Consider the following 57,671-nt stretch of genomic DNA (forward strand, 5'->3'; position numbering starts at 1 on the left):
ACCTTGCCTTCCTGCACCAGGGCCTGGAAGGCGGGCAGGTAGGTCTCATACAGATCGCGTTCGCTGGGATGCACGTCGAAGTGATGACGGTCCGCCTCCGGGCCGCTGTGCACCGCGAAGTGCTTGGCGGTGGCATCGAGCTTGCGGTACGGGCCCTGCTGGGCCTGCAGGCCCTGCTGGGCCTGCAGGCCCTGCACGAAGGTCACGCCCATGCGCGCGGTCAGGAACGGGTCTTCGCCGTAGGTTTCCTGCCCGCGACCCCAGCGCGGGTCGCGGAAGATGTTGATGTTGGGCGACCAGAAGGTGAGCCCCTGGTAACGCTTGTGCTCGCCGCGTGCCAGGAACGCGTGATGCTTGGCGCGTGCCTCGTCGCCGATGGCGATGGCCACCTCGGCCATCAACGGCGTATCGAAGGTGGCCGCCAGGCCGATCGCCTGCGGAAACACGGTGGCGCCGCCGGCACGCGCCACGCCGTGCAGCGCCTCGTTCCACCAATCGTATTCGGGCACCTGCAGGCGCGGGATCGCCGGGGTGGCGTTCTGCATCTGCGCGGCCTTTTCCTCCAGCGTCATGCGCGCCACCAGGTCGGCCGCGCGTACATCGAACGGGCGCTGGGTGTCCAGGTATGGCGGCGGCGTTGCGGCCTGCGCGCCGGTGGCGGCAAGCGCCATCGCCAGCAGTAAGCCGCGCGCAGGTGGGCGACTCGGGGTGGTGGCGCGGTGGGCGGGGTGCGAATGCATGGTCAGTCCTCCTGGGTGCGGTGCGGTTCCAGCTGGGCAAACGGCCCGATCATGCTGCCGACGAAGCCGCCGGCCTGTGCGGTGCTGAGCATGCCTGCATCGTCGTTGCGGCGTAGCGATTTCCAGCCGCGCCCATCGGCATCGAAGGCGAAGCTGTACGCCCCACCGTCGCCGCTGATCTGCAGGCGCAACTGTGCGGTTGCGTGGATGCGTGTGCGTGCGAGCGTGGTGGTTTTTGCGCCATCGCGCTTGTCGAGGAAGACGTCCAGCGCATCGCCGTTGCGTCGCACGCCCAGCGCATACCACGCGTTGGAATTCTGAAAGGCAGCAAGCCCTGCGCTGATGCCGGCCTGCGTGGGTACCGCCAAGGCCGTGCTTGCGGTAAAGCGCGTGTGCTGCTGGCGACGCGCGAGGAAGGCAGGTGTGGCGGTGCTGTCCAGGCCGTGTGCATTGGCATGCAGCGTCACCCAACCGGCGCGCGTGCGCAGGTTGGCCACTTCATGTCTGGGCACACGTAAGTAAAGCCATTCGCGCTGTAATGAGGTGCCGGCGAAGTCGTCGCGCCAGGTGAAGTTGCCCGACAACGGGGCTTGATCGGCCGGTGTCTTGCCGCCGCGCGGGCTCTGTGCGTGATACGAAATCGGCTCGCCGGCCGGCAGGATCGACGGCCAACCATCGCGCCAGTGCACCGGCAGCAGAAAGGTTTCGCGCCCGGTGTTGTAGCGCTCGCCCGCATACGGGCGGCTGGCCAGAAACACCGCCCACCATTGCCCGTCCGGTGTGTCCACCAGATCCACATGCCCGGCATTGCTGATCGGATGCGCGCGCTCGGCCGGAAGGTCGCGCTGGGTCAGGATCGGGTTGTGCGGCGAGGCCTCGAACGGCCCCCACACGTTGCGGCTGCGCAGCACCACCTGCGAATGCTGCGGCCCGGTGCCGCCTTCGGCACACGAGAGGTAATACCAACCGTCGCGTTGATACAGATGCGGGCCTTCGATCCAGATCGGCTTGCTGGCCAGGTCCACGCCACCGTTGAGCAACACCTTGCGTGGGCCGACCGGTTGATTGCTGGCGATGTCGAAACGCTGCATCCAGATCGCGCGATGGCCGTCGTACAACGGCGTGCCTTGCGGCGGGCCGTTGTTGAGTAGATACGCGCTGCCGTCGGTGTCGAAGAACAGCGACGGGTCGATGCCATCGATGCCCGGCAACCACGTCAGTGGCGACCATGGACCTGCGGGATTGCTGGCACTGGCGATGAAATTGCCGCCGCTATCGACCGATGTACCTACGACATAGAAACGTCCGGCATGATGACGGATGCTGGCAGCGAACATGCCGCGCGACACGCCCAGCCCGTCGTAGTCGAGCTGCTCGCGGCGTTCGACCACATTGCCGATCTGCGTCCAGTGCACAAGATCGGTACTTTCGAACACCGGAATCGCCGGGAAATACGCAAACGTGGAATTGACCAGGTAATAGCGCTCGCCTACGCGCGTCACGCTGGGGTCCGGATAGAACCCGGCCAGCACCGGATTGCGGTAATGACCGGCCGGCAGCGGTTTGGTGAACACCGTATCGTCGCCACGATAGTCGAACCAATCGAAAGCGACATCGGCCTGCGCTTGCGCCTGCACGGTCGTGGGTGCGAGCACTGCGATGACAGCGCTCAACACCACGTGGCGAGCCAGCATCAGAGCAACGCAGGCGGCGCGCAGACGCCGCAGGCTCGACGCCGGCTCCGCATGCCGGACAGGCCCGCTTGGCTGCCGCAAGGGCGTTGTATGGGGGGCGCCTGGACGCACCGCGCTAGACCGCATCACCAGTCCCACATCGCGCCGTCTTCCAGCCGCGCCACCGGCAACTGCTTGGGCACGTACGGGTACTTCGCCGCCAGGGCTTCGTCGATGTCCACACCATGCCCGGGTGTTTCGCCGCAATGCAGGCGTCCGTCGCGGAACACGTAATCGTGCGGGAACACCGCATTGGCCTCGTCGGAATGGAACATGTATTCCTGGATGCCGAAGTTGGGCACCCAGGTGTCGAAGTGCAGGGCCGCGCCCATGCACACCGGCGACAGATCGGTGGCGCCGTGGAAGCCGGTGCGCACCTGATACAGCGCGGCGAAATCGGCCAGCCGGCGCACGTGGGTGATGCCGCCGGCGTGGACGATGGTGGTGCGGATGTAGTCGATCAACTGCTGCTCGATCAGGTGCTTGCAATCCCAGAGCGAGTTGAACACCTCGCCCACCGCCAGGGGCGTCACCGTGTGCTGGCGGATCACTTCGAACGCGCGCTGGTTTTCCGCCGGCGTGGCATCTTCCAGCCAGAACAACCGGTACGGCTCCAGGTCGCGGCCCAGGCGCGCGGCTTCGATCGGTGTGAGCCGGTGATGCGCATCGTGCAGCAACTCGATCTCATCGCCGTGGTCGGCGCGCAGCTGCTCGAACAACTTCGGCACCACACCCAGATAGCGCGGCGTGGACCACACCGTTTCGGTGGGCAGTTCGCTTTCGGCCGGTTCGTACGGCTTGCCGCCGCTGGAAATGCCATAGGTCTTCTTGATGCCGGGCACGCCGCACTGCGCGCGGATCGCGATGAAACCCCGCTCGCGAAAGCGGCCCACCTCATCGCTGGTTTCGGCGATGTCGCGGCCATTGGCATGGCCGTACACCAGCGCGCCCTCGCGCGAGCGCCCGCCCAGCAGCTGATACAACGGCAGGCCGGCCATCTTGCCCAGGATGTCCCACAGCGCCACGTCCACCGCGGCGATGGCGCTCATCGTCACCGGGCCGCGCCGCCAGTACGCGCCGCGATAGAAGAACTGCCAGATGTCCTCGATGCGGCCGGCATCGCGGCCGATCAGGTTCGGCACCAGGTGTTCCTGCAGGTACGCTGCCACCGCCAGCTCACGGCCGTTGAGCGTGGCATCGCCCAGCCCGGTGATGCCCGAGCGGGTGCGGATCTTCAAGGTGACGAAGTTGCGCCCGGGGCAGGTGACGATGACGCGCGCCTCGACGATCTCGCGATCGCGGGCCGAGCCTTGCAGCGGAGCAGGGGAGTCGGGAGTCTGTGACATCGTGGTCTCGCTCAGGGAGAAGTGGCGGCAGTGATGGGAAGTTCGAACGGGCCGGCCGGCAGGCCGCTGCGGTCGTACAGCGTGCAGACCGGGCTGTCGGCCCAGCAGTAACGCACGCGCGTGGGGTCCAGGCCGGGAGGAATGCGCAGAGCGATGGCGTGGTCGTGCACGGTGGCGACGGCATAACGACAGGTGCCGGGGGCGGCGGCACAGACCTCGAAACCGATCGGTGCATCGTTGCCATAACTCAGCAACGTGGTGTCCACGGCATCGAAGGCGATGCGCACGCCGTCGCCTGCGCGTTGCGCGCTGCGCGGTACCGGGCCGGAGGGCGCAAGCGCCTGCCCATACGCCACCTGCCGCGCCGCACGCGCCAGGCGACGGCCCAGTTCCTGCTTGTTGGCCGGATGGATGTCGTAGCGGTCGCCGATGTCGATCGTCACCGCCAGGCCCGCGTGCGCATCGTCGGCGACGAAGCGGCGCTGCGCCTCGCGCAGCTGCGCCCAGCCGCTTTCCACCGGCTGGGTGGGCGGCGCGCCATAGTTGGCCAGCTGCACGATCAGCAGCGGCAATTGCGCACCGAAGCGCTGCCGCCAGTCGCGCTGCCATGCGGTGAGCAAGGCCGGGTAATGCGCGGCATCGCCGGCATTGGATTCGCCCTGGTACCACAGCACGCCACGCAGGCCGAGCTGGCCGAGCGGGGCGATCATGCCGTTGTACAAGGTGGTCAGCCCGGCCGCCGACGACCATGGCGCGCGCGGTGGCGAGCCCAGCTGCGGCGGCACGATGCGGTACTGCCAGGGCGCATCCAGCGGCAGCGTGCTGCCATCGGCGAACTGCAGCGCACGCGATTGCGCATCGCCCAGCAACCCGCCACGCCGATAGGTGTTGAGCACATTGAGCACGATGCTGTTGCGCCCGGCGTGCAGGTGCCCGCGCGGCAAGCGGTAGCGGCGCGGCTGATCGGCGCCGTAGCTGCTGCCCACGCCGCGCCCGTTGACCCAGGTCTGGTCCAGCTCGTCCACCGGCCCGAGCAGCAGGCTGGCGTCCTGCGCGGCCTGCGCCTGCGTCAGCTCCACGCTGGTGCGGTACCAGACCATGCCGTTGAAGCCGACCAGCTGCGGCACGCCCCAGTCGTCCCACGCGCCCAATGCCGCCGGTGCGGTTTGCCAGGCGCCGGGCGCGTCCGGTTGCCAGGGCTCGCCCTGGCCGTGCGCCTGCCACCAGGCTTCCCAGAGCGCGGCCCAACGCGGCGCCGCATCCACCGGGTCGACGGCGTATCGCGCCAGCACATCCAAAGCCGGGCCATCGTCGCCGGCGGCGCGCAAGGCTGTCTCGCCGATCCAGGCCTGCAGTTGCGAGCCGCCCCAGGAGGCGTTGATCAGGCCCATCGGCACATCGACGGTCTTCTGCAACTCACGTGCGAAGTAATAGCAGGCGGCAGAAAACTCCTTCACCGTCTCCGGCGTGGTGAGCTGCCACGCGGCAGCGCCACCGAAGCCGCGCTGCGGTGTCGGGTTGGACTGCGCCGGCACCTTGAACATGCGGATGCGCGGGTTGTCGGCATCAGCGATCTCGCTGCGTGAATCCAGCGTGCGATGCACCGGCAATTCCATATTCGATTGGCCCGAGCACAGCCACACATCGCCGATCAGCACGTCGTTGACCTGCTGCGTCACGCCCGTGCCGGTGCGTGCGCTCAAGGTGTACGGGCCGCCGGCGGCGTGCGCAGGCAGGCGCGCTTCCCAATGGCCCTGCCGGTCTGCGCGCGCCTGCACCTGCTGCGCATCCAGTTGCACGCGCACGCGCGCGCCCGGGGCCGCATCGCCCCACACCCGGATCGGCGCATCGCGCTGCAGCACCACATGCTCCTGAAACAGCGCATGCAGCAGCGGCGCATCGGCCGCCTGCGCCAGGGGCGGCAGCAGCGCTGCCATGACGGCCAGCAGCGTACGCGCGCTCATTTCGGATTCCCCGGCGCATACGGAAATTTCAATGCTTGGTAATACGCCAGCGGATGCGCCGGCGGCGCCGTGCCGGCAGGCAACGGCCGCCCGGACACGCTCTGGAAGTAGGCGATGCTGGCATCGCGCCACCACTGCGCTTCGTCCTGCTGGATCGCCAGGAAACTTGCCACCTGCTGGTAACGCGGTGCATCGATCCTGCCGGCCAGGCCCTGCCAGGTCGCGCGCATCGCACGCACCTCGTCAACGCCGTGGTCGTAGTGCCACACCAGCTCGTCCCACAGCGGCCGCCCGGAGGCCATGCGGTGCTCCCAGGGCACATGGTGGAACCACAGCAGGTAACGCTCCGGCACGCGCTGCACATCGCCGAACACGCGCGCCACCGGCTTGGCGTATTGCGCCACCGCATTGCTGCCGCCGGCACTGCGGTCAAAGCCAATCCCGTGACGGTCGGCGCGGTGGTAGTAGACCGGGTCCCAGTCCGGGCGCTCGCTGCCGGCATCCCACGGCGCCGGGCCGTAGTGATGGCCACGCCCCATCAGGTGATGCAGGCCGAGCGGGGTCATGTAGTCCACCACCGCCTCGCGCGAGCGCAGCAGCATGTCGACCACAGGCATCACCACAGCAGTGTCATTGGAGAAGGTCATGCGCACCCAGTCCTGCGCGATCGCCTGCGGCGACACCTGCGGGTTCCACGCCAGCCGCCCGTAGGCGTACCAGTTGGCCTGGTCGAAGACCGAGCCACTCCAGTTGCGGTCCGCCCCGATGTTGGCCACCCCGGCGATACCGGTCAGCCGCGTGCGTTTCGCATCGTTGAAGAGCGTGCCGTCCACGGTTCTGGCAACCGTCGAGCCCTTGCCGCGCGCGTAGGTGTCGGCCTGCAGGGTTTCGGCAAACAGCGTGCCCAGGTAGGCCAGGTGGGTGGAAAAGCCCAGATACTCCTTGGTGATCTGGAATTCCGGCATCAACGGCGTCTTGCGCATCGCGCCGAACAGCGGATGGAATGGCTCGCGCGGCTGGAAGTCGATGGCACCATTTTTGACCTGCACGATCACGTTGTCGCGGAACCGGCCATCCAGCGGCAGGAACTCGCTGTAGGCCTGCTTGGCGCGATCGTCCGGTTGCTCGTGCGAATAAACGAAAGCGCGCCACATCACCACCCCGCCATGCGGTGCCAGCGCATCGGCCAGCAGATTGGCGCCATCGGCATGGCTGCGCCCGTAGTCCTGCGGGCCGGGCTGGCCTTCGGAATTGGCCTTGACCAGAAAACCGCCAAAATCCGGAATGCGCGCGTAGATGGCGTCGGCGGTGTCGCGCCACCACCGCTGTACCTGCGGATCCAGCGGGTCGGCGGTCGTCAGGCCACCGATTTCGATCGGCGCACTGAAACGCGCGCTGAGAAACACGCGAATGCCGTAAGGGCGAAACACGCTGGCCAGTGCCGCCGCCTTGTCCAGATACTGCGGCGTCAGGCTCCAGGCCTTGGCATTGACGTTGTTGAGCACGCTGCCGTTGATGCCCAGCGATGCATTGGCGCGCGCATAGTCGGTGTAGCGCGGATCCAGATACCCGGGCAGGGTCTGCCAGTTCCACAGGGACGCACCGGCATAGCCACGCTCGACCACCCCGTCCAGGTTGTCCCAGTGATTGAGCAGGCGCAGCTGCAGCCGCGGCGACTCGTGCAGGTCCAGCGCGGCCAGCGATTGACCGGTCTGCAGCAGGCGCAGCAGGTGGAATGCCCCGTACAGCGCACCCACATCACTGCCGCCGACGATGGCGGTGGCGCGATGCCCGTCCATGCTGACACTGCGGATCAGATAGCCGTCGCGGCCCAGGCCGGTGGTCTGCAGGTGCAATGCCGCGATCTGCGGCGCAGCGGCCGCACCCAGCACGATCGCACCATCGCGCGTGACCGTGGCAGACGACGGCGGCGCAGCACCAAGCAGGCCCGACAGTCCACGCTGCAATTCGTCGCGTGCGGCCTGCAACGTGGGCGAGCTGCCGGCGACGATCAACTCGCTTGCGCTGCCGCGCACCTGCGCCGCGTTGGCCAGCGGGTGGTAGCGCAACCATAAGTCGTAGCCGTCCTCGGCCCGCGCCCCGGCACTGACCAGCACCAATCCACACAGCAACGTCAGCGCCAGCCACCACGGCTGCGCCAACGCACCGCAATACGCGACGCAGCGCCGCATTGCACGCGCGCTCATGCGGCATGCTCCATCGACATCCACGTACACGGCGGCGTATCGCCGCTCTGCCTGCTTCCCGGTACCATGCGTCGCATCGTCGTGCACGCAGTGAGCGCTTGCGTTACCGCAGCGGTTTGTGTGCATCGTGCAGGTTCGCCACCCACTTGAAGAGGCCACGCTTGGAGAAGGTCAGGAAATCGGTCCGCCGCACCAGCCGCGCGACCACCATCGACGAGGTGGCGGCGCTGGCGAAGGTCTCGCCGATGACGGTCTCGCGCGTGGTCAACAACAACGGCAGCGTGCGCGATGCCACCCGCGCACGCGTGCTGCGCGCAGTCGACAAGCTGGGCTACACGCCCAACCTGGCGGCCAGTGCCCTGGCCGCCGCGCAGAGCACGCGCATTGCGTTGATCTACAGCGACCCCAGCGGCGCCTACCTGCGTGAGCTGCTGCTGGGCGTGTTGCGGGTTGCCTCGCGCACGCCGATCCAGCTGGTGATCGATTGCTGGGACGACCTGGATGCAGACGCCGAACGCCGTGCCGCGCGCAAGCTCGCCAAGGGCGTGGCCGGGGTGATCCTGCCGCCGCCGCTGTGCGAATCCAAGGCCGCGGTCTTGGAACTGGTCCGCGCCAAGGTGCCGGTGGTGGCGATCGCCTCCAACCATTTCAGCCCGGACGTGGCCTGCGTGCGCATCGACGAATTCGCCGCCGCCAAGGAAATCACCGAGCATCTGATCGCCCAGGGCCACACGCGTATCGGCTACATCGCCGGGCACCCCAACCTGTCGGCCAGCACGCGTCGCTTCGAAGGCTTTCAGGCGGCGCTGGCCGATGCCGGCCTGCGGCTGGATCGGCATCTGGTGCAGCCGGGCGACTACACCTACAAATCCGGCCTGGTCGCTGCGGAAAAACTGCTGGCGCGCAAACGCCGCCCCAGCGCCATCTTCGCCAGCAACGACGATATGGCCGCCGCTGCAATCTCGGTCGCGCATCGGCGCGGGCTGGATGTGCCACGCGATCTGTCGGTGGTCGGCTTCGACGACACCTCCGCCGCCACCGCGGTCTGGCCCGAACTCACCACCGTGCAGCAGCCCATCGCCGCCATGGCCGACGCCGCGCTGGACATCCTGTTGAAGACGATACGCGCCAAGGAGCGCACGGCGAAGATGGTCGATCATGTGGTCGCGCACCTGCTGGTCAAGCGGGATTCGGTGGCCGCACCGGCGGCGCCGGATGCAGCGGAACAGCCCTGACGCTGCACGCGGTTCTGCGCGCAGGCCGCCGGTGATCGCCTGCGCGTGCAGGCGGTCACCGGCACGGCATCAACGCGTCAGATACTGGTTGATCAGGTTCTCGTAGGCTTCCTGGCGGCCGCTGAGTTGCTTGGGCGCGTTACCGGCCGCGTACTGGGCCAGATCCACCAGCGTGCTGCTGCCGTTGGCAAACTCCGCACCCGCGCCGCTGTCGAAGCTGGCGTAACGCTCGGTGCGCCACTGCTCCAGCGGCGAGGCGGTCAGCAGCGCATTGGCCACTTCCAGCCCGCGTGCGAACGCGTCCATGCCGCCGATATGCGCCAGGAACAGGTCCTGCGGATCGGACGACTCGCGGCGCACCTTGGCATCGAAATTCAGCCCGCCCGGTGCCAGCCCGCCCTGGCGCAGCACCACCAGCATCGCCCCGACGGTGTCGTACAGGTCGGTCGGGAACTGGTCGGTATCCCAGCCGTTCTGCGGGTTGCCGCGGTTGGCATCGATGCTGCCGAGCAGGCCGGCATCGGCTGCCACCTGCAGGTCGTGCTCGAAGCTGTGGCCCGACAGCGTGGCGTGGTTGGCTTCGATATTGAGCTTGAAGTCCTGGTCCAGGCCGTGCTGGCGCAGGAAGCCGATCACCGTGGCGCTGTCGAAGTCATACTGGTGCTTCATCGGCTCCATCGGCTTGGGCTCGATCAGGAAGTTGCCTTGGAAGCCGATCGCACGGCCGTAGTCGCGTGCCAGGGTCAAAAAGCGCGCCATGTTGTCCTGCTCGCGCTTCATCTGGGTGTTGTGCAGGCAGGCGTAGCCCTCGCGGCCGCCCCAGAACACGTAGTTCTCGCCACCCAGCTCGACGGTGGCATCGATCGCGGCCTTGACCTGCACCGCCGCACGCGCCACCACGTTGAAGTCCGGGTTGGTCGATGCACCGTTCATGTATCGCGGATGCGAAAACAGGTTGGCGGTGCCCCACAACAGCTTGACGCCGGTGTCGGCCTGGCGCTGCTTGGCGATGCCGACCATGTGTTTGAGGTTCTTTTCGTACTCGCCGATGTCGTCGGCATCCGGCGACAGGTCGATGTCGTGGAAGCAGTAATACGGCACGCCGAGCTTGGTGAAGAATTCGAACGCGGCATCGGCCTTGGCTTCTGCACGGTCCAACGCGGTGTTGCCGATATCCCACGGATACGCGCGCGTGCCCGGGCCGAACGGATCGGCGCCATTGCCGCAGAAGCTGTGCCAGTAGGCCACGGCAAAGCGCAGATGCTCGGCCATGGTCTTGTCGCCGACCTGCTTGTTGGCGTCGTAGACCTTGAAGGCCAGCGGGTTGTCCGAGTCGCGGCCTTCGAAGCCGATCTTGCCGATACCGGGGAAATATTCTTTGGCGCCGATGTGGACGGTGTTGCTCATGGGGTGGAACTCCTGCAAAGAGGCGAGGGAAAAAGGAAGGGCGTTGCAAACCAGGGGCCAGTCACGCAGCGCGGCAATCGTGCATGCGCACCGCCACCGCGCCAGCAGCGCGCACGCTCGATCAGCGCCGGGGACACATACGGGGGCAGGGCCTGACCCACGTCGCACAAAATGTTAGCGCTACCACAGCTGCGACCGAAAAAAGCCGCGCGGTGGAGCGAAGCTGGAGATGCCATGCCGATCCCGAGTGAAGCGGTCTGCCCGACTTTACCCAGCCCGGCGCCGAAAGGCTTGCTGCGCTGCGAGATGTGCGCCGCCCCGACGACCCGCGGCACCCGCAGCCGCGTTGGGGCCCGCTGACGCCGCAGCACCGCCAGACGCGCGCCGAACACTCGCCCACGAGCGCCTGACCGCCCGTTCAGCCGCGCACGCCCGGCGCCGGCCCGCCGCGCGCCGGGCAGCTACAATGGCCGGCTTATGACCGCTGTCCTGCCGCTGCCGCAACCCCTGGCCGACCCCGCGCCGCGCGACCCGCGCCAGCGGCTGCAGCGTGAGCAGCTGCGCCTGGGCAAACGCCTGCAGCACCAGGTGGGCCAGGCGATTGCCGACTTCGGCATGATCGCGCCCGGCGACAAGATCATGGTGTGCCTGTCCGGCGGCAAGGACAGCTACACCTTGCTGGACATGCTGCTGCAGCTGCAGCGCAAGGCGCCGGTGCCGTTCACGCTGGTGGCGGTCAATCTGGACCAGAAGCAGCCCGACTTTCCCGCCCACGTCCTGCCCACCTACCTGCGCGGCCTGGACGTGCCGTTCGCCATCGTCGAGCAGGACACCTATTCGGTGGTCAGCCGGGTGATCCCGGCCGGCAAGACCATGTGTTCGCTGTGCTCGCGGCTGCGGCGCGGCGCGCTGTATGCCTATGCGCAGGCGCACGGCGTGACCAAGATCGCGCTCGGCCATCATCGCGACGACATCGTCGCCACGTTCTTCATGAACCTGTTCCACCACGCCCGGCTCGCGGCGATGGCGCCCAAGCTGCGCAGCGACGACGGCCAGCACGTGGTGATCCGCCCGCTGGCCTATGTGCGCGAAGCCGACATCGCCGCCTATGCGCAGGCACGCCAGTTCCCCATCATCCCGTGCAACCTGTGCGGCAGCCAGGAAAACCTGCAGCGCCAGCAGGTCGGCCGCATGCTGCAGCAATGGGACCGCGAGCAGCCCGGGCGGGTCGAGCAGATCGCCCGCGCGCTGGCCGATGTACGGCCCGAGCAATTGGCCGACCGCACCCTGTTCGATTTCCTGGCGCTGGGCCGCAATGGCGATGCAGCGCCGCCCGATCCTGATCCCGATTCCAGCGCCTGGCTCGCTGCCGGCGACAGCGCACACGACAGCGACTGACGCGGCCACCACGGCGGCGGCAGTCTTCCCACCCTCCACGTTTCTTCCTCCTTTTCGGTCTGACGCATGTTCTTTCGTAATCTCACCCTGTTCCGTTTCCCGACCACGCTGGATTTCTCCGAGATCGACACGCTGCTGCCGCAGGTGCAGCTCAAGCCGGTCGGCCCGCTGGAAATGAGCTCGCGCGGTTTCATTTCCCCGTTCGGCCGCGACGAGCAGGAAGTGCTCTCGCATCGCCTGGAAGACTTCCTCTGGCTCACCGTCGGTGGCGAGGACAAGATCCTGCCCGGCGCGGTGGTCAACGACCTGCTCGAGCGCAAGGTTGCCGAGATCGAGGAAAAGGAAGGCCGTCGCCCCGGCGGCAAGGCGCGCAAGCGTCTGAAGGACGACCTGATCCATGAGCTGTTGCCGCGCGCCTTCGTCAAAAGCTCGCGGACCGATGCCATCCTGGACCTGCAGCACGGCTACATCGCGGTCAACAGCTCCAGCCGCAAGAGCGGCGAGAACGTGATGAGCGAGATCCGCGGCGCGCTCGGCAGCTTCCCGGCACTGCCGTTGAACGCCGAAGTCGCACCGCGCGCCATCCTCACCGGCTGGATCGCCGGCGAACCCCTGCCCGAAGGCCTGAGCCTGGGCGAAGAATGCGAGATGAAGGACCCGATCGAAGGCGGCGCGGTGGTCAAGTGCCAGCACCAGGAACTGCGCGGCGACGAGATCGACAAGCACCTGGAAGCCGGCAAGCAGGTGACCAAGCTGGCGCTGGTGCTGGACGACAATCTGTCGTTCGTGCTCGGCGACGATCTGGTGATCCGCAAGCTCAAGTTCCTCGATGGCGCACTGGACCAGCTCGAACACAGCGAAGACGACGGCGCGCGCGCCGAACTCGACGCGCGCTTCGCACTGATGAGCGCCGAAATCCGGCGCCTGTTCCTGCTGCTGGAAACCGCGCTGAAGCTGAGCAAGGCGGAGTAACCAGGTTTCGAACGGCGGCGGCGTCAAGGGGCGATGCGCCGCTTGAATCATCCGAGGTCTAAAACAACAGCTCGCAGCGTCGCGGGCGCGGTGTCCTCACCTTGCGGGACACGCCGTGAACCCGTCCCTGGGGGCTCGGTGGCGGCATCCATGCCGCCACACGGTCCCGCAACCGGTAAGGACACCGCACCAGACAGTTGGTCGGTGCTCTTGTGAGAGCTGTCTGTCGTGCGGCGCCCATCAGACATGGAGCCGATACGTCATGAGCGAACGACGCATCCAACACCGCTCTTACCGTGCGCACCAACTATCTCGACAGGTCCTTGCCTGCTCACCGTCGCGTAAGAGCCGACAGGGACATACTTGCGGCGTGTCCTGCGATGGTGGGCAGGCAAGGGCCCTGCACCAACGCGCAGCGTCGCGGGCGCGGTGTCCTCACCGCTTGCGGGACACGCCGTGAACCCATCCCTGGGGGCTCGGTGGCGGCATCCATGCCGCCACACGGTCCCGCAACCGGCGAGGACACCGCACCAGACAGTTGGTCGGCTGCTTTCTTGAAAGCGTGGCGCTCGGCTTGCGGTGGGCAGACGCGACGTTTGCAGATTGCGCGTCAAAACGCTTGTCTGCTGCTCGGTCTGCGGTGAGACGAGTGGTGGGAAGCCGGTCGAGGCACAGTGGCTCGACCATCGCACCTCATCTTCTGCTTTCAACGATGCACACCGACCATCTCGACAGGTCCTTGCCCGCTCACCGTCGCGGGACCTTACGCGGCATGGATGCCGCGTAAGAGCCTCCATGGATGGATTCACGGCGTGTCCCGCGATGGTGGGCGGGCAAGGGCCCCGCAGCAACGCGCAGCGTCGAGGGCGCGGCGCCCTCACCGCTCGCGGGACACGCCGTCACATCGCATGTATCAATCGCGCCATCTCACCACCTGACACATCGCAGCGCTATCCTGTGTCCATGTTCAAGCCCGTCCGCCGTCTGATCGCGCCCGCCCCGCAGGTTGTCGAACGCGACTGCGTGCGCGTGCAACTGGACGGGCGCGAAATCGCGGTCCTGCGCGTGCGCGACCCGCGTGCGCGGCGCATCAAGCTCAGCGTCGACGAACGCGGTGCGCGGTTGACCCTGCCGCTGCGCGCAAGCCTGGTGTCGGGCGAGCGCTTTCTGCTGGCGCACCTGGACTGGTTGGGCACGCAGCTGTCGCGTTATCAGCAGGTCGATGCGTTTCCGGCGCTGGCGCGTGGCGTGCCGGGGTTGCTGCCGTTACGCGGCGCCTTGTTGCCGCTGAGCTGGCACGACGGGCGCTACGCACGTATCGAGGTCACCGACGACGGCGCGCAGTTCCATGTGCCTACGCGTCTAGGCGATGCAGGCCTGCGCCGCACGTTGAAGGAATTCTACGAAGCACAGGCGCGCGCCGATGTCGGACGCTGGTTGCCGAGCTATCTGCCCGGCCTGCCGCGCGCGCCGGCGCGGGTGCGGCTGAAGGTGATGTCCTCGCAGTGGGGTTCGCTGGCACCGGATGGCTCGATGGCGCTGGATCTGGCGCTGGTGCTTGGCCGCCCGTCCGCTTTCGAATACGTGCTGGTGCACGAGCTCTGCCACCTGCTGCAGGCCAATCACTCGCCTGCGTTCTGGGCCGAGGTGGAGCAGCGCTTTCCCGCCTGGCGCGACGAGCGCAGCTATTTCCACGAACACGGGCGCCAGCTCAAGGCGCAGCTGCGGCGGTTGTTGCAGGTGGAGTAGGGCAGGTCGTCGCGATGCAGTTTCCGCCGCTGACGCTACCTGCCGGTGTTGCCGGCACTGAGGTCTGCTGTCGCATGCCGAGCAATAAGCACGAGCGTCAGCGCCGTGGCATCGCGCAGGACGCATGCACGCATTCCGCGCATCACGCGTGCGGCGGCGGCAGCGACGCCAGGAATCCGTTGATCACCGCCGCCACCGCGTCCGGTGCTTCCATATGCACATGGTGGGTGCCGGGCAACAACTGCAGGCGCGCATCGCGCATCAGCGCCACGCGGTGGTCGCGCAAGGCAGCGGGGAAGTACACCTGCGCCGGCGTGGCGAAGATGGCCTGGACCGGGCAGGCGATGGAGGCCAGCAGCACGTCGATCTGCGCTTCGGTCATGCGGATGGCCGTGGGCAGGGTCAGGCGCGGGTCGCTGCACCAGCTGTAGCCGCCTTCGACCGCGCACACGCCGCGCTCCACCAGCAGCCGCGCGGCCGGTTCGGTGAGCTGGTTGGCCATCATGCGTGCGCGCACCGGCATCTCCATCGACGGAAACACGCGCAGCGGCCGCTGTGACAAGGTGCGTGCCGAGGCAATCGCATCGCGCAGGCGGGTGGCGGTGCCTTCCACCGGCTCGGCCAGTGCGCCCAGCGCCTCGATCGCGATCAGCGCCTCCACGCGTTCCGGCGCCGCGGCGGCCAGCAGGCTGGCAACACCGCCGCCCAGCGAGTGGCCGAGCACGCTGAAGCGCTCCCAGCCAAGCGCATCGGCCACTTGCAGCAGAATGCCGATCGCGCTGCTGAGCGTGTACTCGGCACCAACCGGCAACCACGCGCTATGGCCGTGGCCGGGCAGATCGAGCAGGACCAGATCCAGGTCCTGCGCGTGCAGGTGCGCGCTCAGCGGCAGGAAGCTGGCGGCGTTGTCCAGCCACCCATGCAGGGCCAGCACCCGGCGCGGGCCACGGTCCGGGTTGCGCAGTCCGGTGACCCGGCCGATCGCCAGGTCGCACGCAAACGGCTCCAACCTCACGCGCGCCGCGCCACTGCGGCCAGTGCCTGCGCATGTGCCGGGCTGGCATTGAGGCAGGGGATGTAACTCAGGGTGGCGCCGCGTTCGGCCAGCGTTTCGGCAAAGCCCAGCGCCACTTCCTCCAGGGTCTCCAGGCAATCGGTGGCAAAACCCGGGCAGACCAGGTCGAAGCTGCGCACGCCGCCTTCGGCCAGTTTCCACAAGGTCGGTTCGGCGTAGGGCTGCAGCCAACGCTCCGAGCCGAAGCGCGACTGGTAGCCCATCTGCCATTCGTCCGCGCCCAGGCCCAGCGCGGCGACGATGGCCTGCGCGCTGCGCTCGCATTGCTGCGGATACGGATCGCCGGCATTGGCCACGCGCTGCGGCAGGCCGTGGAAGGAGAACATCAGCTTCTCGCTGCGCCCGTGCGCCTGCCAGTGCGCACGGATCGAATCGGCGATCGCCGCGACCCAGCCGGCATCTTCGCAATACTCCTGGATCACCTCCACCGCGATCTCCGGCGCGCCCCGGCGCCAGGCGTCGATCACATCCTGGATCGATGCGGTCGTCGTGGTCGAATACTGCGGGTACAGCGGCAGCACCACGATGCGCCGGATGCCGCGCGCACGCAGGCCGTCCAGCGTCTTGCGCAGCGCCGGGGCGCCATAGCGCATGGCCCATTCCACGTGCCAGTCCGGCATGACCTCCTTCAGGCCTTCGGCCAGCCGGCGCGTGTACACCGCCAGTGGCGAGCCATCCGGCAGCCAGACCTTGGCGTACTTCTCGGCCGACTTGGGCCCGCGGATGGGCAGGATCACCCCGTACAGCAGCGGCTTCCAGAACAGCGGCGGGATCGCGACCACGCGGCGGTCGCTGAGGAACTCGGCCAGGTAGCGGCGCACGGCCGGGGCGGTGGGCGACTCGGGGGTGCCGAGATTGACGACCAGCAGGGCGGTATCGGGGGTGGTGTTCATGCGCGCCATTCTGGCAGAGCGCGGCAGTGCTGCCGAGGACAGCGCATCGATCGCCCCCATTGACCGCCTCTGGCACCCGCTTGCGCTCACCACCGATTCATTGCGCCACCACTAACGTCGCGCCATTGCTATCTTTGACGGATCGTCCCCTGGAGCTTGTCATGCCTCGTCTGTCGCGCCTGGCCCTGTTGTTGTCGCTGACCTTCGCCGCCGGCCATGCCGTTGCCGGCCCGGAAGAGGACCAGCGCGCGCGTAACGCGGTGCGGGTGCTCAACGAGATCATGAAGATTCCCGAGCAGGCCATCCCGGACAAGCTGCTCGACGAGGCGCGCGCCATCGTGGTCATCCCCGATACGCTCAAGGCCGGGTTGGTGATCGGCGGCCGGCGCGGGCACGGCCTGATGTCGATGAAGAATGCCGACGGCAGCTGGTCGCAGCCGGTCTTCGTCAAGCTCACCGGCGGCAGCATCGGCTTCCAGGCCGGCGTGCAGTCCTCCGACGTGGTGCTGGTGTTCCGCAACGACCGCAGCCTGGACAACATCGTCAACGGCAAGTTCACCCTCGGTGCCGATGCCGGCGTGGCCGCCGGCCCGGTCGGCCGCAATGCCGCCGCCGCCACCGATGGCCAGCTCAAGGCCGAAATCTGGTCGTGGTCGCGCGCCCGTGGCCTGTTCGCCGGCGTGGCGCTGGACGGTGCGGTGCTGCAGATCGACGATGCCGCCGACCTCAACGCCTACGGCGGCGGCGCCACCCCGCGGATGATCTTCGAAGGCCGTACCAACGAGCGTGCCTCCACCGACGTGATCGCCTTCCGCGACCGCCTGGAAGAGGCGACCTACACCGCACGCGCCAATCGCGGTACCGATGGCAGCGCCGACGACAGCGCCAGCGCGCCGCGCCCGGCAACGCCGCCACCGGCACAGGCGGCCACCACACCGCCGCCTGCGGTCAACGAAGCCAGCACCGTGCCGATGCAGCCCAGCACCACGCCACCGCCGCAGCAGGGTTTCCAGCCGGTGTCCGATGGCGAAATCCGCACCGAATCGCTGGACGGCAACCGCTGACGCGCTGTCATCCCCCTGCGCGGTGCGCTGGGGTATCCTGCGCCTTCCTTCTTCTTCAGCAAGCGAGCAGATCATGGGCGGTTTCAGCATTTGGCACTGGCTGATCGTGCTGGTGATCGTGTTGCTGGTGTTCGGTACCAAGCGGCTCACCAGCGGTGCCAAGGATCTCGGCAGCGCGGTCAAGGAATTCAAGAAAGGCATGCACGACGAGGACAAGCCGGCCGGCAAGCTCGGCGACGACAGCCGCACGGCCGAGCAGGCACGTGAGGCGCAGGCCGAGCGCGATCGCGACGCGCGTTGATCCGGAGCGGCGTCGGTGTTTGACATAGGTGTTGGCGAACTGACGCTGATCGCGATCGTCGCCCTGGTGGTGCTCGGTCCCGAGCGCCTGCCCAAGGCGGCCCGGTTCGCCGGATTGTGGGTGCGCCGCGCGCGCATGCAATGGGACTCGGTCAAGCAGGAACTGGAACGCGAGCTGGAGGCCGAAGAGCTCAAGCGCAGCCTGCAGGACGTGCAGGCCTCGCTGCGCGAGGCCGAGGACCAGCTGCGCAACAAGCAGCAACATCTGGAGCAGGGTGCCCGCGCGCTGCACGACGAGGTCGGGCGCGATATCGATATCCGCAGCACCACGACACCGGTGGCGACGCCGCTGGAGCTGGCGCATGCGGACCTGTCGGCTGGGGCCAGTGCCGCGCCGGCAGCGGGCCCCGCCGATGCGCCTGAACATGCGGCGGCCGCAGCGGTCATCGCCCAGGCACGGCCCATGGCGCCGGCGCCCCACCAGACATTGGTGCCAGCCCCCCACGACCCGGTGGTGCCGGCGCCGCATGCAGCGCATCTGGGCAATGCCAGCGCGCAGACCCCGGTTGCCTCGCCAATGGAGCCGGGCATGCCAGATGCGCTGATCGAGCCGACCGAGCCGGGCAAGCTCCAGGAGAAGCGGCCGTGAGCCTGTTCGACGACGCACAGGCCGAAAGCAGTCTGATCGAGCATCTGGTCGAGCTGCGCGCACGCCTGGTGCGCGCCCTGATCGGCCTGGGCGTGGTGCTGCTGGCGCTGTTGCCGTTTTCCCGCGCAATCTACTCGTGGCTGGCCGCGCCGCTGATTTCGCAGCTGCCGCTGGGGCAGACGATGATCGCGATGAACCCGGCCGGCGCGTTCTTCGCCCCGCTCAAGCTAACCTTCTTCGTGGCGGTGTTCTTCAGCGTGCCGTGGCTGCTGTATCAGGCCTGGGCCTTCGTGGCGCCGGGCCTGTACCAGCGCGAGAAGAAACTCGCATTCCCGTTGCTGGCCTCGGCGGTGGCACTGTTCTACATCGGCTGCGCGTTCGCGTATTTCCTGGTGCTGCCGGCGGTGTTCCACTTCCTGACCACGTTCAAGCCGGACGTGATCGCCATTACCCCGGACGCCAATTCCTACCTGGATTTCGTGCTGGCGATCTTCTTCGCCTTCGGTGCCAGCTTCGAGCTGCCGGTGGCGCTGGTGATCCTGGTGCTGCTGGGCTGGGTCAGCCCCAAGCAGCTGAGCGAAGGCCGCGGCTATGCCATCGTCGGCATCTTCATCCTGGCCGCCGTGCTCACCCCGCCGGACGTGGTCTCGCAGCTGATGCTGGCCATCCCGATGTGCCTGCTCTACGAGCTGGGCATCATCGCCTCGCGCGCGGTGGGGCCGAAGAGCGCCTAGTTCGCGGACGGGGCCAGCATCGCCCCAGACGCCAATCACCCACGTAGGAGCGCACCCGGGCGCGACCGGGACTTCCCGGCGAACGCTTCGTCGCGCCCAGGTGCGCTCCTACGGGTTGGGATGGTCTGGCGGCGACCCCGTTCGCGCGCGACCGGGGCTCTCCCGACGAATGCTTTGTCGCGCCCAGGTGCGCTCCTACGGGGCGGGGGTCTGAGGCGGCAAGCACATCCGCAGGTCAGGGGCTCAGGCCGCAAACACATCCGGGCGTGAGGGCGTCGTCGGCTGGGCAGAAGCGCCTTGGTGCGTGAACATCTGCTTCCAGGCCGCGTAGACCGAGCCGGCGAACACCGGCATCAGCACCGCCATCAGCAGCAGCTGGGCCAGCCACATCGCCACGGTCTGGCCGGCGACCAGGCCGACGATCAGCGCCACGATCATCACCGCGAAATAGATCGCGAAGATGGCGATGAAGGCCAGCACGAAGAACACCAGCATCGCCGGCAGGTTGTGCAGGCTGGCGCGCAGGCTCTCGCGCAGCGCGTGGCCGCCGGTGCTGCGGTCGAACATCACCTGCGGCGGCATCACGAACAGCGCCAGGGTCATCGCCGCGAAGGTGGCGATGGTCAGCAGCAGCCACAGCAGGATGCGGCCGGCCGGCAGGCTGGCGGCCAGCTGCTCGATCTGCACCGGATCCGGCTGCGCGCCGGACTGGCTGATCTGGTTGATCTTGATCATCACCTCGGACAGCTGCTGCAGCCCGCTGGCGCCGATCATCACCAGCAGCAGCACGCCCAGCAGCAGGCCGGCGATCAGCTGCGGCAGCAGCGACACCAGCAGGTGCGGCGCGCGGCCGTCCTGCAGGCCGTGCAGCAGATGCGACGGCTTGGCGATGCGGCCTTCGTCGACCTCGCGGATCGCCCACAGCAGGCCGCCCATGAACAGCGGGCCGGCCAGCACCAGCAGGAACTGCAGGGCCGGGCCCAGCAACGGCACCAGCACCGACAGCGACACTACCAGGGTGGCGGCCACGCTCCAGATCACCCCCAGCGAGCCAAGCGCCAGCGGCGCCCGCTTCAGTAGCGAGAAACCGGTCAACAGCCATTCTGCGCCGGCAGACGCCGGCACCTTGCGGATTTCGCTCATTCCCATTCCGGATCGATACGCACCGGACCATCCGGCGTGGCGCGATTATCGCTGCTTTTGCGTGTGTGCGGCGGGATGAGTGCTCACTGTTTGCAGGCCGCGTGCGTGATGCACGAACCGGCGCAGCAGCTTGCGTGCGATCGGCGCGGCGGTGACCTCCCGGGCGACCGTACGGGCGCAGTGGCCGTGGCGGGCAATGCACTCGGCGCGCGCCTGCACGTAGCCGCGCATGTGGTGGGTGGCAAACTCGGGGTGGAACTGCACGCCCCAGGTGGCCTGGCCCCAGCGGAAGGCATGGCAACGGTCCTGCCGCGAATGCGCCAGCACGATGGCCCCGTCCGGGGCGCGCACCACGGTCTGCATGTGCGTGGCGTGCGCCGGGAAATGCGCCGGCAGGCCCGCAAACAAAGGGTCCTGCTCGGCTGGCGGGTGCAGTTCCAGCGCGATCGTGCCGGATTCGCGCCCGGCCGGGTTGTAGTCGACCTCGCCGCCCAGCGCGTGCGCCAGCAGCTGGTGCCCGTAGCAGATGCCCAGCAGCGGCATGCCCTGGTGGGCGGCATCGCGCAGCCAGGCGGCACTGCGTTCGCTCCAGTCGGCGCGGTCGGTAACGTAGGCGGCCGAGCCGCTGACGATGGTGCCGGCAAAGCCGGTGCGGTCGGGCAGGCGGCCGCCGTTGGCGACATCGATGGCGACGGTTTCGTGTTCGGCCAGCCCGGCCGCAACGCGGATCCAGTGCCGAAAGCGGCCGTATCGCTTCATCTCCGGCACGGGATGCCCGGTTTCGATGATCAGGAACGGCAAGGCGGACATGCGGACGAGCATCCAGCAGCGACTGATGTGCCCGATTGTAGGCAGCTCCCGCCGGTTTTTTTCAATTGGCGTGCCAATACATGCAGCTAAGGTTATGCCGGATGGCTATGTGCTGATGGCTGGGGATGGTGGTGGAACGATCGGCGCTCGGGGATGGGGGAATGGCGGCAGTGGACCAGGCAGCGTGGTGCCGCGCACTGGACCGCTAGCGTCAGGAAGGCATGTGCCTGTGCTGACGTCCCCGCATCCGCCCTTCGGGCCCCTTCTCCCGGTGGGAGAAGGGGGCAAGCGAGACCAGACAACCGGCCTTTTCCCGGAAGCAAGCCAGCCAGGCAATCCGCCTAGTCCCGCGGCGGCAGGACCGACAACACCTCTTCCACCGTGGTCAGCCCGGCGGCGACCTTTTCCAGGCCGGTGCGGCGCAGCGTGCGCAGGCCTTCGCCGCGGGCGGCGTGGCTGAAGCTGGCCAGGTCGGTGTCGGCGCGGATCAGGCTGCGCAAACGCGGTGTCACCGGCAGCAGCTCGTACAGGCCGACACGGCCCAGGTAGCCGGTGCGGCGGCATTCCAGGCAGCCGACCGGCGCGTGCACGTTCAGCACTTCCGGCAGCGTTTCGCCCGGCTCGCGGATCGCCGACCAGTCGTCGTCGCTGAGCGTGTGGGGGCGCTTGCAGTGCACGCACAGCGTGCGCACCAGGCGCTGCGCCAGCACGCCGTTGAGCGTGGAGGCGACCAGGTAATGCGGCACGCCCAGGTCCAGCAAACGGGTGATCGCCGAGGCGGCGTCGTTGGTGTGCAGCGTGGACAGCACCAGATGCCCGGTCAGCGAGGCCTGCACCGCCATCTGCGCGGTTTCCAGGTCGCGGATTTCGCCGATCATGATGATGTCCGGGTCCTGGCGCAGCAGCGTGCGCACACCGCTGGCGAAATCCAGGTCGATGTTCTGCTGGACCTGCATCTGGTTGAATTCCGGCGCGATCATTTCGATCGGGTCTTCCACGCTGCACACGTTCACATCCGGCGTGGCCAGGCGCTTGAGCGTGGAATACAGCGTGGTGGTCTTGCCCGAGCCGGTGGGGCCGGTGACCAGCACGATGCCATGCGGGCGCTCGACCAGCGCGCTCCAGCCGGCGGCTTCTTCCGGGCTGAAGCCGAGTTGCTCGATGCTCTTGAACGCCGAATCCGGGTCGAAGATGCGCATCACGCACTTCTCGCCGAAGGCGGTGGGCATCGTGGACAGGCGCATTTCCACCTCGCGCCCGCCCGGCGAACGGGTCTTGATGCGGCCGTCCTGCGGGCGGCGGCGTTCGGCCAGGTCCATGCGGCCGAGCACCTTGATGCGGCTGACCACCGCGGTCATCACCGAGGGCGGCACTTCCAGCACCTTGTGCAGCACCCCGTCGATGCGGAAACGCATGCGCCCGGCCTCGCGACGCGGCTCCAGATGGATGTCGCTTGCCCGCTGTTCGTAGGCGTACTGCAGCAGCCAGTCGACGATATGCACGATGTGGTGGTCGTCGGCATTGACGTCGCCGGCGCGGCCCAGTTCCACCAGCTGCTCGAAACTGGGCAGGCCGGCACCGGGTTCGGCGCTGCGCACATCGCCGCGCGCGCCGCGCACCGACTGGGTCACGCCGAAGAACTCCATCGTGTAGCGGTGCAGGTCCAGCGGGTTGATCAGCGCCAGTTCGATGCGGCGCCGGCTCAGGTGCTGCACGTCGGCCAGCCAGTCCAGCGCCAGCGGCTCGCTGGTGGCGATCAGCACGCGCTCGGCATCCAGCGCCAGCGGCAGGATGCGGTGGCGGCGTGCGTAGGCATGCGAGACCACGCCGGTGACCGCGGCCACATCGATGCGGGTCGGGTCGATGCGCAGATAGCGCAGCCCGGTGCGGGTGGCCAGCCATTCGGTCAGCCGTTCCAGCCCGAGTTCGCCGGCCGGCGGCTGCGCGGCATGCAGCTTGAGGTTGGCCAGCAGCACCAGCGGATGCACCTCGCTGGCATTGCGCACGCCGGCGGCGGAGAACTGCACGCGCTCATGTTCGTGCGGCACCACCATGCCGTCTGCAAGCAGGGCGGCGGCCACCGGGTCGAACATCAGGCGGCCGCGCGGCAACAGTGCCGCTGCGCTTTCAGTATCGGCCGTACGCCGCTGTTCCATGCTCGAGGTTCCCCTGCAGCGGTGCTCCGCGGCAAAGCGCTGCGGGTCGGCCGGTATACTAGCGCACCCCTTCCGCACGGCCTTTGCTGCATGTCCGATTCCCGGCGCGTTCCAATCACTTTCCAGGGCCTGATCCAGACCCTCAACCAGTACTGGGCCGAGCAAGGCTGCGTGCTGATCCAGCCGCTGGACCTGGAAGTGGGCGCAGGCACGTTCCATCCGGCCACCTTCCTGCGCGCGCTGGGACCGGAGCCGTGGAATGCGGCCTACGTGCAGCCCTCGCGCCGCCCCACCGACGGCCGCTACGGCGAAAATCCCAACCGCCTGCAGCGCTACTACCAGTACCAAGTGGCGATGAAGCCCAACCCGGACAATATCCAGGACCTGTACCTGGGCTCGCTCAAGGCCCTGGGCATCGACCCGCTGGTGCACGACCTGCGCTTTGTCGAGGACAACTGGGAATCGCCCACGCTGGGCGCCTGGGGCCTGGGCTGGGAAGTCTGGCTCAACGGCATGGAGGTGACCCAGTTCACCTACTTCCAGCAGGCCGGCGGACTGGAGTGCAAGCCGGTACTGGGCGAGATCACCTACGGGCTGGAACGGCTGTGCATGTACCTGCAGAGCTGCGACAACGTCTACGACCTGGTGTGGACCTATGGCCCGGATGGCACGCCGGTGAGCTATGGCGATGTGTACCACCAGAACGAGGTGGAGCAGAGCGCCTACAACTTCGAGCATGCCAATGTGGCCGAGCTGTTCCATCGGTTCGACGCCTGCGAGGCCGAGGCCAAGCACCTGGTCGAGGTCGGCCTGCCTTTGCCGGCGTACGAGCAGGTCACCAAGGCCAGCCACGCGTTCAACCTGCTGGATGCGCGCCGCGCGATCAGCGTGACCGAACGCCAGCGCTACATCCTGCGCGTGCGCGCGCTGGCGCAGGGCGTGGCGCAGGCGTATTACGCACAACGCGAGAAGCTGGGCTTTCCCGGAGTCAAGCGCTGATGCTGTGTCCTTCCCCCGCCAGCGGGGGAAGGTGCCCGCAGGGCGGATGGGGGCAGTACGTCTCCGCCGCCTCGGCACGACCCTCATCCGGCGCGGCGCGCCACCTTCTCCCGCTAGCGGGAGAAGGACATTCTCCAGTCACCTTCGTCCGTTGATGGCAGAAGGGACATAAGCCAAGGTTCACCTGACATGAGCGAACAACTTCCCCTGCTGATCGAACTGGGCACCGAAGAGCTGCCGGTCAAGGCGCTGCCGGGTCTGGCGCAGGCTTTCTTCGATGGCGTGCTGGCCGGTCTGGAAAAGCGCGGCGTTGCCGTCACCCGTGGCGATGCCAAGCCGCTGTCCACGCCGCGCCGCCTGGCGGTGCTGCTGCCGGGCGTGGCCACCGAGCAGCCCGAGCAGCGCTCCGAAGTGCTGGGCCCGTATCTCAACATTGCCCTCGACGCCGAGGGCAATCCGACCAAGGCGCTGGCCGGCTTCGCCGCCAAGGCCGGCATCGACTGGACCGCGCTGGAGCGCACCAGCGACGCCAAGGGCGAGCGCTTCGTGCACCGCGCGGTGACGCCGGGCGCGCGCACTGCCGACTTGCTGCCGGAGATCCTGCGCGAGGCGATCGCCGCGATGCCGATCCCCAAGCCGATGCGCTGGGGCGCGCACGAATACGCCTTCGCGCGGCCGGTGCAGTGGCTGGTGCTGCTGTTCGGCGATGCGGTGATTCCGGCCGAGCTGCTGGGCGTGCGTGGCGATCGCCTCAGCCGCGGGCATCGCTTCATGCATCAGGGCGAGGTATCGCTGGCGGCGCCGGGCGATTACATCGAGGCCTTGCGCGCGGCGCATGTGCTGGTGGATGCCGACGCACGCCGCGCACGCATCGTCGAGGAAGTCGAAGCTGCCGCCAGGCAGGCCGGCGGCAGCGCGCGCATCAGCGACGACAACCTGGAACAGGTGGTCAACCTGGTCGAATGGCCGTCGGCGGTGCTGTGCAGTTTCGAGCGCGACTTCCTGGCGGTGCCGCAGGAAGCGCTGATCGAAACCATGGAGGTCAACCAGAAATTCTTCCCGGTGCTGGACGACGGCGGCAGGTTGACCGAGCAGTTCATCGGCATCGCCAATATCGTCTCCAAGGACGTGGCCGAAGTCGCCAAGGGCTACGAGCGGGTGATCCGTCCACGGTTTGCCGACGCCAAGTTCTTCTTCGACGAAGACCTCAAGCAGGGGCTGGAGGCGATGGGCGCCGGTCTGGCCAGCGTGACCTACCAGGCCAAGCTGGGCACGGTGGCCGACAAGGTCGCGCGCGTGGCGGCGCTGGCCGAGACGATCGCGCCGCAGGTCGGTGCCGACCCGGTGCAGGCGCGCCGCGCCGCGCAGCTGGCCAAGAACGACCTGCAGTCGCGCATGGTCAACGAATTCCCGGAGCTGCAGGGTATTGCCGGGCGCCATTACGCCAAGGCCGCCGGCGAGCCCGGCGAGATTGCGCTGGCGATCGACGAGGCATACCAGCCGCGTTTTGCCGGCGACGACATCGCACTGTCGCCACTGGGCAAGGTGCTGGCGATTGCCGAACGTTTGGATACCCTGGCCGGTGGTTTTGCGGCTGGTTTGAAACCGACCGGCAACAAGGATCCGTTTGCGCTGCGGCGCAACGCCTTGGGGCTGGCGCGGACGGTGATCGAGAGTGGGTTTGAGCTGGATCTGAAAAAGCTGCTTGTAGAGGCTAGAAATCAGATCAATGTCCAGGCAAGTGCCAGGCAATTGCTCAAGACAGAAACTGCGATCGCCAAGGCAAAAGATGCCGGTTCCGCTTTGCCGCCATCTGTTGAAAAGGAAGCACACACCGCGTTGGCGCAGGCTGGTCAAGATGCAGAGATTTTCGACTTCGTCCTCGACCGTCTGCGCGGTTACTACGCAGACAAGGGCGTTGCTGCCACCCACTTCAATGCGGTCGCCGCACTGTTCTCGGTCGCGCCCGAGGGCGCTCCTGCATCGGCCAGCGTAGGAGCGCACCCGGGCGCGACCCACGGTTCCCTCTACGACTTCGACCGCCGCATCGAGGCGATCGGCATCTTCGCCACGCTGCCCGAAGCCGAAGCCCTGGCCGCGGCCAACAAGCGCATCCGCAATATCCTGCGCAAGGTCGAGGGCGAGATTCCCGGCGATATCGACCCCAGCCTGCTGCGCGAGCCGGCCGAAGAAGCCCTGGCCGAAGCAGTGGAAGCGGCCATCGGCGACACCGGTGATGCACTGCACCGGCACGACTACGTCGCCGTGCTCGCGCGTCTGGCGCGCCTGCGCCCGCAGGTCGACGCCTTCTTCGACGGCGTCATGGTCAATGCCGAAGACGCGCAACTGCGCGCCAATCGCCTGGCCCTGCTGAAGAAGCTCGGCGACCGACTCGGCAGCGTCGCCGCCATCGAGCATCTGTCCAGCTGATGGCCGCGTCCGCCGGCGCGGTGCACTGGCAGACCGCGCAGGCCGCGTTGGCACGTCGTGACCTGGGTGTGGCCGCGTATGCGCTGCAGGCATTGCTGGAGGTGGAGCCCACGCACGTGTCGGCCCGCGTGCTGCTGGCCGGCACCGTGCTGGCCAACGGCAGGATGCGCGAGGCGGTGGCGCAGTTGCGGCTGGCCGCAGGCGATCTGGGTGACGACGTGGCGATGCGTTGCCGCGTGGCGCAAGCCTTGCTGCGTGTCGGCGAGCATCGCGTACTGCATGCCTTGCTGCGGCATCCGTCGGTGATGCAGTGCAACGATGGCCCGACCCTGGCCTTGCTCGCGCATGTGCATCAATCGCTGGGCGAACATGGCGACGCGCTGGCGATGATGCGGCGCGCGCAGGCCTGCGGATTCGATGGCGCGGATTTCCGTTTCTTTCTTGCGGTGCAGCTGCAGTTCAATGGTCGCCTCGATGAAGCGGCGCAGGCGCTGGAGCATGCGCTGGCGCAAAAGCCCGGCTATGGCCGCGCGGCGTTGACGCGTGCGCGCTTGCGCCGTCAGACCACCAGCAGCAACCATGTCGAGCAACTGCGTGAGCAACTGCAACGTGCCAAGCCCGACAGCGAGGACCGCGCCGGGCTGGCGTTCGCGCTGTACAAGGAGCTGGAAGACCTCGGCCAGGCCGGGGCTGCCTGGGACGCGCTGCAGCATGGCAATGCGGTGATGCATGCGCGCCTGCGCCACGACGCCGATGCAGAAGCTGCGCTCTATACGCAGCTGGGAGCACTGGCCCAGCAAGGCGTGTTCGCTGGGCAGCAAGCCCCGGCCGCGCACGGCCCGCAGCCGATCTTCGTGCTCGGCTTGCCGCGCTCGGGCACCACGGTGCTGGAGCGGATGCTGGGCAATCATTCCCAGATCGTGTCGGCTGGCGAGTTGAACGACGTTGGCCATCAATTGCGTTGGGGCGCCGACCAGGCCGGCCGCAGCCTGCTGGATGCGCGTGTGCTGCAGGCGCTGCCGACGCTGGACTATGCGCAGGTCGGCGCGCGTTACCTGGAACAGACGCAATGGCGCGCCGGATCTGCGCGTTGGTACATCGACAAGCTACCGGCCAACGCGGTGGCGATCGGTCCGATCGCACGTGCCTTGCCGGGTGCAGTGATCGTGCATCTGGTGCGCGAGCCGATGGCGGTGTGCTTCTCCAATTACCGCGCGTTGTTCGGCGACTCCTACGCCTACAGCTACGACCTGCACACGCTGGCGCGTCACTATCAGGCGTATCACGGGTTGATGGCGCAGTGGCGCGCGGCATTGCCGGGCCGGGTGATCGATGTGGACTATGCGCAGATGGTGCGTGATCCATCCACGGTCCTTGAGCAGCTGATGGCGCGCTGCGGGCTGGAGATCGAGCCCGGTCAGATCGATATCACCCGCAATGCAGCTGCATCGGCCACGCTGAGCAGCGTGCAGGTGCGCGAAGGTGTGCATGGGCGTAACGTGGACGAGTGGCGGCGCTACGCCACGCAGCTGGAGCCGCTGCGGCTGGATTTGTTGCATGCCGGCCTGATCCAGGCCGACGCACGCTGACAACGGCCAGCACGACGACGCGAGGCTGCTGCATCGGTGCGTGCAGCGTGCCCGCAGCCGACATGCCTGCATGTCGCCAGTTTGGGCTACACACCTTTCGGCTACACCAAACTCGCTTAATCGCAGTAGCGGCGATCCGCGAGCGCTTGATTCAAAAACGCTTGCCCTAATGCCTGGCTAAAAACGCCAGCGGCAGCCCCCTCGCTGCCGCTGGACGCTACCGCCTCGGATCAGTCAGTGTGCGCCGAAACGCCAGTTCAGCTCCAGCATGTAGGAGCGGCCGTAGCCGGTGTAGTTGAAGATGTTGTAGTACGGGTAGCTGGTGTAGGTGCGGTCGCGTGGCGGGCGGGTGTCGGCCAGGTTGTTGACCGTTGCGGTCAGCGAGATGTCATCGTTGAGCGCATAGTCCAGCGTGGCATTGAGCGTGGTCCACGCACCGACCTTGCGTGCGCCTTCCACCGCATACCCGTCGGTGCTTTGTTGCGCCACCAAGTTGGGCGTGCGGCCATTGCGTTGACCGAACAACGTGGTGGTCCAGGCGTCTTTCTGCCAGGTCACCGAGGCATTGACGATGCTGCGGAACTCGGAGGAGAAGAATGGTTCGCTGAGCAGGTCGCGTACCGGATCCTGCGGGAACTGCTGGCTTTCGTGCTTGAGGGTGAGGTTGTATTGCGCGTCGAAGACGAACAGGCCCCAGGATTCGGTCGCCAGGTTGTACGTCGCCTTGCTGAGCACGCCGGAGATCTCCTCGTTGGAGATATTGATCGGGTTGATGCGGATGTCGCTCAGGCGATTGGGTACCGGTGCATCGGCGGCGGTGCGATCGATGCGCGACAGTGCATCCACGCAGGTGGGCGAGCTGATATCCAGGCTGCCGAGGCGGCAGGCCGATTCGGTCTGCAGCAGGTTGTCGGTGCTCAGGTCGCTGACTTTCTGGTCGATCTTGATGTTGTAGTAATCGGCGTTGACGCTGAAGCGCGCACTCGGCGACCAGACCACGCCATAGCCCCAGGACTTTGCCGTGATCGACTGCAGGTCCCGATTGCCGGCGCGGCGTCCGGCGATCGAGGTACCCGCATAGGTGCAGTCGGCGATCGGCACGTTGGGCTCTTCGAGTGCGCACCGGTAGTAATCGTTGACGCCCTGGAAGAAGCCGCTGTCGCCAGCGAAGGAAAACGCCATGTCCGGTGCCTTGAAGGCGGTGGCATAGTTGCCGCGGAACAGCAGCGAATCGATCGGGCGGAATTCCAGCGCGGCCTTGTAGGTGAACTTGGAATCGCCACCGCCGCCCTGGTTCTTGTAGTCGTCGAAGCGTCCGGACAGGTTGGCCGTCAACGTCGAGAGGATCGGCAGGCGCATCTCGAATGCCGCCGCCCAGTTCTCGCGCTTGCCGCTGCCCTGGGTGCCGGTCAGCTGGTAGAAGTCACCGGCGATCACACGTTGATCGGTCGGGTTTTCCCAGTACTGGTTGCCCGCCTGCAGCACGCCGGCCACGCCGACGGCACCGGCCGGCAGGTTGAACAACTCGGTGTTGGTGAGCTGCAGGTTGACGTTCTGGGTCCAGGTCCTGGACTTGGTGCGGATCTCGTCGTTGAAGCTGCGGTATTGCGCCGGCGTCAATGCGCGATAGAAGTTGGCGTCGTTGGGCGAATAGATCGGGTAGCCGTAGTACTCGCCTTGCTGGGGCCCCAGGAACTGCTCGCGGAAGAAATCCTCGATGCGATCGGCCAACGGCCATTGCTGGCGGCTGTCGATGCGGTATTCGGCGCGTGCGTAGTACGCATCGTAGGTCCAGTTGCTGGCGCCCAGCCCGCCCTTGATGCCGGCGGCGATGTTGTAGGAATCGGCGGTCTGGCGATTGTTGTTGAAGTCCAGGTTGCCGGTCTCTTCAGGCGCGAAGATGCGCTGGTAGCCTTCCAGTTGCTGGCTGTCCTGGTTGTAGAACAAGCCGCCGGTATCGGACGAGGTCTGCCAGAAGCGTGAGCCGCTGTTGACCTCCACCTTGGTGCGATTGAGCAGCAGCGTCGCGTAGCCCTGGGTGTTGTCGTTGAAGGCGTAGGTCAGGTTGGCGTAGCCGCTGGCGCTGCGTTCCTTGTTGAGGATGCTGGCGTAACCGGGCTCGGTGCGGCTGCTGCAGAAATTGCCGCGATTGGCGCGGTTGTCGTATTGCACCGTGCCGTTGAACAGCGGGCCCAGTGCATCGCAGTTGGCGGCGCCGGGGTCGATGTAGGTGGTTGGCGTGTTGTGCAGCGCGATGCGCGAGCCGTAGCGCAGCGTGGGGTCCGGATTGTCGGAGGTGGAATCGAAATCGCGTCGCTGGGAGCCGTAGATCGGATCCTGGTTGTTGAGCTGCAGGCCCCAGACGAGATCGGCCTTGCCGAGGGTAGTGCCGCCGGTGAGCTGGAAGCGCTGGTTGTTGCCGCCACCGCCGTCGTAGGTGCCCATGCGGTAATTCATCTGCACGCCATCGACGTGCTTCTTCAGGATGATGTTGACCACGCCGGCAATGGCGCTGGAGCCGTAGATCGAGGACTGGTTGCCGGGCGCCACATCGATGCGTTCGACCATGCCCACCGGCACGCTGGCCAGGTCGACGAAGTTGCTCTGGCCGTTGTAGAGCAGCGGGTAATCGGCCATCGGCCGGCCGTCGATCAGCACCAGGGTGAAGCCGGGATCCAGGCCGAGCAGGCTCAGCGATTTGGCGCCGGCGGTGAAGCCGCCACTGAACTGGCCGTCCTGCACCGAGCCGGTGGCCATCGGCTGCGAGCGCAGCACATCGTAGACATCCTTGAAGCCGCGGCGCTGGATGTCCTGGGCGGTGATGGAGAACACCGGTGTGGCTGTCTCGACCTGCGACCGCGGAATCAACGAGCCTGTCACGGTGACCTTGTTCAATTCAGTCACTGCGTCCTGGTTCTGGGCCATCGCAAGCGATGGCATGGCCAGGGCGGCGCATACGGCGTTGACCAACAAATGGCGCTTCATGGAAACCTCTCTCTCCAAAGGCATGGAACAGGGCGCGACGACCGGGGAGGCCGCGCGGCATCGCTGTCAACGAAACGTTAACAACAGTTCGACTCTAACCAGCCCCTGCGCCTGCGGATAGTCGAGATTGTTTAGATTTTTTGTCCCTTCACGCCTAGGCTAGGTATCCTTTGTAGATGCTTAAAGTCGCGTTTGCTCTCTCCCTGCTGTGCACTCTGCTCGTTCCGCTGCAAGCGGTTGCCCGGGCCACCATCGACAAGATCGAAATCAAGGGCCTGGACGACGACGCCGACGCCGAGATGATCGAGAACATCGAGGTCTCCCTGTCTCTGTATGAGGCCGTGGGCAAGGAGCAGGGCGAGTCGCGACTGGAGTATCTGCTGGCGCAGGCCGAACGGCAGACGCGCGAGGCGCTGGAACCGTTCGGCTACTACTCGCCGACCATCGATCTGGCCGCGCCGCGCAGCGGCGACAAGGTGACGGTAGTGATCACCGTGGAGCGCGGCGAGCCGGTGCGCGTGCGGCAGTCGCATATCTCCATCACCGGCTGGGCCGAGCAGGACCGTTACCTGGGCCAGGATCTCAAGCAGTTCGAACCGCGCGAAGGCCAGGTCTTCAGCCACCCGCAATACGAAGCGAGCAAGGTGCGCATCACCCGTCGGCTGGCCGAGCGTGGCTACTTCGATGCCGACTTCACCCAGCGCCGCGTCGCGGTGACGCGCGCCGAGCACGCTGCCGATATCGATCTGAACTGGGATAGCGGCCGCCGCTACGACATGGGCAAGGTGCGCTTCGACTACGACTACTTCCGTCCGGGCCTGTTCGAGCCGTTGGTGTATTGGGACGAGGGCAGCTACTACCACGAAGGCAAGCTGGATCGCCTGCGCGAGTCGCTGACCAAGCTGGATTACTTCAGCACCATCGATATCCAGCCCAAGCCGGAAGAAGCCGACGACCAGGGCCGGGTGCCGGTGGATGTGAAGCTCACCCGCGCCAAGCGCACCGTCTACACCTCCGGCCTGAGCTACGGCAGCGAGAGCGGTGCCGGTGTGCGTGGCGGGGTGGAGCGGCGTTATGTCAATTCGCGCGGCCACAAGATGGACACGCAGCTGGATTACGCGCAAAACCGAAAGAGCCTGACCACCAGCTATCGCGTGCCGGCGTTCCGCTGGCTGGATGGCTGGTACACCGCCTCGGCGCGGCTCTATGACGAGCAGACCGAATACATCGACCTGCGCAACGTCAAACTCACCGGCAGCCGCAGCGGCCAGATCAACGAGCGCTGGAGTGCGATCGCTTCGATCAATGCCTTGCGCGAGCGCTGGCGTTTCAGCAGCGGTGACGACTTCGAAGGCGCGGTGTATGAAACCTCCACGCTGATCTATCCGCAGTTGCAAGTGAACTACGTCAATGTCGACGACCGCCTGTTCCCGCGCAGCGGCGTGTCCGGGCAGGCCTTCATCCGCGGCGGTGCCGAAGGCGCCGGCTCGGACACCAATTTCGGCCAGCTCTATGGCCAGCTGCGCTGGTTCCTGGGCGCCGGCGACAATGGCCGGGTGATCCTGCGCGGCGAAGGCGGCACCACCTGGACCAGCGATCTGGTGGCGATGCCGCCGAGCCTGCGCTTCTTTGCCGGTGGCGCCAACAGCATCCGCGGCTATGCCTTCCGCGAAGTCGGCCCGCGCACGCCCAAGCCGGACGAATTCGCGCTCGGTGCCAAGAACGTGGTCACCGCCAGCGCCGAATACGAGCATTACCTCAAGGGCGGCCCCTGGGGCGGCGCGGTGTTCGTCGATAGCGGCAGCGCGTTCGACGACACGCCCGACTGGCACACAGGCATCGGCTTCGGTCTGCGCTGGCGCTCGCCGGTGGGCCCGGTGCGCGTGGACATCGCGCATGGCTTGAACGATCCCGACTCGCAGTTCCAGCTCTATATCGATATCGGGGCCAACCTGTGAGCACACCGACGCCGCCCCCCGCACCGCGCCGCGCGCGTTTCTACCGCCGCCGCCGGTTCTGGGTCGGCTCCGGGCTGACCTTGCTGGGGCTGGTGTTGCTGGCCCTGATCGCGGTGTACTGGCTGCTGCAGACCGTGGCCGGGCGCGATGTATTGCTCGCCCAGGTCACCGCGCGCCTGCCGGTCGGTGCCAGCTTCACCTACGGCAAGGTCGAAGGCCCGGTGGCCGGCCCGCTGACCTTGCGCGATGTCGATTTCCGGTATCAGGACATCCACTTCACCGCCGAGCGCGTGTATCTGGAACCGGACCTGCGCCCATTGCTCGGGCGCAAGCTGCAGCTGGATGCCGTGCAGGTCAGCAATGCCACCTTGAATCTGGGTAAGAGCGATGAGCCGTTCACCCTGCCGAGCTGGCCCGAGTCGCTGCCGCAGATCAACGTGCCGCTGGCGATCCAGGCCGACAAGATCGACGTGGAGAACCTGCGCATCACCCAGCTGCAGCAGCCGATGATCGTCCTGCACAAGGTGCAGGGCGGGCTGGAAGTGGCCACCGGCGAACTGCGCACGCGCAATCTGGTGGTCGATACCGACATGGGCGACTTCCGCCTGCACGGCGACTACGTGCCCAACGACGATTACCGCGCCGACCTCACCGCCACCGCGGTGCTGCCGGCCGCACGTGGGCGCACCCCGGCCAGCCTGGGGCTGGTGGCACGCGGCGATCTGGACAAGATGGAAGTGGCCATCGCCGGCCGCGCGCCGGCACCACTGCAGGCCAGCCTGGTGTTCACCGGGCGCGATGATCCGACCTGGACCTTCAAGGCCGTCACCGAGGCGCTGGATACCTCGCTGCTGATGCCGGCCACCAATGGGCAGTACGCCGCCCCGGCCACACCGATCGCGCTGAACCTGCAGGCCTCCGGCAAGGGCGGCAACGCCGACCTGCAAGGCAGCGTCAAGCAGGGCGAGTTGAGCGCCAGCTTGCAGCCCTCGCATATCAGCCTGCTGGACCAGGTCATCACCGTCGAGCCGTTGGTGATCGATGCCTTCGAAGGCCGCGCGCAGTTGCGTGGCACTGCCGATTTCCGCGATACGCAGAATCCGAGCTTCCGCTTCGCGGTCAATGCCAGCGGCCTGCGCTTCACCCCGACGCCGGACCCGGCCACCCCCGATGCGCCGGTGGTGCCGGTGGAACTGGTCGATGCGCGTCTGGGCGTGGCCGGCACCCTGAAGGCATGGGCGGCGATCGGCCGCGCCACGCTGGAGCGCGACGGGCAGCAGGCCGCGCTGGTGTTCGACAGCCGCGGCAACGATCAGCGCGCCCAGCTCAAGCAGGTGCAGGCCAAGACCCCGGGCGGCTCGCTGGATCTCACCGGCGAAGTGGGCTGGACCCCGGAGCTGGAATGGGATGTCACCGCCCAGCTGGCCAAGTTCGACCCGGGCTATTTTGCGCCGGGCTGGAACGGCAATCTCTCCGGCAAGGTCGCTTCCAAGGGCCGCCAGCTGCCGGCGCCGGCCGGCGGCGTATCGCCGGGCTTCGAAGCCACGGCGGATATCCCGACCCTGAGCGGCCAGTTGCGTCAGCGCGCGCTGTCGGCCAACGGCAAGTTCGCCTTGCGTGGCGAACAGGGCGAAGGCGAATTGCAGCTGTCGCTGGGCAATAGCCGCATCAACGCCAAGGGCAAGGTCGGCGACCAGCTCGATATTGCCGCGCAACTGCAGCCGCTGCAGCTGGACGATGTCCTGCCCGGCGCCACCGGCACGGTGCGCGGGCAGCTGCAGGTCAGCGGCAAGCGCGATGCCCCGGACATCACCGCAGACATCGCCGGCAGTGGCCTGCGCTGGAACGACTACAGCGCGCAGAGCATCAGCCTGCGTGGACGCCTGCCGTGGCGCGGCAGCGACGGGCAACTGGCCCTGCAGGGCACGGCGATCGAAGCCGGCGTGGTGCTGGACAGCGTGCGCGTGCAGGCACGCGGCGCGGTGGAAGCGCTGCGCCTGGATGCCGAGATCGCCAACAGCATGGCCAACCTCGCGCTGCAGGGCGATGTCCGTCGCAATGGCGAGCGTTGGCAGGGCCAGGTCGCCACGCTGCGGATCGCACCGGCCAAGGGCGATGCCTGGGCGTTGCGCCAGCCGGCGCAGTTCAGCACCGATGGCGCCGCGTTTACGCTGTCAGACACCTGCCTGGGCGCAGCCACCGGTGGCGCGCTGTGCGCCAGCGCCAACTGGCCGCGCGAGGGCATGGTGGTGCACGGCGATGCACTGCCGCTGTCGCTGGTGCAGCCGTGGCTGCCCAAGCAGGAGGGGCGGCAGATCTATCTGCGCGGCGAGCTGGCGCTCGATGGCAGCTTCAAGCCGCGCGGCAATGCCTGGGAAGGCTCGTTCCGCATCGCCTCGCCCGAAGGCGGCATCCGCCTGGGCGAAACCCGCTACGCGGCGGTGGCCGGCAATCCCAACCGCGGCGAGTTGCTGCGCTACGACCAGTTCAGCGTGCAGGCCGATTTCACCCCGCAGCAGATCCAGGCCAAGCTGGGTATCGGCTTCCAGGGCGCCGGCTTTGTCGATGCCAAGTTCAACACCGGCTGGGATGCGTACGCGCCGCTCAACGGCGAGCTGTATCTCAATATGTCGCGACTGTACTGGCTGGAGCTGGTGGTGGCCGATGTGGTGCAGCCCAAGGGCCTGGTCGAAGGCCATGTGAGCCTGCGCGGCACCCGCGACAAACCGCTGCTGGGCGGCGATGCCACCTTGAGCAACTTCACGGCCGAATATCCGTCGATGGGCCTGACCCTGAGCGAGGGCAAGGGCCGCTTCGACGCGCTACCGGATGGCTCGGCCAAGATCACCGCATCGGCCAAGTCCGGCGAAGGCACACTCAACATCGATGGCGGGCTGTCGTGGTTCGGCACCAGCACGCCGTTGCTGCTCAATATCCGCGGCCAGAACGTGCTGGCCTACAACACCAGCGAGTTGCGCATCATCGCCAACCCGGACATGCAGTTCGGCATCACCGACAACACCATGCAACTGCGCGGCAAGGTCACCGTGCCCGAAGCCGATATCGACCTGGAACGCCTGGATCGCGGCACCTCGGTGTCCGAGGACGTGGTGGTGCTGGACCCGGTGGACCCGGAAGAAGCGCCGGCCTCACCGCTGGATATGGACCTGGCCATCGTGCTGGGCGACAAGGTCAACATGAGCGGCTTCGGCCTGAAGGGCGGACTGAGCGGGCAGATGCAGATCCGCGCGCGCCCGGGCCGCGAGATGACCGCCAACGGCGGGCTGGACGTGCGCGGCCGCTACAAGGCCTATGGCCAGGATCTGACCATCAGCCGCGGCCAGCTGACCTGGAACAACAACATCGTCTCCGACCCGCGCGTGAGCCTGCGCGCCGAACGCAAGGTCGGCGATGTCACCGCCGGTATCGACGTCAGCGGCCGCGCCGAATCGCCGCGTGCCGACGTGTGGTCCGAGCCGGCGATGTCGCAATCCGAAGCGCTGTCCTACCTGGTGCTCGGCCGCGGCCTGTCCACTGCCAGTAGCGACGAAACCCAGCAGGTCAGCGCCGCCTCGGCCGCCTTGTCGGCCGGCAGCAGCCTGATCGCCTCGCAGATCGGCGCCAAGCTCGGCCTGGACGAAGCCGGCGTGAGCGAATCCAGCACCGTCGGCTCGGTGGTGGGCTTCGGCAAGTACCTCTCGCCGAAACTCTACGTCGGCTACGGCGTCTCGATGGTCGGCAGCGGCTCGGTCCTGACGCTGAAATACCTGCTCAGCCGCGGCTTCGACATCGAAGCCGAATCCAGCACGGTGGAGACCAAGGGCTCGGTGAACTGGCGGCGGGAGAAGTAACAGCCAATCGCGCACCAGTGCATCACGTGGTGCGCGTGGCGCCGCATGTGTCAGGTTTGGGCTTGGCGCAATGCGGATATCGAGGGATGTTCGGCCATGCGTGAGGCATCGCCAGGTTGAGCGCTGCAGTTTTATCTACAACCTCTTCTGCCGCGTCGCCGGGCGCGGCACACCGGCATCGCGCAGGCATTACGCACTTTTTATGCCGGCGCACCAGCGCGCAAATAGCCCCTTTATGCCCGGCAGGCCTACCTTGGCACTCCCGCACTGTGGTGCGTTGAGTCCAACACGATGTGTATCCTGATTTTGCAAGGTCCGCAGGCCGATCCGGCGCAGCTGGCGCCGCTGCAGCTGCCCGAGTGTGCCGGCCGTGCGTTGCGCACGCTGGCGTGCGCCGATGTCGACGGCTTGATTGCCGGCTTGCAGGCGGCCGGTGGCGACGCCGAGGTGGAGCTGGTGCTGCTGGATTCGGGTGATCTGGCGCCGTCCGCGCGTGCGCAGGTGCATGCGACGGCATTGCGTGCGGCATTGGATGCGCTGCACACGCCCTACATCGAGCTGCATACCGATGCCGACCAGGAGCTGGAGCCGTGGCTGCATCCGCAGCATGCGCCGCTGGCGGTGGTGATCACGCCGCGCGACGCGCCGCGCGCCTATGCGATGTCGTTGGGGATTGCCGCGCGCTGCCTGCCGTCCCTGTGCGCGCCGTTGCGCGCCGCTGCCTGAGGAGGCCGCCATGTCGATCATGATCGTGCGTGGTCCGGAGGCATCGTTGCCGCTGGTGCGTGGGCCGCAGCCGTTGCCGCGGGCGGTGATCCGCCAACTGGTGGCGTGCGCGGGCGATGCGGGCAAGACCGTGGCGCTGCGTGCCTGCGGGTCGGAGCAGGAGCTGCTGGATGCCCTGCGGGTGGCCGGGCAGGCGCGGATGGAAATCGCGTTGATCGATCCGGGCAGCTGCGTGGACAGTGCGCGCCTGCATCGTGTGCTGGGCGCGTTGCCGTATCCGTTCGTGGAGGCCCACGACGATAGCGTGGACCGGCCGGAGCGTTGCCTGCCGGAAGGTTTCGGGCAACGCATCGCGACGGTGCGCGGCTACTGCGCGCAGAGCTATCTGCTCGGGCTGGAGATCGCGTTGGAACATCTGGGCTGCACGGAGATCCAGGGCGATGTCCACGTCGGTACCTGAGCTACGCCAGCTGCATTACTTCGCCGACTACGAGGGCTATTGCGACGGTCGGCCGGTGCTGTGGGGGCAGCTGGCCCACAGCGTGGAGGTGCCCGCCGATGGCGTGCTGGATGCCGCCGGACTGGTCACCGCGTTGCGCCGCCGCGCGGCCGAGGCGCACGGGCTGGAAGCGGGGCAGATCCGCTTGTGCCAGGTCACGCGGCTGTAGCGGCGTGACACACAACGACGCCACCGGAAGGTGGCGTCGTTGTCCTGCGGTGATTGCGCGTCGTTCGACGCAGATCACCCGGGTTGAGGCTTACTTGGCCGGGCTGGCCTCCGGCACGAACTTGGTCAGCTGGTTGGCCGTCGCCGCCGTGCCGAAGTTGAAGCGGCCGTAGCCGGCGCCCCAGTACAGCGCACCGTCCACGATGGCCGGCGAGCTGATCACCGAGCCGGTGGCGTCGTGATTCCACAGCGTGGCGCCGGTGTCGGCATCCAGGGCGACCATGTTGCCGGCCATCGACCCGGCGTAGAGCAGGTTCGGCGACACCGTCAGCGAGCCCTGGCCACCGGCCGGGACGTTCGGATTCACGCGGTTGATGCCGGGCACCTTGACCTGCCACTTGATCTTGCCGGTGGCGGCATCCAGCGCGGCCCACGAGCCGCCATTGTGGCTCTGGGTGTTCGCCGGTCCCAGCGTATAGGTGGCGTTGGTGCTGTTGTTGATGGCCACATAGACCTGCGACTTGTACGGGTCGAACGCAGTGCCCCACTCGACGCCGCCGGTGGTGCCGCCGGGGCCGACCTGGGTCGACCACACCTTGGCACCGGTCTTGGCGTCGAAGGCCCAGTAGATGCCGCTCTTCTGCCCTGCGCCGACCAGTTGCTGCGCCTTGCCGTCGCGCCATACGGTGAACAGCTGCACGCCGGCACCGCCGAAGTCGTAATCAGGACCGGTCAGGTTGGTTGCCTGGGTGTTCGGGCACAGGCCATTGGTGGGCGCCACGATGCACGACAGGTTCCAGGCGTCGTAGCCTTGTGCACGGTCGGCCCAGACCAGCTTGCCGGTGTCCAGATTCAACGAGACCACCGAGTCGACGTAGTTGTCCGGGGCCATGCACGCCAGTTCGTCCTGCACGGTGAGTTCGCTGCCGCGGTAGGAGCGCGCGTTGGAGACGCAGTTACCCACGCTGGCGGGAATGTTGTAGTTGTTGCCGGTGCCGAAATACAGGCGGCGGCTGATCGGATCGATCGCCACCTGGCCCCACACCGATGCGCCGGTATACCCCTCGGGCACGTTGTAGAACTGCCACACCTTCTTGCCGGTACTCAGATCCAGGGCCACCACGCTGCCACGGAAACTAAAGGTGTGGGTCGAATCCAGGTTGCCCCAGTCGCCGGAGGAAATGCCCACGTAAATGCGGTTGCCGTAGATCACCGGCGAGGAGGTGATGCGCGCCTGCGGGTTGGCTTCGGCGGTGGTCTTCCACAGCAGCTTGCCGGTCTTCTTGTCGATGGCCAGCACGGTACCGGCGGCCTGGTCGCCGACGATGATGCTGTTGGCGCTGATGGCCGGAGTGTTGCGCGTCACCGAGTTGGCATTGCCGGTGTAGTCGGACAGCTTGGCCTGCCAGTTCGGCTTGCCGGTCTGGGTGTCGACGCTATACAGCGTGCCGCCCCAGTCGGGCACGTACAACGTGCCACCTTCCACGCTCGGCGTGGCCGAGATGTCGCCGGTGGTGGTCAGGGTCCACGCCGGGACGAGGCCCTTGACGGTGGTGCGGTTGATCTTCCACTCGCCCGGCGCGAAGCGCTGGTTCAAGTAGCCGCCGCCAGCGGTGGTCCAGCTGGTGGGGCTGGCGAACGGAAGGTCTTTGCCGAAGCTGCGCCAGATCTGGCTGGAGCCTGCGAAGGCCTGGGTATCCAGGGACGACACCGGCTGTTGTGCGGTTGCGGGGCCGGGCTGGGCGAAAGCCACTGCGCTGGCAAGCAGGCAGGGAACGAGCGTCAAACTGCGAAATCGCAAGCGGCGAATTGAATGTGTCATCACGGCATGTCCATAGATGGAAGGAAGCGCTGGATCCCCCCGGATCTGCCGAGTGAAGATGGCCGATCGGCGAGACCATGCAACACACGCATGTCGCTGCATTCATTCAACGGTCGGGTCCGTTCGCATCTGGTACGACCAGCTCGCAAAATTTGCGTTCAGCCTGTTCGGTATTCGCACAAATACTGATGATTCATCACTATCTGCATCAGCCGCGATAGGAAAAATGATTGGCCGCCAGACCGGCGTATCGCCTGCAAATCAATGGTCTGCAAAAAGTAACCAGGAAATTTTGCGCCACCTTGTCAGGTTGGTCACGGTGTTGAACAGCGCCCCTCCCCCTGGGGGCGAGAAGGCATTGCTTGCGCGCCACTGGCGCGCGTGCCTTGGAGCGCCCGCGTCGCAAACGCGGGCCGGGGCGCGGAGCAGGGATTGGGGTGAGGGTACGGGGCGATGCCACACGAGAGACTGGATTGCGTGGCTTCGCAGCTACCCTCATCCGCCCCTTCGGGGCACCTTCTCCCGGAGGGAGAAGGGAACAGCCATGCAGGGCTGCGTTATCTTTTACGTCAGGCGCTTTGAGGCGAGGGCGCGACGCTGTGCGCCGCATTGGGAGCGATCAGCGCCAACTGCGCGATCGCATCCTGCACCACCTCCGCCACCGTGGCGTCCACATCCACCGATACCACGTCGGCTTCGTCCAGCGGCAATTCCAGTGTCTGCAACTGGCTGTCGAGCAGGCTGGCCGGCATGAAATGGCCGGCGCGCGCGCTCAGGCGTGCGGCGATCACATGCGGGGCCGCGTGCAGGAACACGAAGCGCAGCGGAATGCCGCTGCGGCGCAGCAATTGACGATGCGTGCCGCGCAAGCCCGAGAACGCGAGCACCACCGACTCGCCGGCCTGGACGCAGTCGCGCAAGGTGGCCGCCAGCAACTCCACCCACGGCAAGCGCATCGCATCGGTGAGCGGTTGGCCTGCGGCCATCTGCGCGCGTGCGGCCACGCTGTGGTAATCGTCGGCGTCCAGAAAACGGTAGCCGTAATGCGCTGCCAGGGCCTGCGCGATGGTGGTCTTGCCGCTGCCGGAAACGCCCATCACCACGATGGCCAGGGGCGAAGCGGACGCGGGTGTAGCGGGGGCTGCGGTGTCCATCACGTCAGGTTATATCTCCGGAGCGATTCGGCATTTTGCCGGATTTCACGTTGGCGGCAGCCGATGCGTGGTGTAGCGTCGGCGCTCCTCGCCAGGTGAGCGGGCCGCCCAGCGTAACGGCGCGCTCGGCCGGGTTCAACGCACTCCAGGGTCTGCCGATGCCGTCATCGCCTGCACCGTCTCCTGCATCGGCGCGCCTGCGCTGGCGCGAAAAGCTGGGCTACGGCGCCGGCGATCTGGGCCTGAATCTGTACTGGGCCAACATCTCCGCGTTCTTGCTGATCTTCTACACCGACACCATGCATCTGCCGGCAGCGGCCGTGGGCACGATGATCCTGTTGACCAAGATCGCCGATGCGATCGCCGATCCGGCGATGGGGGCATTGGCCGATCGCACGCGCAGCCGCTGGGGCAAGTTCCGCCCGTATCTGTTGTGGGGCGCGGTGCCGATGGCGGTGACCGGTGTGCTGGCCTACACCACGCCTGCGCTGGACCAGAACGGGCGCATGTGGTGGGCCACGATCAGCTTCCTGGTGATGATGCTGGCCTACACCGTGGTGAGCATTCCGTACTCGGCATTGTCGGGCGTGATCACCGCCGACAGCAGCCAGCGCACCAGCTTGATCAGCCTGCGCTTCATCGCCGCGTTCGCCGGCACCACGCTGGTCAATTACTGCACCCTGGACCTGGTGGCGTGGCTCGGTGCCGGCAACGATGCGCTGGGCTGGCAGCGCACGATGATGCTGTACGGCGCGGTGGCGGTGGCGCTGTTCGTGACCGTGGCGCTGACCACGCGCGAGCGCGTGCAGCCACCGCCGCAACAGCGCACGCCGGTCCGCCGGGACATCGCCGACCTGCTGCAGAACAAACCCTGGTGCGTGCTGTTCGTGCTGTCGTTGATCATCATGATCACCATTGTCATGCGCGGCGGTGCGGGCGTGTATTACCTCAAGTACTACGTGCAGCGGCCGGAGCTGACCGGGCTGTTCCTGGGCGGCTATTCGGTGTCCTTGGCGGTGGGCGCGGCAATCACGCCGCTGCTGACACGGCATTGGGACAAGCGCCAGTTGATGACCGCGCTGATGGCGATGGTGGGCGTGTTGAGCTGCCTGATGTTCTTCATTCCTGCCGATGCGGTGTGGGCGATCTTCGGGTTGAACATGTTGATCGGGCTGGCGCTGGGGCCGAAGTCGCCGCTGGCCTTTTCGATGTATGCCGACAGCGCCGACTACACCGAGTGGCGCACCGGCCGGCGCGCCACCGCGATGACCTTTGCCGCCGCAACCTTCTCGCAAAAGCTCGGTGGCGCGCTGGCGTCGGCCGGCATCGCCTGGGTGCTGGCGGGCATGGGCTATGTGGCCAACAGCGCACAGTCGGCCGGGTCGTTGACCGGCATCGTGCTGCTGCTGACGGTGATCCCGGGCGCGGTGGCGCTGCTGGCGGCCTGGACCATGCGTTTCTATCCACTCGATGACGGCTTGTTGCGCCGCATCCAACACGAACTGGCCGCGCGCAAGCGCGACGAACAGGAGCACCGCTGACCGTGTCCGCACTTTGCCAGGCTGATTCCAGCACCACGTCCAACGACGATCTGTCCGCGTTGCTGGCGCCCAGCGCCGACGGCACGCGGTATGCGCTCTACAGCCCCACTGCGATGCCGAACGCGGGCGCATTCCTGTGGAACCGCCGCATGATGCTGCAGCTCACCTGCCGTGGTTACGCCACCGGGCAGTTCATGCAGCCGGAGCCGGCCAAGTACGCCCATGCGCCACTGCTGGAGGCGCGCAACTTCATGATGCCCGAGCAGCCCTACTACGCGCATCATCCCGGGCGCTTCTTCTATCTCAAGGACGAAGACAGCGGCGCATTGTATTCGGTGCCGCACGAACCGGTACGCGCGCCGCCGGAGCAGTTCGCGTTTTCCGCCGGCAAGCACGATGTGCGCTGGCGGGTGCGCCATGACGGCATCGTGGTGGAGCTGTGCGTGGCGTTGCCCACCGACGATGCGGTGGAGCTGTGGGAGTGCCGCGTGCATAACCTGTCCGGCCGCACGCGCCGGCTCAGCCTGTATCCGTATTTTCCCATCGGCTACATGTCGTGGATGCATCAGGGCGGCGCCTACGAGCCGGCGCTGGGCGGCATCGTCTGCCGTAGCGTGACGCCGTATCAGAAGGTGCAGGATTATTTCCGCCAGCGTGATTTCAAGGACTGCACCTTCCTGCTGCACGAGCAGCCGCCGGTGGCCTGGGACGCGCAGCAGGCGGCCTTCGAAGGCGAGGGTGGCCTGCATGCGCCCTCGGCCATCCAGGCCGAGCAGCTGGGCAATAGCCAGGCGCACTACGAGAACCCGGCCGCCGCGTTGCAGTACCGGCTGACGTTGGATGCCGATGCGGCCAGCGTGTATCGCTTCGCGTTCGGGCCGGCCAAGGACGATGCGGAGATCGCCGCGCTGCGTGCGCGCTATCTGTCCGAAGCCGGCTTTGCTGCCGCCGCGCGCGACTACGCGCAGTATCTGCAGGGTGGGCAGGGCTGCGTGCAGATCGCCACGCCCGATCCGGCCCTGGACAACCTGGTCAATCATTGGTTGCCGCGGCAGGTGTTCTATCACGGCGACGTCAATCGCCTGACCACCGATCCGCAGACGCGCAACTATCTGCAGGACCACATGGGCATGGCCTACCTGCAGCCGGCCACCGCACGCGCGGCGTTGCTGCACGCGCTCTCGCAGCAGGAACCCAGCGGTGCGATGCCGGACGGCATCCTGCTGGTGGAAGGCGCCGAGCTGAAATACATCAACCAGGTGCCGCATACCGACCACTGCGTGTGGTTGCCGATCTTCCTGAGCGCCTATCTGGCCGAAACCGGCGATGCCAGCGTGCTCGACGCGGTGGTCCGCACGCAGGACGGGCAGGCACTGAGTGTGGCCGAGCGCCTGGATGCGGCCATGCAATGGTTGCTGGACGCACGCGACGCCCGCGGCCTGAGTTTCATCGCCCAGGGTGACTGGAACGACCCGATGAACATGGTCGGCTGGCGCGGCAAGGGCGTGTCCGGCTGGCTCACCGTGGCCACCGCGTATGCACTGCGGCTGTGGTCGGGCATCTGTGCAGCGCATGGGCGAAGCGCGCAGGCAGAAACGTTTGCGCAGGCCGTGCAGACGGTCAACGCCGATGCCAATCGGGAACTGTGGGACGGCAACTGGTACGCGCGCGGCATCACCGACGACGGCGTGCGCTTCGGCATCGCCGACGATGAGGAAGGACGCATCTATCTCAATCCGCAGAGCTTTGCGCTGCTGGCCGGCACCGCCGATGCCGCGCAGCGCGACGCCTTGCTGGAGGCGGTGCGCGACCAGCTGCATACGCCGTACGGGCCGGTGATGCTGGCCCCGGCGTATACGCATATGCGCGACGACGTGGGCCGGTTGACGCAGAAGTGGCCGGGGGCCGCGGAAAATGGCGCGGTCTACAACCATGCGGTGGCGTTCTACCTGTACAGCCTGTACCAGATTGGCGAAGCCGACCGCGCCTGGGAGATCCTGCGCGCAATGCTGCCCGGCCCCACCCGCGAGGACGTGCTGCAGCGCGGCCATCTGCCGGTGTCGTTGCCCAATTACTATCGCGGCGCCTGGCATCAATATCCGCGCACGGCCGGGCGGTCCAGCCAGCTGTTCAACACCGGCACGGTGGCCTGGGTGTATCGCTGCGTGCTCGAAGGCCTGTTCGGCCTGGTCGGCGAGGGCGACGCATTGGCGATCCGCCCGCAGCTGCCCACGCACTGGCCGCACGCGCAGGTGACGCGCCAGTTCCGCGGCGCGCAGTTCGAGGTGACGCTGACACGTGAGCCGGGACGCACGCAGGTAGACGTTGACGTGGATGGAGCCGCTTGCCCGGACCAGCGTGTGCACGGCATCGTCGCCGGCCGTACGTATCGGGTGCAGGTGCGCCTGCCGGGCTGACGGCCCTCACGCGCCCTTCGGGCACCCTCTCCCGCAGGCGGGAGAGGGGGGCGGGCCACCACCGGGTGGCCGCTGCATCATCGCCTGATCGCGACAACGGCGCATCGTCGCCCGACCGTGCACATCCTCGTACCGCCATGCGGCAGACGTCCCTGCCGGCTGCCTGAGTGGGTGGGCCGGAGATGCGACAGGCGAGCGCATGGCGCACACCGCAACCGAAGCGATACACGTTGGCCGCATCGGCATCCAACGTCAGCCGGTACTGCGCTCCCTTCTCCCGTCTGCGGGAGAAGGTGCCCGAAGGGCGGATGGGGGGCGCTTGACCCTTAGCCCAATGCCTCTTGCCACAGGCTGATTCAAAGGGCCGGCTGCCCGGCAGCACGAAACGCATGCATCGCCACACCAACACCACTCCTCAGGCAAGCGTACGGCGCACGCCGCAACCGCCTTCCCTTCTCCCGCATGCGGGAGAAGGTGCCCGAAGGGCGGATGAGGGGCGTCTGACGCTTCACGCTCCGCCAACCAGACCGGCACGAACCCCAACCCCCAATCCCGATTCCCCACTGCGTAAACTCCCAGGCTCGCCTCGCGCCGCCTAGGAACGCCCCTTGGTCTCAAGCTGGATCCTGCTGCTGGTTTCCGTCGGCTATGCCGCGCTGCTGTTCGGCGTGGCGTGGTGGGGTGACCGTCGTCCGCTGTACCCGGAGCGGCCGTGGCTGCGGCCAGCGGTCTACAGCCTGGCGCTGGCGGTGTATTGCTCGTCGTGGACCTTCTACGGCGCGGTCGGCTCGGCGGTGCGCAACGGCATCGGCTATCTGCCGATCTACCTGGGCCCGCTGCTGTTGCTGCTGTTCGGCTGGCGCATCATCGAGCGGCTGGCGCTGATCGCACGCGCCGAGAACACCGTTTCCATCGCCGATTTCATTTCCTCGCGCTATGGCCGTTCGCGGCGGCTGGCGGCGCTGGTGGCGGTGATCGCGCTGGTCGGCATCGTTCCGTATCTGGCCCTGCAGTACAAGGCGGTGGCGATGAGCCTGGAGGTGCTGACGGGGCATAGCAGTGCCGGGCGCGGCATCTTTGCCGATCCGGCGCTGTACGTGGCGCTGTTGATGGCCTTGTTTGCGACCTTGTTCGGCACCCGCCAGGTCGATGCCACCGAACACCACCGCGGCATGATGCTGGCGATCGCGCTGGAGTCGGTGATCAAGTTGATCGCCATCGTCGCGGTGGGCCTGTTCGCCTGGGTGTGGCTGAGCGATCACCAGGTGCCCATCGCCGACTCGGCGCGCACCTTGTTCGAGCACACCCCGTCGGTGGGCTTCATTTCGCAGACCTTGCTCAGCTTCCTGGCGGTGATCTGCCTGCCGCGCCAGTTCCATGTGGCGGTGGTCGAATGCAGCGACGTGGGCGACATCCGGCGCGCGCGCTGGTTGTTCGGCGCCTACCTGGTGATCATCTCGGCGATGGTGGTGCCGATCGCATCGGCCGGCGTGGCCTTGTTCGGCAAGGGCAGTACGGTGGTCGACGATGCGGTGGTGCTGGCGCTGCCGCTGAGCCAGGGCAATACCGTGCTGGCACTGGTGGCGTATGTGGGCGGGTTTTCCGCCGCCACCGGCATGGTGATCGTGGCCAGCATCGCGTTGGCCACGATGGTCAGCAACGACCTGGTGATGCCGGTGCTGCTGCGCCGCCGTGGCAGCGCCGATGCGCGCGCGGCGGTGGCCTCGCGGGTGTTGTGGATCCGCCGCGTCGCCATCCTGCTGCTGGCGCTGATCGCCTACGGCTACCACCGCAGCGTGGCCAACGACACCACCTTGGCCGCCTACGGCCTGATGGCCTTTGCGGCAGTGGCGCAGTTCGCGCCGGGGGTGATCGGTGGGCTGTACTGGCGCGGCGCCAGCCGCAAGGGCGTGGAGACCGGCATGGTGCTGGGCTTCATGACCTGGATCTACACGCTGCTGCTGCCGGCCGCCACGCGCGCGGGGTGGCTGCAGCCGGACTGGCTGGTGGACGGGCCGTTCGGCATCGCCTGGTTGCAGCCGCAGCAGCTGTTCGGCATGCATGGCTGGGACCCGCTGGCGCATGGCACGTTCTGGTCGCTGCTGATCAATGTCGGCGCGATGATGCTGGTTTCCGCACGCTGGCGCCCCGGGGTGGACGAACGCCTGCGCGCCGCGCCATTCCTGGACCCGTACGCGCAGCGCCCGGCGGTGGCCGGCGACTGGCCCGGGCATGTGCGCGTGGCCGACCTGCAGGCCCTGGCCGAGCGCGTGGTGGGCGAGCGGCATGCGCACCGCGCCTTCGTCGACCAGGCGGTGCTGCTGGAGCGCGAGCTGCAGCCCACCGTGGTGGCCGATCGCGCCTGGGTACAGTTCACCGAGCGCCTGCTGGCCGCCTCGATCGGCGCGGCCTCCGCACGCCTGGTGTTGACCAGCCTGTTGCGCGGTTCGGGCATGGACCTGGGCGAGGTGGTGGCGGTGCTGGACGAAGCCGGCCAGGAGTTGCGCTTCAACCGCGAGATCCTGTCCACCACGCTGGAAAACATCAGCGCCGCGGTCAGCGTGGTCGACCCGGAAATGCGCCTGACCGCGTGGAATCGCCGCTACCAGCAGCTGTTCGGCTATCCGGACGGCATGCTGTATGTCGGCCGCCCGGTGGCCGACCTGATCCGCTACAACGCCGAGCGCGGCGAGCTGGGCGAGGGCGATATCGAAGACCAGATCGATCGCCGTATCCGCCATATGCGCGCCGGCTCGCCGCATGTGTTCGAGCGCACCCGCAGCGACGGCAAGGTGATCGAGATGCGTGGCCAGGCGCTGCCCGGTGGCGGCTATGTCACCAGCTACAACGACATCACCGACTACAAACGTGCCGAACGTGCGCTGCTGGACGCCAACGAGAACCTGGAACAGCGCGTGGCCGATCGCTCGCGCGAGGCCGAGCTGGCACAACAATCCAAGACGCGCTTTCTGGCTGCGATCAGCCACGACGTGTTGCAGCCGCTCAATGCCGCGCGGCTGTTCGCCTCGGCGCTGCGCGAGAGCCACCAGAACAACGAGGAGCAACGCCATCTGGCCGAGCGCGTGGATGCCTCGCTGCGCGCGGCCGAGGAGTTGCTCGATGGCCTGCTCGACGTCTCGCGGCTGGATGCCGGCGGCCTGCGGCCCACGGTCGAGGACTTCGATGCCAGCGCGCTGATGCACGAACTGGCCGCGCAATACGCGCCGGTGGCGTCCAGCCGCGGCCTGCAGCTGCAGGTGCACAGCCGCCCGCTGTGGGTGCGCAGCGACCGCCGTCTGCTGCGCCGGGTGATGCAGAACTTCCTGGCCAATGCGCTGCGCTACACGCGCCAGGGCCGCATCGTGCTGGGCATGCGCGGCCGCGGCGACCAGGTGGAGCTGCAGGTGTGGGATACCGGCCCGGGCATTCCCGAGCACCACATGCGGCAGATCTTCGAAGAGTTCCGCCGCTATCAGCAGCCGTTCGACTGGGGCGAGCAGGGTCTGGGGCTGGGCCTGTCGATCTGCCAGCGCATCTCGCGCCTGCTCGACCACGACCTGAGCGCGCGCAGCCAGGTCGGCCGCGGCAGCATGTTCTCGATCCTGCTGCCGCGCGTGGCGGCAGTGCCGCTGCCACCGGTGCTGCCGGCGGCGGTGGCGCGCGCGCTGCCCAGCGGCGATTCGCTGGCGGGCCTGCGCGTGCTGTGCGTGGACAACGACCGCGAGATCCTCGACGGCATGCGTGCCTTGCTCGGTCGCTGGCAGGTGGAGGTGATCACCGCCAGCACGGTGGATCAAGCGCTGGAACGCGCGCGCGAGCAACCGGACCTGATGCTGGTGGATTACCACTTGCACGACCGGCTCGATGGCCTGGACACGCTGGATGCGCTGCAGGCCGCCGCCCCTGCACCGATTGCCGGCGCGCTGCTCACCGCCGATGGCCGCGATGAACTCAAGCAGCTCGCGCGCGAACGTGGCTATCGCCTGCTGACCAAACCGGTGAAGCCGGCCTCGTTACGCGCGTTCCTGAGTGCGCATCACGATGCGAAAACGCGCTGACGGGTGCATCCCTGCCATCACCGCGGCAGGCGGCGATGCAGTCGGCATCGAGTAAACATCCACGATGCCGACGCGCGCGGAGCGCACTGCCCTGCATCGTAGGAGCGCACCTGGGCGCGAGAGGCTTTACCGATAACGCCTGTCGCGCCCAGGTGCGCTCCTACGGAGACTGCTGCGTGCTACGCGGCACCGCTGAGGTGTTCGTAGAGGATGACGCTGCCGACGATCACCAGGATCACGCCACCGAGGATCTCGGCGCGCTTGCCGATCAGGTTGCCGAGCACGCGGCCCAGCACGCGGTCTAATACGCGGCCCAGCTTGACGCCTGCGGTGGTCATGCACGGAGCGCACTGCCCTGCATCGTAGGAGCGCACCTGGGCGCGAGGGGCTTTACCGATAACGCCTGTCGCGCCCGGGTGCGCTCCTACGGCAGACCGCTGCGTGCTACGCGGCGCCGCTGAGGTGTTCGTAGAGGCTGACGCTGCCGACGATCACCAGGATCACGCCGCCGAGGATCTCGGCGCGCTTGCCGATCAGGTTGCCGAGCGCGCGGCCCAGCACGCGGTCTAATACGCGGCCCAGCTTGACGCCTGCGGTGGTCATGCACGGAGCGCACTGCCCTGCATCGTAGGAGCGCACCCGGGCGCGAGGGCCTTTATCGATAACGCCTCGTCGCGCCCGGGTGCGCTCCTACGGCAGACGCTGCGTGCTACGCGGCGCCGCTGAGGTGTTCGTAGAGGATGACGCTGCCGACGATCACCAGGATCACGCCACCGAGGATCTCGGCACGCTTGCCGATCAGGTTGCCGAGCACGCGGCCCAGCATGACGCCTGCGGTGACCATGCTGAAGGTGCACAGCCCGACCACCACCGCCACCACGCCGATATGCACGTCCAGAAACGCCAGGCTCACGCCGACCGCCATCGCATCGATGCTGGTGGCAAAACCCGTGGTGGCCAGGGCGAGCAGGCCGTGCCGTTTTGGCGTGTCGGCAGCTGCATCTTCAATCTCGTCGGCTTCGTTGCGCAGGCCGGCCACAATCATGTGCAGGCCCAGGCCGCCGAGCAGCACGAAGGCAATCCAGTGATCGAACGCACGCAGGTGGCTGGACGCGGCGCGCCCCAGCAGCCAGCCGATCACCGGGGTGATCGCCTCGATGCTGCCGAAGATCAAACCGGCCCGTAGCGCATCGCGCCACTGCGGCTTGCGCATGGCCGCGCCCTTGCCGATCGCTGCGGCAAACGCATCGGTGGACATCGCAAAACCGATCAACACAATGGAAAACGGGGACATCGACATTCTCGGGTTGGGCACGATCGCAACGACATGCGCCCGCGCCAACCGTTGTTGTGCGCGCATGCCGCTGGTCTCGCCAAACCACGATTGGTTGCCTGCACCACGGCGCAATGGCCGAGTATGTTGATGCAGGCGCTTTCGATGGACGAAAGCAGGCTACTCCCCAAGGGGGCGCGCAGTGTAGCAACGCATGGCCGCGTTCGGTGCGCCTGCATTGCACGCGAAGGTCGGTCTGATCTTTATAGCCGTGGCTATTGCGACCGGGGATTTACGCGGGTTTTTGCCTTGTTTCCAGGCGCCAGGGCCCGGACGGCAGGTCCACCCACCGGTCGGATGTTGTGCCCGATTGCCTTGGCTATGCTGAAAAACGGTCTCCCTGCCGATGAAGCAGGCAGCGAAAAACGCGGGAAAAAGCCGCTGATGTGGGATGTGCCGCAAGCAGTGCGATGGAACTTCGTAGCTGGACGTGCGTGCATGCGCCGGCGCCGGCTTGCCGCTGTCTTTCAGGACGCCGATGCAGGCATGCAGCGATCAGCAACATGCACCGATGCCGCTTTCCGGAACACTGCGATGTGCGCGGCCTGCGACGCCGCAGCGGGTGCAGGCGACACCGGTCGGATGAAGTGCGATGGCCAGGCTGCCATCGCAGCCGCAGCACTCCGGAAAAATCACCCAGCGCTACACGCACAGGCTCAGCCGCGAAGCGGGTAGAACGCCAGGAGCCAGCAGCCAGCAGCGCGCAGCGGGGAACCACCAGCGCCGACGCAAACGCGTAGCCCGAGCCGCGGCTACAGCAACGCTGCGGAGATCTCCGCCGTCGCCGCACACAAGGCCTGCAGCGCCGCGTGCGGGCCGACCAGCTCCGGGCGGCGCGCGATGAACGGAACGGTCAGCGTATAGGTCGCGCTGCCGCGTTGCAGGATCGGTGCGGTCAGGTCGACCACGCCCACCACCGCTTCGCTGGGCTGCATGGCATAGCCGTCGTCGCGCGCCTGCGCGGCGGCCGCCAGGAACTGCGCACGCTCGAACGGCACCTCGCTGGCGTCGAGCATGTCCAGCCAGCGCGCCTGCACCTCCGGCTGCTGGAACGCGAACAGCACCAGCCCCGAACTGGAATGGGTCAGCGGGCGGCGATGGCCCGGGCGCACCACCAGGCCCAGGTCGCTGGGCACGTCCATCTGCGCGATCACCACGATCTGGTCGCCGGACGGTGCCACCAGGTGGCAGGGCTGATAGATCGCATCGGCCAGCCGCCGCATCACCGGCAATGCCGCTTCGCTGATGCTCTGCACCTGCGGCTGCTGCATGCCAAGCATGAACAACCGATTGGTCAGCACATAGTCGCCCTCGCCATCGCGTGTGAGATAGCCGCGCTCCTCCAGCACCTGCAGCATGCGGAAGATCTCCCCGCGCGAGCGCCCGATGCCCTGCGAGATCGCGCCCATGCTCATCGGCTGCGCCTGGCGGGCGAGCAGTTCGAGGATGTCCAGGCCCTTGTCCAGGGCGGGGGCGCGGTACTTGGCGGGTTCGGTGCTCATCCGTCTGCGGCTCCAGGCAAGGCTGCGGCGCGCCAGGGTACAGGCATCGCGGGCAGCGGTGAGGGTCGGCCCTCGCGTGCAAATATAAACAAAGTTTTTATATTTGCATGGTGCTGGCCTGCGCAGTACGCTCGCCGCACAGCAACGCAAGCGCCACAGCCTTGGGAGGGGATCGGTCGCATGCATCACAGTGACATTGCCGCGTCACCGCGCGGCAACCTGGCGCGTACCGCCATGGTTCCCCTGTTGTTGATCGTCAGCCTGTTCTTTTTATGGGGCATGGCCAACAACCTCAACGACATCCTGATCAAGCAGTTCAAGAAGGCCTTCGAGCTGACCGACCTGCAGGCAGGCCTGGTGCAGAGCGCGTTCTACCTGGGTTATTTCGTGTTCGCGATGCCGGCGGCGATGTTCATGCGCCGCTATAGCTACAAGGCGGCCGTGGTGCTGGGCCTGCTGCTGTATGCATGCGGCGCGTTCCTGTTCTATCCGGCCGCGCAGGTGCATACCTACTGGCTGTTCCTGCTGGCCTTGTTCGTGATCGCCAGCGGCCTGGCGTTCCTGGAAACCACCGCCAACCCGCTGGTGACCGTGCTCGGCCCGGCAGAAGGCGCGGCACGGCGGTTGAACCTGGCCCAGGCATTCAACCCGTTGGGCTCGATCACCGGCGTGCTGGTCGGCCAGCACTTCATCTTCTCCGGCGTGGAGCACACCCCGGCCGAGCTGGCGGCGATGACGCCGGCCGCGCGCGCGGCGTTCTTCGCCACCGAATCGGCGGCGGTGCAGACGCCGTACCTGGTGATCGGCGCGGTGGTGGTGGTGTGGGCGATCCTGATTGCGCTGGTGCGCTTTCCCACCGGCGATGCCGGCCCGGGCGAGGCTGCGCCCAGGCGCGCACGCTTTAGCGAATTGCTGCGCAACCGGCTGTTCGTGTTTTCGGTGGTGGCGCAGTTCTTCTACGTGGGCGCGCAGGTCGGCATCTGGAGTTATCTGATCCGCTATCTGCAGGACGCGGTGCCGGGCACGCCGGAAAAAAGCGCCGCGACGTATCTGACCATCTCGCTGGTGCTGTTCATGGCCGGCCGCTTCATCGGCACCGCGCTGTTGCGCTATCTGGCGCCGGCCAGGTTGCTGGCGAGCTTTGCCACGATCAATCTGGTCTTGTGTGCGGTGGCGATCGCCTTCCCCGGTTGGACCGGCCTGTACGCGCTGGTGGCCGCAAGCGTGTTCATGTCGGTGATGTTTCCGACCATCTTTGCGCTGGGCCTGGACGGCATGCATGACGATGCGCGCAAGCTGGGCTCGTCCTTGCTGGTGATGTCGATCATCGGTGGTGCGCTGCTGACGGCAGTGATGGGCGCGGTGTCGGACCTGGCCGGTATCCACTGGGCGATGGTGGTGCCGGGTGGGTGCTTTGCGGTGATCCTGCTGTTCGCGTTGCGCGCACGGCGCGCGGCGCCGGTGATTGCTGGGGCAGGCGCATGAGCACGCGGCGGCTGTGCTACGTGCTGGATCTGCACGATGATGCGCAGTTGATCGCCGAGTACGAGCGTTGGCATCGGCCCAGCGAGGTCTGGCCGGAAGTGGTGGCCTCGTTGCAGCAGGCCGGCATCCTGGAGCTGGAGATCTTCCGCAGCGGCGACCGCCTGGTGATGCTGATGGAGGTCGGCGACACCTACGATCCGGCGGCCAAGGCCGCGCGGGATGCGGCCGATCCGCGGATCCAGGCCTGGGAAGACCTGATGTGGCGGTTCCAGAAACCGCTGCCGGGCAGCGCGCCTGGGGAGAAGTGGCGCGAGGCGGGGCGGATCTTTGCATTGAGTGCGGCGATCGACGCGCAGCGCTAGCCGTGCCCCTCATCCGCCCTTCGGGCACCTTCTCCCGCTTGCGGGAGAAGGGAGCAGTCGCTTGGCGGGGCTGCAGTCCGGCCGGCCTGGCAATACCGGGTGGGGCGCTTGTGGGTCTGCGTCTTCGGCCTGGCGAACGGCTGACCGGCAGCATGCTGCAGACGCCCGACGGTGGGGACATGGCGCAGACGCCTACCCCACCTGAGTCAACGTCGATCACGCCCCTCTCCCGGGTGCGGGAGAAGGTGCCCGCAGGGCGGATGAGGGGCTGCGTGCTCAGTCCTTGGCGTTGCCGGCCAGATCTACGACCCGGAAACGTTCACCTGGATGGCTGAGCCGTTCCGGCCGCATCGCAGTCCCGGCCGGCCAACTGCTTCCTTCTCCCGCGCGCGGGAGAAGGTGCCCGCCGGGCGGATGAGGGGCTGCGCGCTCAGTCCTCGCCGTTGCCGGCCAGATCTACGACCCGGAAACATTCACCTGGATGGCGGAGCCGTTCCGGTCGCATCGCAGTCCCGGCCGGACAACTGCTTCCTTCTCCCGCGCGCGGGAGAAGGTGCCCGCAGGGCGGATGAGGGGCTGGGTGCTCAGTCCTTGCCGTTGCCGGCCAGATCTACGGCCCGGAAACATTCACCTGGATGGCAGAGCCGTTCCGTCCGGATTCCAGTCCCGGCCGGACAACTGCTTCCTTCTCCCGCAGGCGGGAGAAGGTGCCCGCAGGGCGGATGAGGGGTTGCGTGCTCAGTCCTTGCCGTTGCCGGCCAGATCTACGACCCGGAAACGTTCACCTGGATGGCGGAGCCGTTCCGGCCGCATCGCAGTCCTGGCCGGATAACCGCTTCCTTCTCCCGCAGGCGGGAGAAGGTGCCCGCAGGGCGGATGAGGGGTTGCGTGCTCAGTCCTTGGCGTTGCCGGCCAGATCTTCGACCCAGAAACGTCCTTCCGGATAGCTGAACTCCGCGATCGAGGACGCATGCATTTCCGCCGAGAAACCCGCTGCCTCCGGGGCCAGGTAGCGGCCGTGCCGGATGCGCACCGGGTCGAGGAAATGCTGGTGCAGGTGGTCGACGAATTCGATCGCGCGGTCTTCCATCTTGCCGGTGATGGCGACGAAGTCGGCCATGGCCAGGTGTTGCACCAGCTCGCACAGGCCGACGCCGCCGGCGTGCGGGAACACGCGCACATTGAACTTGGCGGCCAGCAGCAGGATGGCGAGGTTTTCGTTGACCCCGCCCACGCGCGCGGCGTCGATCTGGATCAGGTCCACCGCGCCGGCCTGCAATAGCTGCTTGAACACCACCCGGTTCTGGGTGTGCTCGCCGGTGGACACCGGTACCGGCGTGATGCCCTGGCGGATCGCGGCGTGGCCGAGCACATCGTCCGGACTGGTGGGTTCCTCGATCCAGGCGATGTCGAATTCGGCCAGCTGGCGCATCCAGTCGATCGCCGGGCCCACGTCCCAGCGCTGGTTGGCGTCCACCGCCATCGCGATGTCCGGGCCGATCGCCTCGCGCGCCAGGCGGCAGCGGCGGATGTCGTCCTGCACGTTGGCGCCGACCTTGAGCTTGATGGTGCGGAAGCCGTCGGCCACCGCTTCCTTGGCCAGGCGCACCAGCTTCTCGTCCGAGTAGCCGAGCCAGCCGGGCGAGGTGGTGTAGGCCGGATAGCCCTGTTCGATCAGCGTGGCGATGCGTTGCGCGCGCTGCGGTTGCGCCGCACGCAGGATTGCCAGCGCTTCGTCGCGGGTGAGCGCGTCGGTGAGGTAGCGGAAGTCGATGGTGTCGACCAGCTGCTCGGGCGTGAGTTCGGCGATGTAGCGCCACAGCGGTTTTTTCGCTGCGCGCGCGGCCAGATCCCAGGCGGCGTTGATCACCGCGCCGATTGCCATGTGCATCACGCCCTTTTCCGGGCCCAGCCAGCGCAGCTGCGAGTCATTGGTGAGCCGGCGCGCGAACGCACCCAGATCGGCAATGACCTCGTCCACCGACAGGCCGACCACATGCTCGGCCAGTGCGGCCACCGCGGCGGTCTGCACATCGTTGCCGCGGCCGATGGTGAACACCAGGCCGTAGCCGGCCAGGTCATCCGGCGCATCGGTGCGCAGCACGACGTAGGCGGCCGAGTAATCCGGATCCGGATTCATCGCATCCGACCCATCGAGCTCGCGCGAGGTGGGAAAGCGGACGTCGTGGGTGTCGAGGGCGATGATGGTGTGCATGGAGGTCCTGGGCGATGGAAACGAAAATTAGAAACGCGCGGAGTAAGACGGAAACGGAGCAGGACGCCAGAGCCTCTCTCCCACCGGGAGAGGGGCTTCGGGCTGCATCGTGCCGGATGTATTACGACTTGCCTTGACCGCTATCTCTTTCCAATGCGGAAAAAGGTGCTTAGGAAAGAGGCCTCAAGCCGCATCGCGCGGATGCGCCACCACCGGCTGGCGCTGGCGACCCAGCCCTTCGATCTCCAGCTCCATCACGTCGCCCGGCTTCAGGTACACCGGCGGCTTCTGGCCCAGGCCCACGCCCGGCGGGGTGCCGGTGCTGATCACATCGCCCGGCATCAGCGTCATGTAGCGGCTGATGTGGCTGACCAGTTCGGCCACGCCGAACACCATCGTGCGGGTGCTGCCGTTCTGGTAGCGGTGGCCGTTGACCTCCAGCCACATCGACAGGTTCTGCGGGTCGGCGATTTCATCGCGGGTGACCAGCCACGGGCCGATCGGGCCGAAGGTGTCGGCGCTCTTGCCCTTGACCCACTGGCCGCCGTGTTCGAGCTGGAATTCGCGCTCGGACAGGTCGTTGATCACCGCGTAGCCGGCGACATGGTTCAGCGCCTCGTCCACCGAGACATCGCGCGCGACATCGCCGATCACCACGCCCAGTTCCACTTCCCAATCGCTCTTGACCGAGCCGCGCGGGATGATCACGGTGTCGTTCGGCCCGGTCACCGCGGTGGTGGCCTTCATGAACAGGATCGGCATCTTGGGCACGTCCATGCCCGATTCGGCGGCGTGGTCGGCGTAGTTCAAGCCCACGCAGATGAACTTGCCGATCTGCCCCACCGCGGCGCCATAGCGCAGCTCACCTTCGAGCAGCGGCAGCGTGGCCACATCCAGCGCACGCAGTTTGTCCAGGCCGGCATTGGTGATGTGCTCGCCGGCCACATCGTCGATCACACCGCTCAGATCGCGGATGCGGCCTTGGTCATCGATCAGGCCAGG

Annotated in this window: 39 protein-coding genes, 2 pseudogenes and 1 riboswitch (2 of these 42 cut by a window edge); of the genes and pseudogenes, 21 read left to right on the forward strand and 20 right to left on the reverse strand. The window is 67.2% G+C overall.

Annotation, left to right across the window (positions count from 1 at the left end):
- The 5 genes from EO139_RS03230 to EO139_RS03250 form a co-directional block, all read right to left on the reverse strand.
- Positions 1-671, reverse strand: partial view of a glycoside hydrolase family 3 protein gene (locus tag EO139_RS03230; protein ID WP_206515113.1) — the 5' portion only. It extends 1,966 nt beyond the left edge of the window; 671 of the gene's 2,637 nt are visible here — the first part of the coding sequence; its start codon is at positions 669-671; the stop codon falls past the left edge of the window.
- A 71-nt stretch (positions 672-742) separates the two neighbouring features.
- Complete coding sequence (locus EO139_RS03235) at positions 743-2,413, reverse strand: glycoside hydrolase family 43 protein (RefSeq protein WP_164739712.1); 1,671 nt, start codon at positions 2,411-2,413, stop codon at positions 743-745.
- Between the two features lie 146 nt (positions 2,414-2,559).
- Positions 2,560-3,819: a D-mannonate dehydratase ManD gene (gene manD / locus EO139_RS03240; RefSeq protein WP_126969287.1), complete on the reverse strand. Its 1,260-nt coding sequence runs from the start codon at positions 3,817-3,819 to the stop codon at positions 2,560-2,562.
- A gap of 11 nt (positions 3,820-3,830) precedes the next feature.
- Complete coding sequence (locus EO139_RS03245) at positions 3,831-5,783, reverse strand: sialate O-acetylesterase (protein ID WP_126969288.1); 1,953 nt, start codon at positions 5,781-5,783, stop codon at positions 3,831-3,833.
- A complete protein-coding gene (locus tag EO139_RS03250) occupies positions 5,780-7,975 on the reverse strand; it encodes an alpha-glucuronidase family glycosyl hydrolase (protein ID WP_126969320.1) in 2,196 nt (731 codons plus the stop codon). The genes EO139_RS03245 and EO139_RS03250 overlap by 4 nt, the downstream gene beginning before the upstream one ends.
- Positions 7,976-8,151: 176 nt before the next feature.
- Between EO139_RS03250 and EO139_RS03255 the strand changes: the two genes are divergently transcribed.
- The gene (locus EO139_RS03255) at positions 8,152-9,225 is read left to right on the forward strand and encodes a LacI family DNA-binding transcriptional regulator (RefSeq protein ID WP_161960193.1); all 1,074 of its coding nucleotides are present in this window, start codon (positions 8,152-8,154) and stop codon (positions 9,223-9,225) included.
- A gap of 69 nt (positions 9,226-9,294) precedes the next feature.
- Here the strand turns inward: EO139_RS03255 and xylA are convergent, their stop codons facing one another.
- Positions 9,295-10,632, reverse strand: a complete 1,338-nt coding sequence (xylA, locus tag EO139_RS03260; RefSeq protein ID WP_126969289.1) for a xylose isomerase — start codon at positions 10,630-10,632, stop codon at positions 9,295-9,297.
- Between the two features lie 477 nt (positions 10,633-11,109).
- On the opposite strand from xylA, the gene ttcA reads away from it, so the two are divergent.
- The 3 genes from ttcA (at position 11,110) to EO139_RS03290 (ending at position 14,751) form a co-directional block, all read left to right on the forward strand.
- The gene (gene ttcA, locus EO139_RS03265) at positions 11,110-12,030 is read left to right on the forward strand and encodes a tRNA 2-thiocytidine(32) synthetase TtcA (protein ID WP_126969290.1); all 921 of its coding nucleotides are present in this window, start codon (positions 11,110-11,112) and stop codon (positions 12,028-12,030) included.
- Between the two features lie 66 nt (positions 12,031-12,096).
- Positions 12,097-13,002, forward strand: coding sequence for a recombination-associated protein RdgC (locus EO139_RS03270; RefSeq protein WP_007974628.1), 906 nt, complete (start codon positions 12,097-12,099; stop codon positions 13,000-13,002).
- Between the two features lie 963 nt (positions 13,003-13,965).
- Positions 13,966-14,751, forward strand: a complete 786-nt coding sequence (locus EO139_RS03290; protein WP_164739706.1) for a SprT family zinc-dependent metalloprotease — start codon at positions 13,966-13,968, stop codon at positions 14,749-14,751.
- A gap of 142 nt (positions 14,752-14,893) precedes the next feature.
- Here EO139_RS03290 and EO139_RS03295 read toward each other — a convergent pair whose 3' ends face one another.
- Both EO139_RS03295 and hemH read right to left on the reverse strand, forming a co-directional pair.
- Entirely contained in the window at positions 14,894-15,760 is an 867-nt protein-coding gene (locus EO139_RS03295) for an alpha/beta hydrolase (RefSeq protein WP_104584350.1), read from the reverse strand.
- Positions 15,761-15,762: 2 nt separating this feature from the next.
- Entirely contained in the window at positions 15,763-16,728 is a 966-nt protein-coding gene (hemH, locus tag EO139_RS03300; RefSeq protein WP_126969321.1) for a ferrochelatase, read from the reverse strand.
- Between the two features lie 152 nt (positions 16,729-16,880).
- Here hemH and EO139_RS03305 point away from each other — a divergent pair, with 152 nt between their 5' ends.
- The 4 genes from EO139_RS03305 (at position 16,881) to tatC (ending at position 19,466) form a co-directional block, all read left to right on the forward strand.
- Positions 16,881-17,783, forward strand: coding sequence for a YSC84-related protein (locus tag EO139_RS03305; protein ID WP_164739198.1), 903 nt, complete (start codon positions 16,881-16,883; stop codon positions 17,781-17,783).
- Positions 17,784-17,856: 73 nt separating this feature from the next.
- On the forward strand, positions 17,857-18,084 hold the full coding sequence (gene tatA, locus EO139_RS03310) for a Sec-independent protein translocase subunit TatA (RefSeq protein WP_104584354.1): 228 nt from the start codon (positions 17,857-17,859) through the stop codon (positions 18,082-18,084).
- A 15-nt stretch (positions 18,085-18,099) separates the two neighbouring features.
- Positions 18,100-18,732 carry a Sec-independent protein translocase protein TatB gene (tatB, locus tag EO139_RS03315; RefSeq protein ID WP_104584356.1) on the forward strand — a complete coding sequence of 211 codons (633 nt, stop codon included), beginning with the start codon at positions 18,100-18,102 and terminating at the stop codon, positions 18,730-18,732.
- Entirely contained in the window at positions 18,729-19,466 is a 738-nt protein-coding gene (gene tatC / locus EO139_RS03320; protein WP_104584358.1) for a twin-arginine translocase subunit TatC, read from the forward strand. Before tatB ends, tatC begins: the two co-directional genes overlap by 4 nt.
- Before the next feature lie 243 nt (positions 19,467-19,709).
- Here the strand turns inward: tatC and EO139_RS03325 are convergent, their stop codons facing one another.
- The 3 genes from EO139_RS03325 to EO139_RS03335 all read right to left on the reverse strand — a co-directional run bounded on the left by EO139_RS03325 (position 19,710) and on the right by EO139_RS03335 (position 23,575).
- A complete protein-coding gene (locus tag EO139_RS03325) occupies positions 19,710-20,609 on the reverse strand; it encodes a BPSS1780 family membrane protein (protein ID WP_104584360.1) in 900 nt (299 codons plus the stop codon).
- A 45-nt stretch (positions 20,610-20,654) separates the two neighbouring features.
- A complete protein-coding gene (locus tag EO139_RS03330) occupies positions 20,655-21,419 on the reverse strand; it encodes a glutamine amidotransferase (protein ID WP_126969294.1) in 765 nt (254 codons plus the stop codon).
- A gap of 341 nt (positions 21,420-21,760) precedes the next feature.
- On the reverse strand, positions 21,761-23,575 hold the full coding sequence (locus tag EO139_RS03335) for a GspE/PulE family protein (protein WP_119129899.1): 1,815 nt from the start codon (positions 23,573-23,575) through the stop codon (positions 21,761-21,763).
- Positions 23,576-23,665: 90 nt separating this feature from the next.
- Between EO139_RS03335 and glyQ the strand changes: the two genes are divergently transcribed.
- The 3 genes from glyQ (at position 23,666) to EO139_RS03350 (ending at position 28,593) form a co-directional block, all read left to right on the forward strand.
- On the forward strand, positions 23,666-24,574 hold the full coding sequence (gene glyQ / locus EO139_RS03340; RefSeq protein ID WP_104584364.1) for a glycine--tRNA ligase subunit alpha: 909 nt from the start codon (positions 23,666-23,668) through the stop codon (positions 24,572-24,574).
- 189 nt (positions 24,575-24,763) lie between these two features.
- Positions 24,764-27,004 (forward strand): glycine--tRNA ligase subunit beta, encoded by a 2,241-nt coding sequence (gene glyS, locus EO139_RS03345; protein WP_126969295.1) that lies wholly within the window; start codon positions 24,764-24,766, stop codon positions 27,002-27,004.
- Complete coding sequence (locus EO139_RS03350; RefSeq protein ID WP_126969296.1) at positions 27,004-28,593, forward strand: sulfotransferase; 1,590 nt, start codon at positions 27,004-27,006, stop codon at positions 28,591-28,593. Before glyS ends, EO139_RS03350 begins: the two co-directional genes overlap by 1 nt.
- A gap of 234 nt (positions 28,594-28,827) precedes the next feature.
- Here EO139_RS03350 and EO139_RS03355 read toward each other — a convergent pair whose 3' ends face one another.
- Complete coding sequence (locus tag EO139_RS03355; protein WP_206515114.1) at positions 28,828-31,518, reverse strand: TonB-dependent receptor; 2,691 nt, start codon at positions 31,516-31,518, stop codon at positions 28,828-28,830.
- A 236-nt stretch (positions 31,519-31,754) separates the two neighbouring features.
- On the opposite strand from EO139_RS03355, the gene EO139_RS03360 reads away from it, so the two are divergent.
- The 5 genes from EO139_RS03360 to EO139_RS03380 all read left to right on the forward strand — a co-directional run bounded on the left by EO139_RS03360 (position 31,755) and on the right by EO139_RS03380 (position 38,781).
- Positions 31,755-33,536 (forward strand): autotransporter assembly complex family protein, encoded by a 1,782-nt coding sequence (locus EO139_RS03360; RefSeq protein WP_104584372.1) that lies wholly within the window; start codon positions 31,755-31,757, stop codon positions 33,534-33,536.
- Positions 33,533-37,387, forward strand: coding sequence for a translocation/assembly module TamB domain-containing protein (locus EO139_RS03365; protein ID WP_126969298.1), 3,855 nt, complete (start codon positions 33,533-33,535; stop codon positions 37,385-37,387). The genes EO139_RS03360 and EO139_RS03365 overlap by 4 nt, the downstream gene beginning before the upstream one ends.
- Before the next feature lie 291 nt (positions 37,388-37,678).
- Positions 37,679-38,113 (forward strand): hypothetical protein, encoded by a 435-nt coding sequence (locus tag EO139_RS03370; RefSeq protein WP_126946986.1) that lies wholly within the window; start codon positions 37,679-37,681, stop codon positions 38,111-38,113.
- Positions 38,114-38,123: 10 nt separating this feature from the next.
- Complete coding sequence (locus EO139_RS03375) at positions 38,124-38,573, forward strand: 3-dehydroquinate dehydratase (protein ID WP_164739707.1); 450 nt, start codon at positions 38,124-38,126, stop codon at positions 38,571-38,573.
- Complete coding sequence (locus EO139_RS03380; RefSeq protein WP_164739708.1) at positions 38,554-38,781, forward strand: hypothetical protein; 228 nt, start codon at positions 38,554-38,556, stop codon at positions 38,779-38,781. Before EO139_RS03375 ends, EO139_RS03380 begins: the two co-directional genes overlap by 20 nt.
- Positions 38,782-38,871: 90 nt before the next feature.
- Here EO139_RS03380 and EO139_RS03385 read toward each other — a convergent pair whose 3' ends face one another.
- Positions 38,872-40,602, reverse strand: coding sequence for a PQQ-binding-like beta-propeller repeat protein (locus EO139_RS03385; RefSeq protein ID WP_104649872.1), 1,731 nt, complete (start codon positions 40,600-40,602; stop codon positions 38,872-38,874).
- A gap of 569 nt (positions 40,603-41,171) precedes the next feature.
- Positions 41,172-41,756: a gluconokinase gene (locus EO139_RS03395; RefSeq protein ID WP_115678117.1), complete on the reverse strand. Its 585-nt coding sequence runs from the start codon at positions 41,754-41,756 to the stop codon at positions 41,172-41,174.
- Between the two features lie 158 nt (positions 41,757-41,914).
- On the opposite strand from EO139_RS03395, the gene EO139_RS03400 reads away from it, so the two are divergent.
- The 3 genes from EO139_RS03400 (at position 41,915) to EO139_RS03410 (ending at position 49,772) form a co-directional block, all read left to right on the forward strand.
- Positions 41,915-43,297 (forward strand): MFS transporter, encoded by a 1,383-nt coding sequence (locus tag EO139_RS03400; RefSeq protein ID WP_126946989.1) that lies wholly within the window; start codon positions 41,915-41,917, stop codon positions 43,295-43,297.
- Between the two features lie 62 nt (positions 43,298-43,359).
- A complete protein-coding gene (locus EO139_RS03405) occupies positions 43,360-45,714 on the forward strand; it encodes an NdvB protein (protein WP_164739713.1) in 2,355 nt (784 codons plus the stop codon).
- A gap of 608 nt (positions 45,715-46,322) precedes the next feature.
- On the forward strand, positions 46,323-49,772 hold the full coding sequence (locus EO139_RS03410; RefSeq protein ID WP_115678114.1) for a PAS domain-containing hybrid sensor histidine kinase/response regulator: 3,450 nt from the start codon (positions 46,323-46,325) through the stop codon (positions 49,770-49,772).
- 179 nt (positions 49,773-49,951) lie between these two features.
- Here EO139_RS03410 and EO139_RS21370 read toward each other — a convergent pair.
- From EO139_RS21370 to EO139_RS03420, 4 genes and pseudogenes are all read right to left on the reverse strand, one after another.
- Positions 49,952-50,068: pseudogene (locus EO139_RS21370) on the reverse strand (manganese efflux pump); the annotation flags it as partial.
- Between the two features lie 148 nt (positions 50,069-50,216).
- Positions 50,217-50,333 (reverse strand): annotated as a pseudogene (locus EO139_RS21375) (manganese efflux pump); the annotation flags it as partial.
- A gap of 148 nt (positions 50,334-50,481) precedes the next feature.
- Entirely contained in the window at positions 50,482-51,066 is a 585-nt protein-coding gene (locus tag EO139_RS03415; RefSeq protein ID WP_115678224.1) for a manganese efflux pump MntP family protein, read from the reverse strand.
- Between the two features lie 46 nt (positions 51,067-51,112).
- A riboswitch (yybP-ykoY riboswitch) is annotated at positions 51,113-51,241 on the reverse strand.
- 616 nt (positions 51,242-51,857) lie between these two features.
- Entirely contained in the window at positions 51,858-52,607 is a 750-nt protein-coding gene (locus EO139_RS03420) for an IclR family transcriptional regulator (protein ID WP_104649878.1), read from the reverse strand.
- A 180-nt stretch (positions 52,608-52,787) separates the two neighbouring features.
- Here EO139_RS03420 and fucP point away from each other — a divergent pair, with 180 nt between their 5' ends.
- Together fucP and EO139_RS03430 are read left to right on the forward strand one after the other, a co-directional pair.
- Positions 52,788-54,092, forward strand: a complete 1,305-nt coding sequence (fucP, locus tag EO139_RS03425; RefSeq protein WP_104649879.1) for an L-fucose:H+ symporter permease — start codon at positions 52,788-52,790, stop codon at positions 54,090-54,092.
- Positions 54,089-54,454, forward strand: coding sequence for an L-fucose mutarotase (locus tag EO139_RS03430; protein ID WP_104585593.1), 366 nt, complete (start codon positions 54,089-54,091; stop codon positions 54,452-54,454). Before fucP ends, EO139_RS03430 begins: the two co-directional genes overlap by 4 nt.
- An 892-nt stretch (positions 54,455-55,346) precedes the next feature.
- On the opposite strand, the gene EO139_RS03435 is transcribed toward EO139_RS03430, so the two are convergent.
- Positions 55,347-56,669 carry an L-fuconate dehydratase gene (locus EO139_RS03435; protein ID WP_126969301.1) on the reverse strand — a complete coding sequence of 441 codons (1,323 nt, stop codon included), beginning with the start codon at positions 56,667-56,669 and terminating at the stop codon, positions 55,347-55,349.
- Positions 56,670-56,852: 183 nt separating this feature from the next.
- Positions 56,853-57,671, reverse strand: partial view of a fumarylacetoacetate hydrolase family protein gene (locus EO139_RS03440; protein WP_126969302.1) — the 3' portion only. It continues 39 nt past the right edge of the window; only the last 819 of its 858 coding nucleotides appear in the window; the start codon falls outside the window, past its right edge; it ends in the stop codon at positions 56,853-56,855.

It is taken from the genome of Xanthomonas sp. BRIP62411, from assembly GCF_003993525.1.
Lineage (GTDB): Bacteria > Pseudomonadota > Gammaproteobacteria > Xanthomonadales > Xanthomonadaceae > Xanthomonas > Xanthomonas euroxanthea.

Bases quoted from the DNA above. Each gene is read 5' to 3' on its own strand.
- manD (WP_126969287.1), bottom strand. From the start codon at position 3,819: ATGTCACAGACTCCCGACTCCCCTGCTCCGCTGCAAGGCTCGGCCCGC.
- EO139_RS03245 (WP_126969288.1), bottom strand. From the start codon at position 5,783: ATGAGCGCGCGTACGCTGCTGGCCGTCATGGCAGCGCTGCTGCCGCCC.
- EO139_RS03250 (WP_126969320.1), bottom strand. From the start codon at position 7,975: ATGCGGCGCTGCGTCGCGTATTGCGGTGCGTTGGCGCAGCCGTGGTGG.
- xylA (WP_126969289.1), bottom strand. From the start codon at position 10,632: ATGAGCAACACCGTCCACATCGGCGCCAAAGAATATTTCCCCGGTATC.
- ttcA (WP_126969290.1), top strand. From the start codon at position 11,110: ATGACCGCTGTCCTGCCGCTGCCGCAACCCCTGGCCGACCCCGCGCCG.
- EO139_RS03270 (WP_007974628.1), top strand. From the start codon at position 12,097: ATGTTCTTTCGTAATCTCACCCTGTTCCGTTTCCCGACCACGCTGGAT.
- EO139_RS03290 (WP_164739706.1), top strand. From the start codon at position 13,966: ATGTTCAAGCCCGTCCGCCGTCTGATCGCGCCCGCCCCGCAGGTTGTC.
- hemH (WP_126969321.1), bottom strand. From the start codon at position 16,728: ATGGCGCGCATGAACACCACCCCCGATACCGCCCTGCTGGTCGTCAAT.
- EO139_RS03305 (WP_164739198.1), top strand. From the start codon at position 16,881: ATGCCTCGTCTGTCGCGCCTGGCCCTGTTGTTGTCGCTGACCTTCGCC.
- tatA (WP_104584354.1), top strand. From the start codon at position 17,857: ATGGGCGGTTTCAGCATTTGGCACTGGCTGATCGTGCTGGTGATCGTG.
- EO139_RS03325 (WP_104584360.1), bottom strand. From the start codon at position 20,609: ATGAGCGAAATCCGCAAGGTGCCGGCGTCTGCCGGCGCAGAATGGCTG.
- EO139_RS03330 (WP_126969294.1), bottom strand. From the start codon at position 21,419: ATGTCCGCCTTGCCGTTCCTGATCATCGAAACCGGGCATCCCGTGCCG.
- EO139_RS03335 (WP_119129899.1), bottom strand. From the start codon at position 23,575: ATGGAACAGCGGCGTACGGCCGATACTGAAAGCGCAGCGGCACTGTTG.
- glyQ (WP_104584364.1), top strand. From the start codon at position 23,666: ATGTCCGATTCCCGGCGCGTTCCAATCACTTTCCAGGGCCTGATCCAG.
- glyS (WP_126969295.1), top strand. From the start codon at position 24,764: ATGAGCGAACAACTTCCCCTGCTGATCGAACTGGGCACCGAAGAGCTG.
- EO139_RS03350 (WP_126969296.1), top strand. From the start codon at position 27,004: ATGGCCGCGTCCGCCGGCGCGGTGCACTGGCAGACCGCGCAGGCCGCG.
- EO139_RS03355 (WP_206515114.1), bottom strand. From the start codon at position 31,518: ATGGCCCAGAACCAGGACGCAGTGACTGAATTGAACAAGGTCACCGTG.
- EO139_RS03360 (WP_104584372.1), top strand. From the start codon at position 31,755: ATGCTTAAAGTCGCGTTTGCTCTCTCCCTGCTGTGCACTCTGCTCGTT.
- EO139_RS03370 (WP_126946986.1), top strand. From the start codon at position 37,679: ATGTGTATCCTGATTTTGCAAGGTCCGCAGGCCGATCCGGCGCAGCTG.
- EO139_RS03375 (WP_164739707.1), top strand. From the start codon at position 38,124: ATGTCGATCATGATCGTGCGTGGTCCGGAGGCATCGTTGCCGCTGGTG.
- EO139_RS03380 (WP_164739708.1), top strand. From the start codon at position 38,554: ATGTCCACGTCGGTACCTGAGCTACGCCAGCTGCATTACTTCGCCGAC.
- EO139_RS03385 (WP_104649872.1), bottom strand. From the start codon at position 40,602: ATGACACATTCAATTCGCCGCTTGCGATTTCGCAGTTTGACGCTCGTT.
- EO139_RS03395 (WP_115678117.1), bottom strand. From the start codon at position 41,756: ATGGACACCGCAGCCCCCGCTACACCCGCGTCCGCTTCGCCCCTGGCC.
- EO139_RS03400 (WP_126946989.1), top strand. From the start codon at position 41,915: ATGCCGTCATCGCCTGCACCGTCTCCTGCATCGGCGCGCCTGCGCTGG.
- EO139_RS03415 (WP_115678224.1), bottom strand. From the start codon at position 51,066: ATGTCCCCGTTTTCCATTGTGTTGATCGGTTTTGCGATGTCCACCGAT.
- EO139_RS03420 (WP_104649878.1), bottom strand. From the start codon at position 52,607: ATGAGCACCGAACCCGCCAAGTACCGCGCCCCCGCCCTGGACAAGGGC.
- fucP (WP_104649879.1), top strand. From the start codon at position 52,788: ATGCATCACAGTGACATTGCCGCGTCACCGCGCGGCAACCTGGCGCGT.
- EO139_RS03430 (WP_104585593.1), top strand. From the start codon at position 54,089: ATGAGCACGCGGCGGCTGTGCTACGTGCTGGATCTGCACGATGATGCG.
- EO139_RS03435 (WP_126969301.1), bottom strand. From the start codon at position 56,669: ATGCACACCATCATCGCCCTCGACACCCACGACGTCCGCTTTCCCACC.